Annotated in this window: 51 protein-coding genes and 1 tRNA gene; 41 read left to right on the top strand and 11 right to left on the bottom strand. The window is 64.1% G+C overall.

Translation table 11 applies throughout. From position 1 onward, the window contains the following. The 19 genes from VM054_11910 to VM054_11820 form a co-directional block, all read left to right on the top strand. The coding region (locus tag VM054_11910; GenBank protein HUT99763.1) for a hypothetical protein at positions 1 to 301 on the top strand (301 nt) is incomplete at its 5' end. Between the two features lie 14 nt (positions 302 to 315). Further along, entirely contained in the window at positions 316 to 1,275 is a 960-nt protein-coding gene (locus tag VM054_11905; protein ID HUT99762.1) for a carboxypeptidase-like regulatory domain-containing protein, read from the top strand. 104 nt (positions 1,276 to 1,379) lie between these two features. Next, a complete protein-coding gene (gene guaA / locus VM054_11900; GenBank protein ID HUT99761.1) occupies positions 1,380 to 2,915 on the top strand; it encodes a glutamine-hydrolyzing GMP synthase in 1,536 nt (511 codons plus the stop codon). A 93-nt stretch (positions 2,916 to 3,008) separates the two neighbouring features. Then, a complete protein-coding gene (locus tag VM054_11895; protein ID HUT99760.1) occupies positions 3,009 to 3,278 on the top strand; it encodes a type II toxin-antitoxin system Phd/YefM family antitoxin in 270 nt (89 codons plus the stop codon). Next, positions 3,279 to 3,536, top strand: coding sequence for a type II toxin-antitoxin system RelE/ParE family toxin (locus tag VM054_11890; GenBank protein HUT99759.1), 258 nt, complete (start codon positions 3,279 to 3,281; stop codon positions 3,534 to 3,536). Between the two features lie 219 nt (positions 3,537 to 3,755). Further along, positions 3,756 to 4,130, top strand: a complete 375-nt coding sequence (locus VM054_11885) for a YbjN domain-containing protein (protein HUT99758.1) — start codon at positions 3,756 to 3,758, stop codon at positions 4,128 to 4,130. A 53-nt stretch (positions 4,131 to 4,183) separates the two neighbouring features. Next, positions 4,184 to 4,867: a PspA/IM30 family protein gene (locus tag VM054_11880; protein HUT99757.1), complete on the top strand. Its 684-nt coding sequence runs from the start codon at positions 4,184 to 4,186 to the stop codon at positions 4,865 to 4,867. Positions 4,868 to 4,945: 78 nt separating this feature from the next. Next, positions 4,946 to 5,380, top strand: a complete 435-nt coding sequence (locus tag VM054_11875; protein HUT99756.1) for a hypothetical protein — start codon at positions 4,946 to 4,948, stop codon at positions 5,378 to 5,380. Positions 5,381 to 5,479: 99 nt separating this feature from the next. Beyond that, on the top strand, positions 5,480 to 6,736 hold the full coding sequence (locus tag VM054_11870) for an asparagine synthetase B (GenBank protein HUT99755.1): 1,257 nt from the start codon (positions 5,480 to 5,482) through the stop codon (positions 6,734 to 6,736). A 329-nt stretch (positions 6,737 to 7,065) separates the two neighbouring features. Then, positions 7,066 to 8,055 carry a hypothetical protein gene (locus VM054_11865; GenBank protein ID HUT99754.1) on the top strand — a complete coding sequence of 330 codons (990 nt, stop codon included), beginning with the start codon at positions 7,066 to 7,068 and terminating at the stop codon, positions 8,053 to 8,055. Between the two features lie 102 nt (positions 8,056 to 8,157). Next, on the top strand, positions 8,158 to 8,703 hold the full coding sequence (locus VM054_11860) for a hypothetical protein (protein ID HUT99753.1): 546 nt from the start codon (positions 8,158 to 8,160) through the stop codon (positions 8,701 to 8,703). A gap of 14 nt (positions 8,704 to 8,717) precedes the next feature. Beyond that, positions 8,718 to 9,740 (top strand): Holliday junction branch migration DNA helicase RuvB, encoded by a 1,023-nt coding sequence (gene ruvB / locus VM054_11855; GenBank protein ID HUT99752.1) that lies wholly within the window; start codon positions 8,718 to 8,720, stop codon positions 9,738 to 9,740. A gap of 57 nt (positions 9,741 to 9,797) precedes the next feature. Continuing rightward, entirely contained in the window at positions 9,798 to 10,235 is a 438-nt protein-coding gene (locus tag VM054_11850) for a type II toxin-antitoxin system antitoxin SocA domain-containing protein (protein ID HUT99751.1), read from the top strand. Between the two features lie 2 nt (positions 10,236 to 10,237). Beyond that, on the top strand, positions 10,238 to 10,681 hold the full coding sequence (locus VM054_11845; protein HUT99750.1) for a hypothetical protein: 444 nt from the start codon (positions 10,238 to 10,240) through the stop codon (positions 10,679 to 10,681). A 79-nt stretch (positions 10,682 to 10,760) separates the two neighbouring features. Then, positions 10,761 to 11,600, top strand: coding sequence for a glutamate racemase (murI, locus tag VM054_11840; protein HUT99749.1), 840 nt, complete (start codon positions 10,761 to 10,763; stop codon positions 11,598 to 11,600). 11 nt (positions 11,601 to 11,611) lie between these two features. Then, positions 11,612 to 12,268: a hypothetical protein gene (locus tag VM054_11835; protein HUT99748.1), complete on the top strand. Its 657-nt coding sequence runs from the start codon at positions 11,612 to 11,614 to the stop codon at positions 12,266 to 12,268. Then, positions 12,268 to 12,942, top strand: coding sequence for a tRNA (guanosine(37)-N1)-methyltransferase TrmD (gene trmD / locus VM054_11830; GenBank protein ID HUT99747.1), 675 nt, complete (start codon positions 12,268 to 12,270; stop codon positions 12,940 to 12,942). The genes VM054_11835 and trmD overlap by 1 nt, the downstream gene beginning before the upstream one ends. Positions 12,943 to 13,020: 78 nt before the next feature. Continuing rightward, positions 13,021 to 13,473 carry an NfeD family protein gene (locus tag VM054_11825; GenBank protein ID HUT99746.1) on the top strand — a complete coding sequence of 151 codons (453 nt, stop codon included), beginning with the start codon at positions 13,021 to 13,023 and terminating at the stop codon, positions 13,471 to 13,473. A 67-nt stretch (positions 13,474 to 13,540) separates the two neighbouring features. Then, on the top strand, positions 13,541 to 14,641 hold the full coding sequence (locus VM054_11820; GenBank protein HUT99745.1) for an SPFH domain-containing protein: 1,101 nt from the start codon (positions 13,541 to 13,543) through the stop codon (positions 14,639 to 14,641). 253 nt (positions 14,642 to 14,894) lie between these two features. Here VM054_11820 and VM054_11815 read toward each other — a convergent pair whose 3' ends face one another. Next, the gene (locus VM054_11815; protein ID HUT99744.1) at positions 14,895 to 15,794 is read right to left on the bottom strand and encodes a hypothetical protein; all 900 of its coding nucleotides are present in this window, start codon (positions 15,792 to 15,794) and stop codon (positions 14,895 to 14,897) included. 214 nt (positions 15,795 to 16,008) lie between these two features. On the opposite strand from VM054_11815, the gene bamA reads away from it, so the two are divergent. The 9 genes from bamA (at position 16,009) to lpxA (ending at position 24,863) form a co-directional block, all read left to right on the top strand. Continuing rightward, positions 16,009 to 18,288, top strand: coding sequence for an outer membrane protein assembly factor BamA (gene bamA / locus VM054_11810; protein HUT99743.1), 2,280 nt, complete (start codon positions 16,009 to 16,011; stop codon positions 18,286 to 18,288). Between the two features lie 32 nt (positions 18,289 to 18,320). Continuing rightward, entirely contained in the window at positions 18,321 to 19,916 is a 1,596-nt protein-coding gene (locus tag VM054_11805) for a glycosyltransferase family 39 protein (protein ID HUT99742.1), read from the top strand. 80 nt (positions 19,917 to 19,996) lie between these two features. Beyond that, positions 19,997 to 20,536, top strand: a complete 540-nt coding sequence (locus VM054_11800; GenBank protein HUT99741.1) for an OmpH family outer membrane protein — start codon at positions 19,997 to 19,999, stop codon at positions 20,534 to 20,536. A 36-nt stretch (positions 20,537 to 20,572) separates the two neighbouring features. Then, positions 20,573 to 21,637, top strand: coding sequence for a UDP-3-O-(3-hydroxymyristoyl)glucosamine N-acyltransferase (gene lpxD / locus VM054_11795; protein ID HUT99740.1), 1,065 nt, complete (start codon positions 20,573 to 20,575; stop codon positions 21,635 to 21,637). Further along, a complete protein-coding gene (gene lpxC / locus VM054_11790) occupies positions 21,630 to 22,472 on the top strand; it encodes a UDP-3-O-acyl-N-acetylglucosamine deacetylase (protein HUT99739.1) in 843 nt (280 codons plus the stop codon). Before lpxD ends, lpxC begins: the two co-directional genes overlap by 8 nt. 82 nt (positions 22,473 to 22,554) lie before the next feature. Beyond that, a complete protein-coding gene (locus VM054_11785) occupies positions 22,555 to 22,719 on the top strand; it encodes a type I restriction-modification enzyme R subunit C-terminal domain-containing protein (GenBank protein ID HUT99738.1) in 165 nt (54 codons plus the stop codon). After that, positions 22,709 to 23,299, top strand: coding sequence for an HNH endonuclease (locus tag VM054_11780; protein HUT99737.1), 591 nt, complete (start codon positions 22,709 to 22,711; stop codon positions 23,297 to 23,299). Before VM054_11785 ends, VM054_11780 begins: the two co-directional genes overlap by 11 nt. 241 nt (positions 23,300 to 23,540) lie before the next feature. Beyond that, positions 23,541 to 24,038: a 3-hydroxyacyl-ACP dehydratase FabZ gene (gene fabZ, locus VM054_11775; protein ID HUT99736.1), complete on the top strand. Its 498-nt coding sequence runs from the start codon at positions 23,541 to 23,543 to the stop codon at positions 24,036 to 24,038. After that, entirely contained in the window at positions 24,039 to 24,863 is an 825-nt protein-coding gene (lpxA, locus tag VM054_11770; GenBank protein ID HUT99735.1) for an acyl-ACP--UDP-N-acetylglucosamine O-acyltransferase, read from the top strand. 271 nt (positions 24,864 to 25,134) lie between these two features. Here lpxA and VM054_11765 read toward each other — a convergent pair whose 3' ends face one another. The 9 genes from VM054_11765 to VM054_11725 form a co-directional block, all read right to left on the bottom strand. Continuing rightward, positions 25,135 to 26,130, bottom strand: a complete 996-nt coding sequence (locus VM054_11765) for a sigma-E factor regulatory protein RseB domain-containing protein (GenBank protein HUT99734.1) — start codon at positions 26,128 to 26,130, stop codon at positions 25,135 to 25,137. Between the two features lie 124 nt (positions 26,131 to 26,254). Beyond that, entirely contained in the window at positions 26,255 to 27,010 is a 756-nt protein-coding gene (locus tag VM054_11760) for a zf-HC2 domain-containing protein (protein HUT99733.1), read from the bottom strand. Between the two features lie 602 nt (positions 27,011 to 27,612). Continuing rightward, positions 27,613 to 28,263, bottom strand: coding sequence for a sigma-70 family RNA polymerase sigma factor (locus tag VM054_11755; protein ID HUT99732.1), 651 nt, complete (start codon positions 28,261 to 28,263; stop codon positions 27,613 to 27,615). 35 nt (positions 28,264 to 28,298) lie between these two features. Further along, on the bottom strand, positions 28,299 to 28,706 hold the full coding sequence (locus VM054_11750) for a cytidine deaminase (GenBank protein HUT99731.1): 408 nt from the start codon (positions 28,704 to 28,706) through the stop codon (positions 28,299 to 28,301). Continuing rightward, entirely contained in the window at positions 28,703 to 29,872 is a 1,170-nt protein-coding gene (locus VM054_11745) for a PQQ-binding-like beta-propeller repeat protein (protein ID HUT99730.1), read from the bottom strand. Before VM054_11745 ends, VM054_11750 begins: the two co-directional genes overlap by 4 nt. A 1-nt stretch (position 29,873) precedes the next feature. Beyond that, a complete protein-coding gene (locus VM054_11740) occupies positions 29,874 to 30,734 on the bottom strand; it encodes a M55 family metallopeptidase (GenBank protein ID HUT99729.1) in 861 nt (286 codons plus the stop codon). Between the two features lie 36 nt (positions 30,735 to 30,770). Next, positions 30,771 to 32,390 carry a CsgG/HfaB family protein gene (locus tag VM054_11735; GenBank protein HUT99728.1) on the bottom strand — a complete coding sequence of 540 codons (1,620 nt, stop codon included), beginning with the start codon at positions 32,388 to 32,390 and terminating at the stop codon, positions 30,771 to 30,773. 363 nt (positions 32,391 to 32,753) lie between these two features. Beyond that, positions 32,754 to 34,397 (bottom strand): OmpA family protein, encoded by a 1,644-nt coding sequence (locus tag VM054_11730; protein HUT99727.1) that lies wholly within the window; start codon positions 34,395 to 34,397, stop codon positions 32,754 to 32,756. 40 nt (positions 34,398 to 34,437) lie between these two features. Continuing rightward, the gene (locus VM054_11725; protein HUT99726.1) at positions 34,438 to 35,184 is read right to left on the bottom strand and encodes a hypothetical protein; all 747 of its coding nucleotides are present in this window, start codon (positions 35,182 to 35,184) and stop codon (positions 34,438 to 34,440) included. 241 nt (positions 35,185 to 35,425) lie between these two features. Between VM054_11725 and VM054_11720 the strand changes: the two genes are divergently transcribed. From VM054_11720 to VM054_11695, 6 genes are all read left to right on the top strand, one after another. Continuing rightward, positions 35,426 to 35,881 (top strand): hypothetical protein, encoded by a 456-nt coding sequence (locus tag VM054_11720; protein ID HUT99725.1) that lies wholly within the window; start codon positions 35,426 to 35,428, stop codon positions 35,879 to 35,881. A 232-nt stretch (positions 35,882 to 36,113) separates the two neighbouring features. Continuing rightward, positions 36,114 to 36,590 (top strand): hypothetical protein, encoded by a 477-nt coding sequence (locus tag VM054_11715; protein ID HUT99724.1) that lies wholly within the window; start codon positions 36,114 to 36,116, stop codon positions 36,588 to 36,590. Positions 36,591 to 36,599: 9 nt separating this feature from the next. Then, positions 36,600 to 36,869 (top strand): 30S ribosomal protein S15, encoded by a 270-nt coding sequence (gene rpsO, locus VM054_11710; protein ID HUT99723.1) that lies wholly within the window; start codon positions 36,600 to 36,602, stop codon positions 36,867 to 36,869. A 46-nt stretch (positions 36,870 to 36,915) separates the two neighbouring features. After that, positions 36,916 to 39,123: a polyribonucleotide nucleotidyltransferase gene (gene pnp, locus VM054_11705; protein ID HUT99722.1), complete on the top strand. Its 2,208-nt coding sequence runs from the start codon at positions 36,916 to 36,918 to the stop codon at positions 39,121 to 39,123. 26 nt (positions 39,124 to 39,149) lie between these two features. Then, positions 39,150 to 39,641: a hypothetical protein gene (locus VM054_11700; GenBank protein HUT99721.1), complete on the top strand. Its 492-nt coding sequence runs from the start codon at positions 39,150 to 39,152 to the stop codon at positions 39,639 to 39,641. Between the two features lie 41 nt (positions 39,642 to 39,682). After that, positions 39,683 to 39,759: transfer RNA gene (locus tag VM054_11695), tRNA-Met, on the top strand. Between the two features lie 469 nt (positions 39,760 to 40,228). Here the strand turns inward: VM054_11695 and VM054_11690 are convergent. After that, positions 40,229 to 42,220 carry a tetratricopeptide repeat protein gene (locus VM054_11690; protein ID HUT99720.1) on the bottom strand — a complete coding sequence of 664 codons (1,992 nt, stop codon included), beginning with the start codon at positions 42,218 to 42,220 and terminating at the stop codon, positions 40,229 to 40,231. A 277-nt stretch (positions 42,221 to 42,497) separates the two neighbouring features. On the opposite strand from VM054_11690, the gene pruA reads away from it, so the two are divergent. The 7 genes from pruA (at position 42,498) to VM054_11655 (ending at position 51,395) form a co-directional block, all read left to right on the top strand. Further along, positions 42,498 to 44,069: an L-glutamate gamma-semialdehyde dehydrogenase gene (gene pruA / locus VM054_11685; GenBank protein ID HUT99719.1), complete on the top strand. Its 1,572-nt coding sequence runs from the start codon at positions 42,498 to 42,500 to the stop codon at positions 44,067 to 44,069. 95 nt (positions 44,070 to 44,164) lie between these two features. Then, a complete protein-coding gene (locus tag VM054_11680; GenBank protein ID HUT99718.1) occupies positions 44,165 to 44,524 on the top strand; it encodes a hypothetical protein in 360 nt (119 codons plus the stop codon). 13 nt (positions 44,525 to 44,537) lie between these two features. Then, positions 44,538 to 44,954, top strand: coding sequence for a hypothetical protein (locus tag VM054_11675; protein HUT99717.1), 417 nt, complete (start codon positions 44,538 to 44,540; stop codon positions 44,952 to 44,954). A 624-nt stretch (positions 44,955 to 45,578) separates the two neighbouring features. Beyond that, entirely contained in the window at positions 45,579 to 46,832 is a 1,254-nt protein-coding gene (locus tag VM054_11670; GenBank protein ID HUT99716.1) for a B12-binding domain-containing radical SAM protein, read from the top strand. Between the two features lie 300 nt (positions 46,833 to 47,132). Next, a complete protein-coding gene (locus VM054_11665) occupies positions 47,133 to 48,758 on the top strand; it encodes a hypothetical protein (protein HUT99715.1) in 1,626 nt (541 codons plus the stop codon). Positions 48,759 to 49,055: 297 nt separating this feature from the next. Then, positions 49,056 to 49,712 carry a hypothetical protein gene (locus VM054_11660; GenBank protein ID HUT99714.1) on the top strand — a complete coding sequence of 219 codons (657 nt, stop codon included), beginning with the start codon at positions 49,056 to 49,058 and terminating at the stop codon, positions 49,710 to 49,712. 90 nt (positions 49,713 to 49,802) lie between these two features. After that, complete coding sequence (locus VM054_11655; GenBank protein ID HUT99713.1) at positions 49,803 to 51,395, top strand: glycosyltransferase family 39 protein; 1,593 nt, start codon at positions 49,803 to 49,805, stop codon at positions 51,393 to 51,395. The last annotated feature ends 522 nt before the right edge of the window (positions 51,396 to 51,917 follow it).

Below are 51,917 nucleotides of genomic sequence, written 5' to 3'. Positions count from 1 at the left end.
CCTGCGCGACTTTTTCACTAAAAACCTCCACGACTACGGCTTCACCGACCGCGAGATCAAAGATTTCCTGGACTATTGGGAGCCGCGGCTCACCGCCGCCCAGTATGCCGTCTTCCCCCAACTGGCGGCCGACATCGAGCCTCTAATCGGCCTGGACGTGTACCCCGAGCCGGACTCGGTCCTGCGCCTGTACTACTACCTGGTGGCCGACCCGCTCCTGGGCGGCCTCCTGGGCGAGCCGGAGATTCCGCACTTCGAGCGCACAGGCTTCACCGTCGTCGAGTGGGGTGTCGTCCTGTAAATCGAGGGGTGCCGATGGGAAAAATACTGGCCGTGCTGGTGCTGGCCTCATTCATGGCGGCATCGGCGGAGGAGTGCGCCACGCTGTCGGGAACGGTCAGCGATGAGAGCGGGATGCCCATCCCATTCGCCACCATCCGAGTCGAAGGCACGGACATACACGCCACATCCGACGAAGACGGGTATTTCTCCCGGAGTGACGTTCCACCCGGGCAGTACAACGTGACCTGCTCCGCCCCTGGATTTGTTGATTTTACCTACGAGGACATATCCTTCTTCGCCGATACGCGACGCAACATCAACTTCACCCTAATAAGGCCCGGAGCCGGTGAAGTTCTGAATATCACCGTGAAAAAGCCCAACATCTACCTCTACCCGCCGGAGGCCACCGAGGTCACGGTCCGGCTGGAGCTGGCCGAAGGCTGCGCGCTGACCTACTCCGACCCGCCCTACGGCGACGGCTGGAACGTCACCGTCGAGCCGGACGGCTGGATGGACAACGGCATCGGCTACGTCGTCGTCCCCGCCGGTGAGGCCGGAGGTGGGGAGGTCATCTTCGACGCCCCGCGCTACGGCTACCTCTTCTACGAGGCCGACGCGCCCGACGTCTGGCAGCGGGGGCACGGCTGGCTCGTAACAAGCGACGTCATGAGCGACTTCTTCGCCCACACCCTGCGGGAGTACGGCTTCCGGGACCGCGAGGCGGACGACTTCCTGGAATACTGGACGCCGCGGCTGACCGAATCCTTATTCTACGCGGTCTACCCCCAGACGGAGGAGATTGACGCCGTGGTGGGTCTGCGCGTCGAGCCGGAACCGGACAGCGTCCTGCGCCTGTTTTTCCTGATAGAACCGCTGGACGCGGCCATGGCGACGGCGGACTGGTATCTCCCCGAGCCGGTGATTCCGAAGTTCGAGCGGGAGGGCTTCGCCGTCGTCGAGTGGGGGGTCTGCCTGGACGACGGGCTGAAATAGCCGCCTCGAAACAGAAGACCTCCCCCGCGGGAGGTTTTTTACATTCAACACGGGCCCGCCGCTCTGGTAAAATGGGGGCCACTCGAACAGCATCCGAAGGAAGCATGGAGCGCATCGTCATCCTCGATTTCGGCAGCCAGTACACGCAGCTCATCGCGCGCAAGGTGCGCGAGGCGCACGTCTTCTGCGAGATTCAGCCGTTCTCGACGCCGCCGGAGGAGTACCTCGGCCCCGAGGTGCGGGGGCTGATTCTCTCCGGAGGCCCGGCGAGCATCGTGGAGCCCGGCGCGCCCCACCTCCCGAAAAATTTCTTCGACGTGGTCGAGCTGCCCGTGCTGGGCATCTGCTACGGCCTGCAGGCCGTGGTGGAGCGCCTGGGCGGCGAGGTGGGCCGGGCCACGCGCAAGGAGTACGGCCCCGCCGTGCTCTCCATCACCGATTCCTCCGACCTCTTCGCCGGGCTGGGCTGGGAAGAGCCGGTCTGGATGAGCCACGGCGACCGGGTGGAGTCCCTGCCGCCGGGCTTCGAGGCCATCGCCCACTCCGGCAACTCGCCCTACGCCGCGGTGCGCGACAAAGGCCGGTCCATCTTCGGCGTCCAGTTCCACCCCGAGGTGCACCACACCCCCGAGGGCCCGGCCATCCTGCGAAATTTCCTCTACCGCGTCTGCGGCTGCGCCGGCGACTGGCGCATGAGCTCCTTCATCGAGTCAACCATCGAGAGGGTGCGCGAGGAGGTGGGGGGCGGCGGCGTGGTCAGCGGCCTCTCGGGCGGGGTGGACTCCACGGTCAACTCGGTGCTGCTGCACCGGGCGCTGGGCGACCGCCTGCACTGCATCTTCGTGGACAACGGCGTCCTGCGGACCGACGAGGCGACGGAGGTCATGGAATGCTACGCCGGTCTCGGCCTGCCGGTGAAGATGGTGGACGCGTCGGAGGAGTTTCTCGCCGCCCTCGCGGGGGTCACCGACCCCGAAGAGAAGCGCAAGCGCATCGGCCACACCTTCATCGAGATTTTCCAGCGCGCCGCCGACGGCATGTCGCCGAGGCCCGAGTACCTCGCCCAGGGCACCCTCTACCCCGACGTGATAGAGAGCGTGTCGGTCAAGGGCCCTTCGGCCACGATCAAGAGCCACCACAACGTGGGCGGCCTGCCGGTGACGATGCACCTGAAACTGGTGGAGCCGCTACGGGAGCTCTTCAAGGACGAGGTGCGCGCGGTGGGGCGGGAACTGGGCATCCCACCGGAAATACTGGGGCGCCATCCCTTCCCCGGCCCGGGGCTGGCGATTCGCATCCTGGGCGAGGTGACCCGGGAACGGCTGGCGACCCTGCGCGCCGCCGACGTCATCTACCTCGAAGAACTCCATGCGGCGGGAATCTACGACGACATCTGGCAGGCCTTCGTCGTCCTTCTGCCGGTCAAGAGCGTGGGGGTGATGGGCGACGAGCGCACATACGCCAACACCGTCGCCCTGCGCGCCGTGACCAGCGTGGACGGCATGACCGCCGACTGGTTCCGCATGCCCTACGAGGTGCTGGCGAAAATCTCCAGCCGGATAATCAACGAGGTCCCCGGCGTCAACCGTGTGACCTACGACGTGTCCTCAAAACCTCCAGCTACTATTGAATGGGAGTGACCGGAGGGAACTACAGGGGCCGTAGGTTGACATCGGAGAAGGGTTCGGCTACAATATGTACGTAACGTACATTACGTACATTTAGGGGCAGCGATGAAGACCATTTCCATAACCGAAGCCCGGGCTACCTTGGCCGACCTGCTAAACAAAATTCACTACGGTCTAGAGGATTACATCATAACCCGACGCAACAAGAAACAGGCGGTGCTCATCCCGCCGCAGCGCTACCTGCTCTTTCTCGAACTCCTGGAGCGATACTCAGACGAGATGGACAACCGGGAAGCGGAAACAATTCTAAAAGAGGTGCGGCGGGAAGGCACCATCAGCCTGGAGCAGATCAAGGCCGAGCTCGGGCTGGACTAGATGGCTCACCGGGTGGTCCTGACGAAACGGGCGTACCGGGATTTAAAACAGCTGACCCCTGCCGTTTATACAAGGATAATCAAGAGGATAGAGCAACTGGCGTCGGAGCCGCGACCGCCGGGTGTACGTAAAATAACGGATTCGGCCGACCGCTACCGCATCAGAATCGGCGATTACCGGGTCATCTATCAGGTCGAGGATGACCGGCTATTGATCCTGGTCATCCGCGTGAGGCATAGACGGGAGGTGTACCGTTAGCCGATGTCGCCTTTTGTAAACCTCTTTTTTGCACCCCGCACCCAGACCCGCATCCATCCCCTGCCGGTGGTTGGGGTGACGACCGGTTACCCGTTGCATGTACCCGAAGACGCACGCCACAACCACCCATCCGATTCCCCTTGCCCGGCAAGACTCCCTTTGGTAGACTGAGTTCCCTGAAACGCGAACCACTGATTTACTAAAATTCAAGGGGGCGCCATGCTCACGCCTGAGAAACTGGAACACTTCTTCCTCAGCCTGAACTACGACTACAACCAGGTCGCCGAGGGGGTCTGGTTGGTCAACGCCGACCACGACGACTCGACCAACGTGGTCATCTCGGTGGCGGAGAACCTGGTTCTCTTCCGGCTGAAGCTGGCCGAGGTGCCGTCCGGCGCCGACGCCGCCTTCTTAAAGAAACTCCTGGCCCTGAACATGAAGCTGGACCACGGCGCGGTCGCCATTGACGGCGGCGACCTGGTCCTCGTGGACTCCGTGGAGGGGGCCGGCATCCACGCCGACGAAATCCACGCCAGCGTCATGGCCCTGGAGAACGGCGCACAGATGATTTACAACGCCATTCGGAAGGGCTAGCCTTATTTTACACATGCAAAGGTAAAAAAACTTCACCGGATACGGGAGAGATCATGGGAATCTTCAAGCGCATGGGAGACATCCTCAAGGCGAACATCAACGCCATGCTGGAAAAGGCCGAGGACCCGGAGAAGATGCTCAACCAGATGGTGTACGAGATGGAGGAGCATTACGCCGAGGCCAAGAAACAGGTGATGGTGACCGTCGCCGACGAGAAGCGGCTCTACAACCAGTACGACAGGTCGAAGAAGGACGCCTTCGACTGGGCCGAAAAGGCCAAGCAGGCCATGACCGCGGGGCGCGAGGACCTGGCCCAGGAAGCCCTCTTACGCAAGACCAGCGCCGCCGAGAACGCCCGCGGCTTCAAGGAGCAGTGGGAGAAGCAGAAGCAGGCCACCGAGGCCCTGAAGAGCTCGCTCCGCCAGCTCCAGCGCAAGATAGAGGAGTGCAAGAGCCAGAAGCAGCTCCTCATCGCCCGGGCCAAGCGCGCCGAGGCCCAGAAGCAGATCCACGAGACAATGGCCGGCATCAACGACTCCGGCGCCTTCTCCACCTTCGACCGCATGGAGGAAAAGGTGGACAAGCTCGAGGCCGAGGGCGAGGCCGCCGTGGACATGGCCGAGCTCGAGACCGACAGCCTCGACAAGGAGTTCGAGCAACTGGAGAAGGTCGGCGTGGACGAGCAGCTCAAGCGGCTGAAGGAAGGCGACGCCGACTCCGACTTGAAGGACCTGTAGCCGATTTTCGCATACCTAACGGGGGAGGGGCCGCGCCGCTCCTCCCCCGCGCCATTCTTACCCACGAAGGGGCGGGCCATGGCCGGGCATGGGCAAGGATACTACGAGGCGCTCAAGGTCAAGAAGGTCTTCGAGAAGGACCTTGGGCGGGTTCTGGAAGACATCAAATTGTGGGAGGAGCGCCGCCGCCTGGCCGAGACGGCCGCCAAGCCGCACCTCGTCGAGGCCGCCGACGCGAAGCTCGCGGAGCTCAAGGAGGACGAGGGGCGCTGCCGCGGGAAGCTCGCCGAGGCGGAAAAACTCCTGGCCGAGGCCGAGGTTTCCGAGGGGGCCGCGCCCGAGCTCACCCCGACCGACCGGGCGGAGCTACTGAAGGGGCAGATTGACGACATGGTGGGGGAGGAGTCCGGGGCCGCCGGTGAGGTCGGCGAAGTTTCGCGGGAGCAGAAGTCCGCCGAGGACCTGGAGCGCCTGAAGAAGGGCGATTCCGACGACGACCTGGCAGATTTGTAATTAGAACCAAACCCCGTAGGGGCGGGTGTCCACACCCGCCCGTCGTTTACGTCCCCCTCCTGGAACGACGACGCGCGCTGCCCGTATATTACCCGTCCCATGAAACGCAACCTCTTCATCACCCTCCTTGTTACGCTCGCCCCGGCGTGGGGGTCCTACCTCATCCCCATGGACTCCGCCCAGACCGACCACCTCAAGGCCTACGGCGTGGCCTACTGGGTCCTTTCCGAGGATTACGACTGCGAGTGGCTCCTGAATTACCGCGGCGGGAGCTGGCTCACCCCCGATGTCCCGGGCCTGGTCGAGCTGGCGGCGGTGCGCGGCGTGGCGCTGGAGCCGGTGGACGCCGCCGCCGAGGCGGCCATCCGGACCACCATCGAGACGGAGAACATGGACTCCGTCCTTCTGGAAAAGGCGCCCCAGGTGGCGGTTTACGCCCCCTACACCTACGAGCCCTGGGACGACGCGGTGATGCTGGCGCTCACCTACGCCGAAATACCCTACGAGCGTATCTGGGACGCCGAGGTCCTCTCCGGCGCTCTGGACCGCTACGATTGGCTCCACCTGCACCACGAGGACTTCACCGGGCAGTACGGAAAATTTTCGCGGTCCGAGGGCCAGGCGGAGTGGTTCCGCACGATGCGGTCGGAGTTCGAGCGGGCGGCGCGCGAGGCCGGTTACGCCACGGTGCCCGAGCACAAGCTGGCCGTGGCGGAAAAGATTCGCCGGTACGTGGAGTCGGGTGGGTTCCTGTTCGCCATGTGCTCGGCCCCGGCGAGCCTGGACGTGGCCCTGGCCGCGTCGGGGATTGACATCGTGGACCCCTCCATTGACGGCACGCCCGTCACACCGGGCTACAACTCCAAGTTAGATTACTCACGCTGCCTGGCCTTCAGCGACTTCGAGGTTTACCCCGACCCGAACCTGTACGAGATTTCGTCCATAGACACGCCCCGGGGGCGGGGGCTCTACGACCTGCCCGCCGGTGTGCGGCCCACCTTCACCCTCTTCGAATTCGCCGCCAAGTTCGACCCGATTCCCACCCTCCTGACCCAGTGCCACGTCCGCACCATCCCCGACTTCATGGGGCAGGACACCGCCTTCGTCCGCGACGAGGTCAAGGACTCCTGCGTGGTCCTGGCCACCGTGGACGGCCTGGACGAGGTGAAGTACCTCTACGGGGTTTGCGGTGAGGGGGCCTTCAGCTTCCTCGGCGGCCACGACCCCGAGGATTACCAGCACTTCGTCGGCGACCCGCCCACCGAGCTCTCCCTCTACCCCCATTCGCCGGGCTACCGGCTGATTCTCAACAACGTCCTCTTCCCCGCCGCGAAGAAGAAACCGCTGAAAACATAACCTCCTCCCAAAGCAGTGTAGGGCGGCCCCTCCGCGGGCCGCCGCGGCGCTACATCCAGTCAGAACGAGCGGGCGGGTTTGGACATCCGCCCCTATATCATCGCAATCCGCGAGGCTCGGGCCCGGGTGAGGGCTTTCTTTGAAAAACGGGCCGACCTAAAGGTCGGCCCCTACGCCATCGCAAGCGCATTTAGGATTCAATCTTCAACGGGCGGGTGCGGACACTCGCCCCTACATCGTCGCAACACCGCGGCACATTTTTGACAGACCCAATCGTGCCACGATATAATATAAAAATAACACGCTTTAACTCAACTCGGAGGTGAACCTTGCACCGCCTTGTCACCGCTCTACTGATTCTTTGCGCTATCACGGCGGCGGCGGATTACGACGGCCCCGCCCTATCCGGTTTCTTCGACGCCGGCGTCGCCGCGACCCTCGCCGACGAGACGACCACGGACGGTCTCCTCGGCGCCCTGGAGGTAGACCTGACGGGCGTCTTCACCGACTGGGCCGAATACGCCGCGGGGGTCGTCCTGGAGAAGGAGGATGGGCGCGTCGAGGTGGAGCCGGCCGCCACCCTCCTGGACCTCCACCTGCCAGAGGGGGATGATTTTCTCACCACCGCCGGCGTGTATTTCGGGAACTTCGACGTCCCCTTCGGCTGGGACTTCCTGCGTTACGCGACCCCGGACCGCCCGACGGTGAGCGCACCCCTGACCACGAGCACGGGCTTTGAGGACGGCATGACCGAGCTGGGCTTCGCGGGTTACGCCCGCACGGGGTTCTTCGATTTTGACGCGTACATGCTGTACCTCCCCCTCGAGGAGCCGGAGATCGAGGGCGAGCCCGCCGCGCCGGACCGCTGGGCCTACGGCGCCCGGCTGGACGTCGTACCCGCCCTGGACTGGCTGCACTTCGGCGCCTCGGCGGTCCTGTCCAACGAGGGGGCCCAAGACGAGAAGTTGGAGTCCGCGCGCTACGGCGGGCACCTGCACCTCGAACAGTGGGGCCTGGAGCTGACCGGCGAGTACGTCCTGGGCGCAGACGGCGTGGACGAGGCGGTGGATTCTTCGGGGTATTACGCCGAGGCGGTGTTCCGCTTCGACGAAATTTTCGCGCCTGTTTACGCCTTCGCGCGCTACGGCTCCTGGGACCCGGACACCGCTACCGGGAACGACGAGTTTTCCCGAATCGCCGGAGGGTTGGGCTTCGCGCCGCTGGAGTGGCTGGCGTTCAAGCTCGAGTACACGGCCGAGGACGAGCCCGGCGACGTGAAAAACGACACCGTGACGCTGGACGCCGTGGTCGCCTTCTGAGGCGAAAGGATTGCCCTGGTGAAGGGGGAGCGCCCGGCCGCTCCCCTTTTCTTTCCCTTGACAAGCCGGGGCGGGGCGGGTAGTTTTGCGTGTGGAGGAAGAATGAGAAGAGCGATTCCCTTTCTCGCAACCCTGACGCTCCTCGGCGGCTGCTTCAGCCTGCCGCCGGGGCCGGGCCCCGACCTCTCCACACCCTACAACACGCTCCGTTACCTCGAAGATTCCTACGCCATACAGGACAGCAGCTTCGTGTATCAGGTTCTGGACGACGATTTCCGCTTCGCATTCGACAGAGAGGATTGGGACACCCAACCCGGCGACTACAGGATACCCCCCGACGGTATTTGGACCATCTCTTCGGAACGGACAGCCACGCGCAACATGTTCTACGAGGCCACGGGGATTGACATATATCTCGCTCTTAAGGACATGGAACCGCTAATCGAAGGGGCCAGCATCTATACGAGCGGACCGATTTACTACAGAATCATCTATTATTACAATGAAGATTACGATTCTTACTACATCACCGGTTACGCCAATTTCGACATGCAGAAGCAGGACGGGGACTGGATAATCACCCGCTGGAGCGACCAGAAGGTCGGCGAGCATTCCTGGGGCTGGCTCAAGGCCCTGTACCGCCTGTAATACGAGGAGCCGGCGTGCCCGAGTCGAGCGTCGTTGACCCCACCCCGCAGCCCGAGGACTTCGTCGAGCGCAACCTGCGCCCCGACAAGCTGGCGGAGTTCGTCGGCCAGCGGGGGGTGATCGAGCAGCTCGTCGTGTTCATCGAGGCCGCCCGGCGGCGCGGCGAGGCCCTCGACCACGTCCTTCTCTCCGGTCCTCCGGGGTTGGGCAAGACCACCCTGGCCCACATCATCGCCCGCGAGACCGGCGCGGAGATGCGGAGCACTTCGGGACCCGCCATGGAACGCCCCGGCGACCTGGCCGGCATCCTCACCGCCCTCGACCACCGCGACATCCTCTTCATTGACGAGGTCCACCGCCTGCCCACCATCGTCGAGGAATACCTCTACCCGGCTATGGAGGACTTTCGGCTGGACATCGTGATAGATTCCGGTCCGGCGGCGCGCTCCATCAAGCTCGACCTCAAGCGCTACACCCTGGTGGGGGCGACGACCCGGGTGGGGCTCCTGTCATCGCCTTTGCGGGCGCGATTCGGCGTGGCGCTGCGCCTCGGCTACTACCCCGTGGAGGAGATAGACACCATCCTGCGGCGCTCGGCTAAAATCATGGGCGTCCGGATAGACGACAGGGGGGTGGGGGAGATAGCCCGCCGTAGCCGCGGCACGCCCCGGGTGGCGAACAGATTGCTGCGCCGGGTGCGCGACTACGCCGAGGTGAAGGCCGACGGGGCGGTCACCGCGAGGGTGGCCGACGAGGCGCTAGGGCTCCTCGGCGTGGACTCGGCCGGGCTCGACGAGATGGACCGGACCGTCCTGCGCACCCTGTGCGCCAAGTTCGGCGGCGGGCCCACCGGGGTGAAGACCATCGCCGTGGCCGTGGGCGAGGAGCCGGACACCCTGGAGGAGGTCCACGAGCCGTTTTTGATCCAGGAGGGCTTCATCGCCCGCACCCCCCAGGGGCGGGTGGCCATGCCCCGGGCCTGGGACCACCTGGGCCTCACGCCCCGGCGGGGGCGGCAGGGTGAGCTGAACCTGTAAAGATTGACAAATTCTTCGTTTTTATTCTAGTGTTGTTTAACATCAAGGAGGTGGCAATTGGCTACAGTATTCGATGCGGCAGCTTATATTCTACGCAAGACTGGTGAAATCACCACGATGCGCTTACAAAAGCTCGCCTATTACTGCCAAGCATGGTCGCTAGTCTGGGATGATGCGCCTCTTTTTAATGAGCGCATCGAAGCGTGGACTTTTGGCCCTGTCATTCCCAACTTATATAAAAGGCATAAGGGTATGTTTGTCATTAAGGAATGCTTGGATGGTAATACAATCAATTTATCAAGCATTCAGAAAGAAACTATTGATGCGGTTCTTTCTTTCTACGGTAAGAAACACACCCAGTGGCTTGTTGATTTGAGTCATTCAGAGGACCCGTGGAAAAAGGCCCGTGAAGGCTTAGCACCCACAGAACACTCTAACAACGAGATAACATTAGAATCCATGAAGGAATATTATACGAGGATATCACTTAAATAAACATGAAAAAGAGTAAGAGACCAAACATTGAACACCCAAAAACGTTTAAAAAACAACCTTCGATTGAGTATAATCCTTCAGCATATTATGAATTAAATCCAAAATGGTCTTTTAGTTATTTACAACTAGATGGTAAATGGTGTTGGTCTAGTATTCAAAGAGTAAAGCTACTAGAAATTATACGGAAGGTTAAAGAATTTGAAAAATTAAAATGGAAAGAATTACTCAGAGGTAATCACCCAGCAAAGTCCATCCCATTAGAAAATATTATTACAGAAGCTCAAGGTATTTTAATAGACGAATTAAGGATACAACAAGATGAAATTGTCCGTTTCAGACTATCTGGCGAAGAACGAATTTGGGGGTTACTGGTAGAAGGTGTTTTTAATGTCATTTTTTGGGATCCGGAGCATGAAGTATGTCCTTCTGAATTAAAACACACATGATGATCATAAATTAGCGGCGTTGACCGCCTTTTTTATATCGTGTGCCGACTGAACTGCAGTATGCTATTATTTGTCCAAAGTGAAAACTAAGATAAACGAACAAATTATCGATCCCGGCGCACCCATCGGCATTTTCGACTCCGGCGTCGGCGGGTTGACCGTGGCCCGGGCGGTGGTCGAGCGCCTGCCCCGCGAAACCCTGGTGTACCTGGGCGACACGGCGCGGGTGCCCTACGGCGGCAAATCCCCGGCCACCATCATCCACTACACGCGCCAGGCCCTGGCCTTCTTCGCCGGTATGCGGGTCAAGCTCGTGGTGGTCGCCTGCAACACGGCCAGCGCCGCGGCGCTGCCCACACTCGCGCGAGAGGCGAAGCTACCCCTGGTGGGGGTGGTGGAGCCCGGGGCTCGGGCCGCCGTCGCCCAGACGAAAACCGGCGTCATCGGCGTCATCGGAACGCGCACCACCGTCGCCAGCGGCAGCTACGAGGAGGCCATCCACCGCCTGAGGCCGGACGCGACGGTCCATTCGCGCCCCTGCCCCCTCTTCGTCCCCCTGGCCGAGGAGGGCTGGCTGACCGGCCCCGTCCCGCGCTGGGTCGCCCAAAGTTACCTGGAGCCGCTCCGCCGCGAGGGCGTGGACACCCTGGTCCTCGGCTGCACCCACTACCCGCTGTTGAAGGACGTCATCGCCCAGGCCATGGGCGAGAGGGTGACGCTGGTGGACTCGGCCGAGGAGACGGCCCGCGCCGTGGACGAGCTCTTGGACGCCAACGGGCTGGCCAACTTCTCCGGCTCCGGCGGCGGTCACGCCTTCCACGCCACCGACGTTTCGGAGACCTTCCTCGCCATCGCACAGAACTTCTTCGCGGGGCCGGTGGGGGAGCTGAAAATCGTGGACCTGGAGAGCTTTTCCTGATTCGAGGGCCCATGCGGACGACCGCCGTTTTCATGCTCATCCTCTGCTTCGCTGCGGGGGCGGAGCTCTCCTACGACGCGGCGCTCTACCACTTCGAGGAGATAGGCATCCTGAACTTCCGCGTCAACGCCACCGCCGTCGGCGACAGTATCGTGCTGGAGTGGGGCGGCTTCGACTTCAACGAGCTCACCGTGGGGCTGAAGGAGATGTCGGCCGACGTGGAGTACCTGGGCCTGGCCGAGTTCCGCTCCGAGAAAGGCTTCTCCTCGCCGCTGTACATCCGCCCCGGGGCCGAGGTCACCGACGCCGACGGCTTCCAGCCCCGGTGGGACAAGGTGGAGCGCACCGGGAGCTTCTCCCGCTGGCAGGCGGTCCACATCGTCGTCTGGCTCCGCGACGACTACGGCCTCTACGCCATGCAGGACGTGGGGCTTCCCACGGTGCGGCCGTACCTGCCCGAAAAATTCTCCCAACTGGTTATTTTAAATAAGAACCCCGAGGCCAACCTGCCGGCGTCGGTCAACGGGGAGGACTGGGGCACGGTGCCGGCGCCGCCCGCGGGCCGCATCAGCTTCCACCTCTGGGGCTACCAGCCGCTGGGGCCGGTCACCGTCAACGGCCACGACTACTACGTCGAGGACGGCATCGAGCTTGTCGTCGCACCCTGATGTTCGAAGCCGACATCATCACCCTCTTCCCCGGCCCGGTGTGGGCATACCTGGAGACGTCCATCGCCGGGCGCTCCCAGGAGAAGGGTCTGGCCCGCCTGAGCGCGGTGGACTTGAAGGACTACTGCGGCGGGGACCACCACCTGGCCGACGACGAGCCCTTCGGCGGCGGGGCGGGGATGCTCCTGAAGCCCGAGCCCATCTTCGCCGCGGTGGAGGACCTTCGGCGGCCGGAGTCCAGGGTGATTCTCACCGATCCCGGCGGGCGTGTGCTGGACCACCCCCTGGCCCGGGAGCTCTCGCTGGCCGAGCACCTGGTCTTCATCTGCGGCCGCTACAAGGGCGTGGACGAGCGGGTGCGGACGCTGGCGGACCTGGAGCTGTCGCTGGGGGATTTCGTCCTGTCAGGGGGGGAGCTGGTGGCGCTGGCGGCGGTGGAGGCGGCGGTGCGGCTCATCCCCGGCGTCCTCTCCGACGCCGAGGCGGCCCTGGAGGATTCCTTCGAGGGCGAGGGGCTCCTGGACTGCCCCTGGTACACCCGGCCGGCGGCGTTTCGGGGGATGACCGTCCCCGAGGTGCTGCTCTCCGGCGACCACGGGGCGGTGAAGGAGTGGCGCCGCGAGCGGGCCCTCGATCGCACGCGCCGGCTCCGGCCCGATCTACTGGACGACTAAAACTTCCTCGCTGTTTTTTTCCCCCCGACCCGGTATAATACAAGGGTAAACTGGATAAGTTTTCTCCAAGGAGCGCCCATGATTCAAGCATGGCACCTGTGGCTCATCGCCGGGTTCCTCCTGGCCGTGGCCGAAATCGTGGTCCCCGGCTTCTTCCTCCTGCCCTTCGGCGTGGCGGGGATGCTCACCGCCGCCGTGTCCCTCACCGGCATGGCCGTCGTCTGGCAGATAGCCGTCTTCGTCCTGGCCGGTGGCATGTTTCTCTTCCTGACCCGCAAATTCTTCGTCAAGGCCGAAAAGGTCGCCCACACCGAGGACACCAAGACCAACATCGAGGCCCTGGTGGGCAAGACCGGCATCGTCACCCAGCCGGTGAGCTACGACCGGCGGGGCTACGTCAAGGTGGGCGGCGAGGAATGGGGCGCCGTATGGCCCAAGGACGACGGCACATCCTTCGAGATCGGGCGGCGGGTCAAGCTCATCGGCCTGGACGGCATCAAGTTCATCATCGCCCCCCACGAGGGCGAATGACCCGGCGCCGCCGGACCCCTCTTTTTTTAGTCCAAAAACCTCTCTACGACCGTGACGGAGGTGTGATTTGCTGAAACTGCGCTATCTGGTCCCCGCCTCGGTGCTGGGCCTGGCCACGGCCAGCTTCGCCGCGGACACGGGCGGCCTGAGCATCGGGACGATCATCGCCCTGGGCGCGATATTTCTGTTCCTGCTGGTCTTCGCCATCGCCGGGTTCAAGGTGGTCAAGCAGGCCGAGGTGATGGTCATCGAGCGCCTGGGCAAGTACGCGAAAACCCTGAAGAGCGGCCTGCACCTGATCATCCCGATCATAGACAAGCCGCGCCGGGTGCTTTGGACCCGCAACGTCAACATACGCGGGCGCACCTACACCCAGCGTGAATTCAACGACCGGGTGGACCTCCGCGAGCAGGTCTTCGACTTCCCCTCCCAGGCGGTCATCACCAAAGACAACGTCCGCATGCAGGTCAACGCGCTGTTGTACTTCCAGATAACCGACCCGCCCAAGGCGCTCTACGAGATTCGCAATCTCCCCGAGGCCATCGAGAAGCTGACCCAGACCACCATGCGTAACGTGATGGGCGAGCTGGACCTGGACGAGACGCTCATCAGCCGCGACGTCATCAACAACAAGCTGCGGCTGGTCCTCGACGAGGCCACGGACAAGTGGGGCGTCAAGGTCAACCGCGTGGAGCTGCAGGACATCACGCCCCCGCCCGAAATTGATGCGGCGATGCAGATGCAGTCCACCGCCGAGCGTGAGCGCCGCGCGAAGATCCTCGAAGCCGAGGGCGATAAGCGGTCCGCCATCCTGCGCGCCGAGGGCGACCGCGAGAGCCGCATCGCCCGCGCCGAGGGCATGAAGCAGGAGGCCATCCTCACCGCCGAGGGTTACAAGCAGAAGCAGGTCCTGGAAGCCGCGGGTGACGCCGACGCCCGCCGCATCCGCGCCGAGGCCGAGGCCGCCGCCATCGAGCTCATCAAGACCGCCGTGGACGCCTCCGTCGCCCCCGGATACCTCGTGGCCCTGCGTTACATGGACACCCTCAACGAGATTTCCCAGGGCGAGGCCAACAAGGTCTTCTTCCCGCTGGAGCTCACCAACGTGTTGGGTAGCGTCGGCACGCTGACCGACCTGTGGAAGTTCACCCCGCCGGTGAAGAAGTAGGCCGCGTCACCGGAAACGGTAAAAGGGGCGGGCTCAGGGGCCCGCCCTTTTAAATATGGCGCCCTCGACGAATCACCCTCGTAGGGGCCGACCTTCAGGTCGGCCCGCGTATTCCCTCTCCCTTCTAGGGAGAGGGCTAGGGTGAGGGTCGGGGCTGGGAACGTGAAAACGGCGGGGACTGAAGTCCCCACCCTACATTCAGGCACAAGGCGGCGGATGACCGGACGGGTGGGCATGGAAACCCGCCTGCCGTCTATTCCACTTCGCCCGTTCCCGGGTTCACGTAAAGCTCCAGAACGGGGCAGTAGTCGAAACGTACCCGGTCGGCCTCCCACACGCCGGAGTCCTCCAGGGGGAATGCTTCCCAGGACCAAGTCCCGTCCACGTGGCCGGTGAAGGGGTCCAGGTAGCCGTCCACCCGCAGCTTGAGGGTGTCGTCCCAGAAGTAGGCCGTGGCGCCGAACCAGTCCAGATAATCGTCATCGTCGGTGTCGCGTGGGACCATCCGCTCGATGACGAAGGTCTCGTCCGCCCCCGCCACCTCGATGGTCAAGCGGAAGTGGTCCACGTAGTCGAGCTCGGTGAGCATGAAGTCCACCGCCGCCCCAGAATCCTCGCCGGCCCAGTCACCGCAGATGGGCGTCGGGTAGTCGTAGCCCGCCTCGATTTTCCACGACGCGTCGGCCCCCGTCGAAGCGAGGAGCCCCATCCCGACCCGCCGGAGCACCGTCGGCGGCGGCAGAAGTCCCTCGGACTCGACATAGGCCCTCACCGAATCCATGATACCCGGCGAATCCTTGGACTGCGGAACCTCCGCTTCCTCTCCGTGAGCGCCGGCCAGGTCTACCTCCCGGGTGGAAATCCCGCCGGATGGGTCCACGGTCACCTCCAGGTACGCCTCCGCGCCGCGGTAGTAGAGGAGCCAGCGGCTCTCGAAGAGACCGGAGTCGGTGAGAAGTCCGTCCGGGTCCACGACGCCCGAAACGCCCGAGCAGGGGGTGTCTGGGTTCCAGTCCCCGGCCACGGGGTCGGCCAGGGCCCGCGCCCAGAGATAGCCGAGTTCCGCCGGAGAGGCGGGTCCCGAGGGCGTGTCGCAGCCCGGGACGAGGAGCGCCGCGAGGAGCGACGATGAGATGAGAAGAGAGCGCCGCATAGTCCTCCCGAGCGACCAACATATACCCCGGACCACCCTCCCGTCAAGACTTGTCGGCGGGCACCATTTGACGTCGTCTGCGTATTGAAGGGGGGCTCGGACGACGGGAACCCTCGTCTTTTTAATCCGGGCCTTCCTCCGAGGTTGACAGCCCCTCGGCCGACGTGGCAAAATCGCCTGCCACAACACCATCCGTCGGAACGCCGTCGCAATCATGCCCATAAAAGGCCCCGTTTACGCCCTTTTTGTCGTCCTCCTCCTCGGTGCGACAGCCCACGCGCAGGACCAGGCGCCCGTCATCCGCGCCATGGAGGTCCGCGGCAACCGCATCTACGACGACCAGTACGTCTTCGAGCGCGTCTCCTCGCGCGTCGGCCAGCCCCTGGACCCCGACGCCGTCGCCGCCGACATCACCCGTCTATTCGATCAGGGTGTCTTCGACGACGTCGCCGTCCTGACGGAGCCCTACGAGGACGGGGTAAAGCTCATCTTCGAGGTGGTGGAACGGGGGACCATCGGCGTCGTGTCCTACGTCGGCGTGGAGGAGCTCAACGAGGACGACGTGGCCGATGCCATCGAGAGCCGGGTCAAGAGCGGTCAACCCCTCGACCCGTCGGTCCTGAACACGGCCGTGCTGGCTATCGAGGACATGGCCGACGAGAAGGGGCTCATCCACTGCCGCGTCACCCCCGAGACCTCGCCCGGCTCCGGCGGCACGGTGGACGTGAAGTTCGTCATCGAGGAGGGCTCCGAGATCTGGATCCGCACCATCGCCTTCGAGGGCAACGAGGCCTACTCGGACTGGGAGATACGCAACCTCTTCATGCAGCTCTCCGAGGACGAGTGGTGGAACTCGGAGACCTTCGATCAGAAGGTGTTCGAGAGCGACCTCGCCGCCATCGTGGACGGCTACAACAACGGCGGGTACCTGAACGCCCGGGTGGAGGACTACAAGCTCGACTTCTCGGACACCGAGGACGAGGTGGACATCCTGATCACCATCTACGAGGGCGAGCGGTACTACTTCGGCGGCGTGACCTGGGAGGGGAATTACATCCTGTCCGACCGCCGGATCGAGCGCGACCTCCAGATCGCCCCGGGCGACGTCCTGGACATCGGCGCCTACGAAGCCTCCCTGGAGGCCATCCGCGACGACTACTGGGAGTACGGCTACGTCTTCCTCCAGATAGACGAACCGAAGGAGATAGACGAAGAGACGAACACCGTCACGTACCACTGGGTCCTGGACGAGGGCGAGCCGGCGACGGTGGGCAAGATCGAAATAGTCGGCAACACCTTCACCAAGGACAAGGTCATCCGGCGCGAGTTCACCATTTACCCGGGCGAGGTGTTCGACGGGAAGGCCTTCCGCCGTTCCCTGGAGCGCATCTTCAACCTGCAGTACTTCGAGAACGTCGTCCCTGACTGGCGGATAGACCCGGTGGCCAAGGTCATTGACCTCACGGTGCGGGTGGTGGAGCGCGAGGGGACGACGCGCATCTCGGTGGGGGGCGGTTACTCCACCCGGGACGGCCTGATGGCCAACTTCTCCATCGGATGGATCAACTTCGACACCGAGGCGCTGCCCGAAATCTGGAAGTCCAAGGGCGGGGGTCAGGAGCTCACCCTCTCGGCCGACCTGGGCGCCACCGTGTCCAACCTTTCCCTCTCCTTCCTCGAGCCCTGGTTCCTGGACACCCACACCGCCGTCGGTGCGGGCGCCTACCACTCCTCGGTCCAGACCCGCTTCGATTACGAACAGGTCAAGTTCGGCTTCTACGGCCTCGTGGGGCGCCCCCTGGGCGATGACGCCTCCTGGCGGATCCGGTACGACTACGCCGAGAACACCATCAACCCCTACGACGACGCCAGCGAGTCCACCCGGGAGGCCGCCGGCACCAAGCTGACCAGTTCGGTGACCCTCTCCCTCATGCGGGACACACGCGACAACTACTTCTTCCCCACCACCGGCTCACGCCAGTACCTGAGCTTCGAGGTCGCCGGGGGCCCTTTCGGCGGGGACCAGGACTTCTACAAGATAACGGGCTACGCCACCACCTACTTCCCCGGCTTCTGGAAAACGGCGTTGGCGATGAGACTCTACGCGGGATTCGCAGACTCCTACTCCGACACGGAGAAGGTCCCGGTCTACGAGCGCTTCTACACCGGCGGGTCAGACGTCCGCGGTTACCACGACTTCAGCCTTTCGCCCCGCGACTCGGACGGTAACGTCATCGGCGGTAATTTCAAGCTCTACTACAACCTCGAGTACCGCGTCCCCATCGTGGAGAACATGGTGTACGGCATGACCTTTCTGGATTCGGGGAACACCTGGGGAAATCTGACGGAGGTTGACTGGGGCGACCTGGTCTTCGGCTACGGCGTGGGCGTCCGGATAGACATCCCCATGGTGGGGCTCCTGGGATTCGACTACGGCTGGAGCGAGGACGTGCCCAAGGGCCGCCTCCACTTCAGCATCGCCCAAACCTTCTAGGGGCCGAGGTGGAGAACCGAGCGAAGCGAGCTATGCCCCCGGCAAACGGGGAAGGACTACAGCGGTCGCTCCTCGTCATCGCCCTGGCGGTCTGGCTGGGGCTCTCCCTTTGGTACAGCTCCCGGATGAACTGGCTTTCGGCGGACGACGCCTACATCACCCTGCGCTACGCCCAGCACTGGGCCCAGGGGCAGGGACCGGTGTACAACGTGGGCGAGCGGGTCGAGGGTTACACCAACTTCCTGTGGGTCCTCACCCTCACGCCGCTCATCGGTCTGGGCATCCCCGGGACGCTGGCGGTGAAGCTCCTGGCCGGTCTTTCCGGAGCCGGCGCGCTGTGCCTGGTCTGGCTCCTGGGCCGCCGCATCGCGGGGAAGGATTCCTGGCTCGGGCCGGCGGCGGCGCTGGCCCTGGCCCTCAACGGCACCTTCATCTGGTGGACCCTCCCGGGCTCCATGGAGGTCTCCACCCTGGCGTTGACCCTCCTGGCGGGGTTTTACCTCCTCCTCGGACGGGAGGGCGCCGACGAGAAGGCGAGGCTGCGCGAGACGCTGGGAGCGGGGGTGTTCCTCGGTCTGAGCGTCCTGACGCGCCCCGACGCCGTCCTCTTCGGCATCCCGGCCCTCGTTGTCGTCCTCCTGGAGAAGGGGAGGCGGCCGCTGCGGGCGGCCCTCCTCCTCGCCCCCGGCGTGCTCATGGTCGCCGGCCAGCTCATCTTCCGGCTCTCGTACTACGGAGATTGGCTGCCGAACACGTTCTACGCCAAGGTGGGCATCAATCTGCGGGTCATCGGCCGGGGCCTGGAGTACCTGTTGACCTTCGTGAAGGCCCAGGCGCTCCTCTTCGTCGGCGCGGTCTTCTTCCCCTGGAGGCGGTGGGGGGCCAGGGTCCTGCCGTTCCTCACGGGGTGCCTCCTGTACTGGATATATCTGGCGGCCATCGGCGGCGACTGGATGTCGTTGCGCCTGTTCCACCACACCCTGCCAATCCTCGTCCTCGTGGGGGCCGCCGGTTACCTGAACCTCTTCGAACGGCTCCGAGAAAAGAAATGGGGGAGGATTATCCGCATCCCCGCCGCCGTCTTGGCCCTGGCCGGCCTTTTATTCCTCACGCACCTGGAGGCCGACCCCTCGATGGCCTTCAGCCCCATGCGCTTCGGGGTCCAGCAGCGGTACCTCACGGCCCGGTGGCTCAACGAATACGCCGACCCCGACGACCGGGTGGCCCTGACCTCGACCGGCATCATCCCCTACTTCACCGATCTGTACACCATAGACATGGTGGGGCTGATGGACCGCCACATCGCCCGGGAGGGGGTGAGCATCGCCGGCTTCGGCTTCCCGGGGCACGAGCGGTTCGACAACGACTACGTCCTGGCCAAAAAGCCGGAGTGGTTCGTGCTGAACATCACCCCGGGCGAGCTCCTGTCCGGGGCCCAGCCGCCCCTCTTCTACGAGATGGACCTCCTCCGGCGGCCGGAGTTCTGGACGGAGTACCACCTCGTGTTACCGCTCTACCCCACCCTCACGATACTGCACCGGCGGGACGACGCCCGCGGGCTGGAGAGGTTGGAGCCCGGCGAATGGGAGTCGAGCTACGGCTTCGTCCCGGAGTACGCACGGCGATGACCGGTATCTGATGTGTTTACGGCTACAGCGTCACCGTTATGCTATCCTTGGGTAACGGTAATTCTCCCTGCGAGGCATCCATGAAAAGGATTCTACCGCTGACCCTGTTACTGGCCCTTTTCGTAACCCCGATCGCGGCCCAGGACGACGGCGACGAAGAGCAGCAACCCCTCGTCATCGCCTACGTTGACCTCCAGCGCGTCCAGGACGAGTGGATACTCTTCCAGGACGCTTTGAAGACCCTGGAGGAGGAGACGCGGCAGAAGGAGCTCGAGGTTCAGCCCCGCCTGGACGAGTACCAGCAGCAGATCATCGAGCTGCAGAAGAAACTGGACACGCCGCTCTCCGACGAGAAACGGGACGAGATCAACGCCGAAATCGAGCAGATATACACCCAGGCGAGCCAGCTCCGGGACGGCGCCATCCAGGCCCTCCAGGCCAGGGAGAAGCAGGAGCTGGACAAGCTCATCGAGAAAATCTACGCGGCGATAGACCAGCTCGGCCAGACGACCGAGTACGACCTCATCCTGGACATGACGGCCCTCATCTACGGCAAGGACATCTACGACATCACCGACGAGATAATCGAGGTGCTGAACACCGCCGCCGGGGCGGAGTAGGTGGAAGTCCCCGGCACCCCTTCGAGGGGGGGAGACGTGGCTCTGAGCCTGGGGGAGATAGCCGTCATCACCGGTGGCTCGCTGGAGAGGGGCGACCCCTCGGTGCGCGTGAGCGGGATAAGCACCCTCGAGGCGGCCGGCCCGGACCAGGTCACTTTTTTAGCCAACAGGCGATACGCGAAGCTCCTGCCCCGGTGCCGGGCGGCGGCGGTGATAATTGACGAGAAGACGCCGCCCGTCGGCAATCTGGCGTACATCCGCTGCCCCAACCCCTACCTCGGTTACACACAGATCGCCAGAAGGTTCGCCCCGTCCATCCCCTACCCGCCGGCGGGCGTGCACCCCTCGGCCTCGGTGGACCCGTCCGCCGTGCTGGGCGAGGGGGTCGCCGTCGGCCCCCACGTCACCCTCGGGGCCGCCGTCAGGCTCGGCGACCGGACCATCGTGATGAGCGGGGTGTACATCGGCGAGGGCACCGGTGTGGGCCCCGACTCCATCATCTACCCCAACGTGGTCATCCGGGAGCGGTGCGAGCTCGGGGCGCGCAACATCGTCTACCCGGGGGCGGTGATCGGCTCGGACGGCTTCGGGTATGCGCCCGACGCCGAGGGGCGCTTCCACAAGATACCCCAGATGGGCTGGGTCGTCACCGGCGACGACGTGGAGATAGGCTGCAACGCCTGCGTGGACCGGGGGGCGCTGGGGCCGACCCGAATCGCCCGCGGGGTCAAGATAGACAACCTGGTCCAGATCGCCCACAACGTCAGCGTGGGGGAGGACAGCGCCATGGCAGCCCAGGTGGGGATTTCGGGCTCGTGCACCATCGGCGACCGGGTGCAGCTCGCCGGGCAGGTGGGAATAGCCGGCCACCTCGTGATCGGTGACGGCGTGGTCGTCACCGCCCAGTCCGGCGTCTCCCGCAACATCCCCGCCGGGGAACGCTGGTTCGGCTCCCCGGCCCGACCGGTCCGACGCGCGGCCAGGATCGAGGCCGCCGTCTCCGACCTGCCCGAGATGCGCCGGGAACACCGGGCGCTCCTGCGTAGAATCGAAGAGCTCGAGAAGCGGATCGCGGAGCTGGAGGGCCGCGGTGGTGGATAAAGCGGAAAGGCAGAGGACCATCGCCCGCGCGGTGGAGCTGACGGGAATCGGCCTCCACACCGGCGACCTCTGCCGGATGAGGTACCTGCCCGCCGAGGCGGACACGGGTTACCTCTTCCGGAGGGTGGACCTGCCCGGGAAGCCCGAGATACAGGCCCTCGCCGAATACGTGATGGACACCTCCCGGGGCACGACCCTGGGGGCGGGCGAGGTGGAGGTCCACACCGTGGAGCATATCCTCTCCGCCCTCTCCGGCTGCGGGGTGGACAACGCGGTCATCGAGGTGGACTCCAGCGAGCCCCCCGTAACCGACGGCAGCGCACTGCCCTTCGTGAACGCCCTGTGCGAGGCGGGCCGCGTGGAGCAGGACGCCCCGCGGCGCTACCTGGAACCAAAGCGGCCCATCGTCCACGACACCGGCACGGCCCAGATGATCGTCCTGCCGCACCCCGGACCGCTCCGAGTCTCCTTCGCCCTCCACTTCGACCACCCCGTGCTGCGGAGCCAGTACCTGGACTTCAGCGGCGAGGACGGGCGCTACGCCGAGGAGATAGCGCCCGCCCGCACCTTCTGCTTCCTCCACGAGGTTCAGGCCCTGCGCCGGGCCGGGCTGATCCGCGGCGGTTCGCTGGCCTGCGCCATCGTAATCGGCGACGAGGAAATTTTGAACGACAACCTGCGCTTCGCCGACGAGTTCGTACGCCACAAGGTCCTCGACCTCCTCGGCGACCTCACCCTGATCGGCGCCCCGCTCCGGGCCCACGTCATCAGCGTCAAGGGCGGGCACACCTCCAACCTGGGGCTGGCGCGCAGGCTCCGGGCGGAGCTCGGGTGACCCCGGAGCCGTCGACCGCGCCATCCAGCGACTTCGTAAGGTGCACAAGTTCACCGAGCAGCAGTCGAAGTGACTCGACCGCATCGCAGAACAAGTGAAGATCGAAACCATCGTCGACCGCGAGTCCCTCGACCGGGGGCAGTTCAAGTCCCAGGGGGGCTTCGTGCGCCTCAACAAGGTCTTCGACGGGAAGCTCGCGAGCGTGCTCGGCAAGCTCGCCGAGGAGGTTTGGAAGGATGCGGGCTGACGTTCAAGGGCCGGCCGACGTCGTCGCGCGGGTCTGCGGCGCCCTGCTCCGCGAGGATTGCGACGCCGCGCGAGCGATTGCCGTTGCCGAGTATCCCTTCATTCGCCACGCGAACACGGGCCGCAAGTACACGGAGCTTCAGTCGATGCGCGTGTTCTTGCGTGACCGCTTCACCGACCGCTACTCCGGCGCGCGCCTCGTTTTTCCTGCGACCCTGCGCCTGCTCTCGAAGGTCATGCCCGAGGAGTTTCCTGCTCATCCCAACTGGAAGATGAGCGATTGCCACATCGTATATTGGGAGCTCTTCCCGACCATCGATCACGTGGTGCCGGTCGCGCGCGGCGGTTCCGACGACGAGCCGAACTGGGTGACCACGTCGATGCTCCGAAACGCTGCGAAGTCGAATTGGACGCTCGGCGAGCTCGGCTGGTCGCTGCGCTCCGTCGATCCCGACGACGCCTGGGATGGCCTTGTGTGCTGGTGCCTCGACTACCTCGCGGCTCACCCCGAGCACCTCTCCGACAAGTACATCGCCCGCTGGCACCGAGCCGCCCTAACGGCTCTCGAGACATCGACATGAAGACGCAAGAGATCGTGAGGGGACGCCGCCGTATGGAACGAAACCGGGGCCGCCCCGGGCGTGCCCTTTGTGGTAAAATCACCCGTATCTTTGCGTCGGCGAAGCCGTAATCACCCTCCTTATTGGAAACAAGGGGTTTAACCGAGCGAAGCGAGCTATGCCCCCGGCATACCTGCGACGGCGCAGCCGTAAACCCCTTGCCTCCCGTCGCCGGAACCCTAAATCGGGGAGGTCGTAACCCATGCCGCCCGGAATCATGGACATCAAGGGCATCCTCGCCAAGCTGCCCCACCGCTACCCGTTCCAGATGGTGGACCGGATAGTGGAGGTCGAGCCGCTCCACTACATCAAGGCCTACAAGAACGTCACCCACAACGAGCCGTACTTCACCGGCCACTTCCCCGGCGAGCCGATAATGCCGGGCGTGTTGCAGGTCGAGGCGCTGGCCCAGGCGGGTGGTATCCTCCTCCACTACTCCTACGAGCTAACCGAGGGCCAGGTAATCCTGTTGCGGGGCTTCGACGACATGAAGCTCCGGCACACCGTGGTTCCCGGCGACCGCCTCGACCTCTACACCGAAATCGTCACCATCCACCGCGGCCTGTGCAAGATGAAGGCCCGGGCCTCCGTGGACGGAAAGACGACCGTCTCCGGGGTCATGAGCAGCTATTTCGAGGTGCCCGAGGGCGGGGTCGAGGTGTTGGTCAACGGGAAAAAGATTCCGAAAACCGGGAAGTAGATGCCCGAGGTCCATGCCAGCTCCATCGTTCACCCCGAGGCGCGGCTGGCCGAAGACGTGGTCGTGGGCCCCTTCTCGTGCGTGGGCGCCGGCGTGACCCTCGGCGCCGGCACGGTGCTCAAGAGCCACGTCGTCATCGAGGGGCCGACGGTAATCGGCGAGCGCAACACCGTTTTCCCCTTCGCCGTCATCGGGGTCGTCCCCCAGGACCTGAAATTCGCCGGCGAGCCGAGCGAAACCGTCATCGGGAATTCCAACACCATCCGGGAGGGCGTGACCATCCACCGGGGGACGCAGGCGAACATGCGGACGGTGGTCGGCTCGGGGTGCCTGTTGATGGCCTACTCCCACGTGGCCCACGACTGCGTGGTGGGCTCGGGGGTGATTCTGGCCAATCTGGCGACCCTGGCCGGCCACGTTACGGTGGAGGACCACGCGATAATCGGCGGCCTGACGGGAGTGCAGCAGTTCAACCGGATCGGCGCCTACTCCTACACGGGCGGCGGCTGTATGGTCACCCAGGGCGTCCCCCCCTTCATGCTCGTCTACAACTACCCCGCGACCCACGTCGGCTCGATCAACGAAGTCGGTCTCCGGCGCCACGGCTTCTCCGACGAGCGCGTCGGCCTCATCAAGCGGGCCTACCGCATCCTCTACCGCTCGGGGCTGGCGCCCAAGGGGGCCCTGGAGAGGATCAAGGCCGAGCTGGAGCCCAACGAGGACATCGCGCGGCTGACGGCATTTTTGGAGGGCGCGGATCGGGGGATAGTCAAGGGGGGCGGCCGGTGGGAGGCCGGCGCCCGGGGGACCGGCGACGAAGGGTAGGGTTTTCTCGCGCCTGGTGGGTTGGGATCATTATCCGTAACGCCGAATCTGAAATGTAGGGCGGGGATTCCTTTCCCCGCCGCTTTCACGCCCCCTTTGACCTTAACGCTGCGATGACGTAGGGGCCGACCTTTAGGTCGGCCCCTACGAGGGTGACGCGCTATTCAAACCTCACCCCTAAGGGCGGGTCTTTGAACCCGCCCCCTGAGTATACGAATCGAACGCCCGAGAATCAGAGCGACCTCTCACGGCACCCCGGCGACCGCCCACCTCACTTCCCGGTCACGAAGTAGGCGGCGACCTGGTAGAGGCCGTAGTTGGTGAGCTGGCCGACCAGGGTGAAGGTGATGTCTCCGGCCCGCCACTGGAGCACCGAGTAGTTGGCGCTCTTGGAGAGGCGTGCCATCGTTTCGCCCAGGGCTATCTCCTGCCCCTTGAGACTTCCCTCCTGCGCCTCCTCGAAGACGGAGAGCCCCTCGAGGCCGTCGGTGTAGGAGAGGTGCGCGGCGTACTGACCGTTGGCCCGGTAACCCAATCTGGTCTCGACCAGGACGAAACCGCCGGGGAGCTTTTCGGGAACGACGGGCACTAACCCCAGCTCTTCCGGGAGCGTGTTCCGGGCGGATTTGCTGACCGGCGCGGCCTCCTCGACCACCGTGCCCGTGAACTGGCCCATAGAGAAGTAATCGGGGGAGAACTCCACGTTGAACTCGATCCAGGAGAAACCGGTGTTGGCGGCCGAATCGTTGCACTCCTCCCGGCTCTGCAGCACGAGGTAGTTCTTGGAGTCTATCCAGAGGATTCGGTGGGGTGTGGCGTTGTGACGCGAGGTTATCTCGACCCTGTAGGCGTCGCGCCCCGCCACCGTGTGGTTCGGCTCGAGCTCGAGGATGTAGTTGCCGGCGATGAGGTCCCTGCGCTCGGTGTCGCTCAGGCGGTCGTCCAGCATCTGCGGGGAGTCGGAGTGGACGGTGACCTCGAGGTGCGGGTCATAGGAGTAGAGGTCCGCGCCGTCGTCTATCACGACCCGCTCACGCATGGCGGGCGGGGAGAGGTAATCGGTGCGCGTCGCGCCGCCGGCCTCGAAGCTCACGCGCACCTCCATCGCCTCGGCCTGGGCACCGTTGTAGAGGATTATCGTCTTCTCGCCGACGTAATTCTCCACGGTCGGCTCGGCCACGAGCGCCTGGGTGAGCACGTCCAGCGCCGTTTCGGCCAGGGCCGCGACGCAGAAAAGAAGAACCAGGATCGTGAGCTTGCGCGACATGATTCGCTAACTATTACGCAGGGAGTGGGGGGTTAGTTCTGGATTTTACGAAAAAAGCGCCGAATGCAGGCCGTTTAAAAAACGCCGGGGCGCAACCCGGCGTCGGTCGTCTCAAAGGAGCGTCCTATTCTCCCGTTGCCTCGGCGGCGGGCTCGGTGTCCACATCCGCGGCGTCCCCCGCGGGCAGGCTCGGCAGACCGGCGTCGGCGTCCGGGATGGGGGAGCCGGCGCTGACGAGGGAGAAGCGGGCGCCGGTCGAAATTTCTACGGGAACATCGGCGGCGCGGCTGAGCGCCTCATCGGCGAGGACGTGGCGGGAGAGTTCCTCGGTGGAGCTCTGGGACACCTCGGCCGCGGCCAGATGCTCGCTGAGATATTCCTCGGGACCACTATCATTATGCACCGCCTCCGCCACAGCATCGGCCACCCCGTCCCCCTCGCGCCGGAGCTCGGTGGCGGGCGACGGCGACGAATCGGTCACGCGGTCGCTGATCTGCGGCAGATCGAGGGCCATCGGAGACGCGGTCCCCGCCATGTTGTCCAGGCCGAGGAGCCCCACACCGACCGCGATGATGACCACGGAGGCGGCCACCAGGACCAGCCGCAGGTTGGGCCGGGCCGACCGGGCCTCGCTCCGCGACCGGAAACGCTCCGTCACCAGGTCCGCGAGACGCGAGTGGGACAGGACGGCCTGGTGGAAATCGGCGGGGAGCCGGTAGCCGACCGAGCCGACGGCCTCCTTGAGCGCCCGCAGCTCGGCGAGCTCGCGCCGGCAGGTCGGGCACCCGTCCAGGTGCGCGGAGAATGCGTCGAGCTCACGCCCCCGCAGCTCGTCGTCCATGTAGGCCGAAAACAGACCTTTGGCACGCCAGCATCTCATAGTCGCTCGATGTTCGGTGTTGTCGGTGAAGGCGAATACCTGCTCATGCTTGTACTTTACTCAGATTCCCGGCTCTCGGTCGCTCGATGTTCGGTGTCGTCGGTGAAGGTGAATACCCGCTCGCGCTCGTACTTAACTCGGATTCCCGGCTCTCGGCCGCTCGATGTCCAGTCTTGTCAGTGACGACGACTGCCTGCACATGCTCGAAGTTTTTTTACGGATTCTCGGCTCTCGGTCGCTCGGTGTTGTCGGTGAAGGCGAATACCCGCTCATGCTAGTACTTTACTCAGATTCTCGGCTCTCGGTCGCTCGGTGTTGTCGGTGAAGGCGAATACCCGCTCATGCTAGTACTTTACTCAGATTCCCGGCTCTCGGTCACTCGGTGTTCGGTGTCGTCGGTGAAGGATACGCTCGGAGTTCTTTTACGTTCCCCCCCATCCTCGGAAGCTCCCGCCGGCAACGATTTCCCATTCCCCGTAAAGCGGCCGTTCTCTTCAATTCCCTCGCCGGCCCGTCATCTCCCGCCGACCGATCCGTCGTATTCTTAGAGCTCGACACCGACTAACGACGGCTTCACCCCACCCGCCGGCCGACCCGCCCCTTCAGGCAGGCGTGTAGCCCAGGAGCTGGGGCGCCACGTGGGCCAGGCGCTCGCGGAGGAGCTTGCGTCCGCGATGGATGCGCGAGCGGACCGTCCCGATCGAGCACTCCATCACCTCGGAAATTTCCTCGTAGGTGAGCCCCTCCAGGTCGCACAGGGCGACGGCCATGGAGTATTTCTTGGGCAGCCGGCTGACGGCGTCCCGCACTATCACCGCCACCTCGTTGGACCCGACGGTCCGCTCCGGGTCCGGGTCGGGGCTCTCGAGCTGGAAGGGTACCGAGGAGCCGCCGCCCAGGGATACGGGCTCGTCAATGCTGCTGGTTTTCATCCGGTTCTCGCGGCGCCAGGAATCTATGTAGAGGTTCTTGAGCACCGTGTAGAGCCAGTTCCGGAGCGAGCGGTCGGGGTCGAAGTGCCGGAGGGAGCGGTAGAGCTTCAGGAACGCCTCCTGGGCCAGTTCGTCGGCCCGGTAGCGATCCCCGGTGAGGACCATGGCGATGTTGTAGACCTCCTGGGCGTGCTCCTCCACGAAGGCCTCGTAGGCCTCCCGTTCGCTGGAGCTCACCGTCAGCGCATGCTCCACGTCGTCCCCCTCCGCGGCGGATTCTTCCCCCCGCCTCGACACACCCCGGCCGGGGTCCTCGTTCATCCCTTGATACGCCATGGGGGTCGGTGCGGTTCCTTTTATTCCAGTTGTTCCCGCCCGAAGGGTAGTGGCAGGAGATCGGCCAACCGGGCCGACGCCACCGACCCATCGTCGGCCAAAGTATAGACCAAGAGGCCGCCGCCTCCCAGTTCGAAGAGGAACTGACGGCAGGCGCCGCAGGGCCAGACGCCCCGCGACGGGGAGCCCACCCGCCCGGCGACCACGGCGCAGGCCGTGATGGGCAGGGCTCCCGCGGAGACTGCACTCCCCGCGGCGTTTCGCTCGGCGCAGAGGGATTCGCCGTAGGCCGCGTTCTCCACGTTCGCCCCGGGAAAAACCCGGCCGTCGGCCGAGAGCACCACGGCCCCCACCGCGTACCCGGAATACGGGGCGCGGGCCAGGCCACGGGCCTCCGCGGCCCTCTCGAGCAGCTCCTCGGGGCTCACGCCGGCACCTCCGTGGAAATTTTAAAGCAGATGAGCACGCCGTCGCGCCGGAGGACGAGCATCCGGCCCTCGTCGTCGCCGACGGGCGGGGCGTCGCACATGCCGCCCAACTTGACCTCCCAGAGCTTGGAACCATCGTTCAGGTCGTAACCGCGAAGAGTACCGAACCACGTGGGGCAGACGACAGTCCCGCCGACGACCGCCGCGCCGCCGCCGGGGTAGTCACCCAGGCCGACCTGCCACAGCTCGGTCATATCGCCGACAGATAAAGCCGCAATCTTCGCCCCGTCGTGGGCCAGGACGACGACCCCCCCCGTCACGACGGGCAGACCGACCGGCGGCTGGCCCAGGGTGGTCTGGGCCAAGAGGGCGCCGTCGGCGGGGTTCAGGGCGGCGAGCTGTCCCGAGCGGGCGGCGATGTAGAGCGCGGCCCCGGCCAGAGTGACCCCCCCGTAGGCCCTCCCCTCCACCCTGACCGACCAGACCCCCTCGCCGGTGCGCCGGTCCAGGGCGCTGACCACGCCGTCCTGGGAGGCGAAGTAGACGCAACGCTCGTCCACCGTCGGGTGGGACAGGATGGGGGACGGCGCGGCGTAAACCCAGACCACGCCGCCGGTGAGGTTATCCAGGGCGAAGAGGGCTCCGCTCTCGTCGGGCACGTAGAGGAAGTTGCCGTAGGGGGTCGGGCCCACGTCGCACGGTCCGGCCAGCTCGACGCGCCACCGGACCTCCCCCGTGATGCGGTCGAGGGAGACCACCGCCCCCCGGCCCAGGGAGAGGTAAACCGCGCCGTCGGTGAGCGCGGGCGCCCCGCGGACCGGCTCGCCCAGGTCCGCGCGCCAGCGCTCCTCCCCCGTGGCGGGATCGGCGGCGACCACGTGCCCCGCCTCGTCGGCTGCGACGGCGATTCCGGGCGCGGCGACGGGCCAGGCGAAGGTCGTCCCGCCGGTCGCGAGGCGCCAGCACTCGACGGGCGGCGCCGCGGCGTCGCCGGGAAAGACGCCAGAGTGGGTCCAGTCGCGCCCGGCGCAGCGCCATCCCGCCATCCGGGCGGGATCTGGCTCGGGGCGGGTGAGCGCGTCGGGGACGGCTTCCTCCTCGACCCCCCCGTCTCCGCAGGCGAGGAAAAACGAAAGGACGATCGGCGCGAGACCTCGAACGCGCACGTTACCCTTCCCTGAGTTTTTTAGCGATCCCGGCGACCAGGAGCAGACCCATGTAGGCCCGGTAGAGGATGGGCATCTCGGGCGCGGTGATGCGGATCCGCCGCCCGCCGGTCCGCTCGAAGCCGGGGTAGAGCGCCAGCAGGTCGGCCATCTGGGTCTCGGTGAGGTCCACCTCCAGGGTGCACGGTTCACCGACCCGGTGGAGCGGTAGCTCCTTCCGCGAGAGGACCGCCCGCCGGGCGCCCTCGCGCAGCCGCTCCAGAACGTTCTCGGGGTGCTCGCAGGCGGCGGCGAAGCGACCGATGCCCGCCTTCGTCCGGACGAATACCACTTTCGGGCCGAAGCTCTCGGCCACCTGGGCCTCCAGGGCGGCGTCGCCGGACACCAGCCCCAGCGGCACACCGTAGTGGGCGGCGTAGGCGGCGTTGAGCTCTGTCTCGCCCACGACCTTCCCGTCCAGCCGAACCTCGTAAATCGCGCCGCCGGAGTAGGAGTGGTCCATCAGGGCGTCGGATTGACCCACCCGGCTGTGGTAGCCGACGAAGCAGGCCAGGTCGTGCTCCGGGCCGAGGCCCTCCACCATGTAGTTGGGTCGGGGGAAACCGCGGATGAGTGTCACGTCGCGCGGCAACCCGTCGGGCGGGAGGTTGAGCCCCCGGGCGTGGGAGTCGGCCACCGTGACCCCCTCGACCGGATCACCGACCTCCCGGGCGCCGTCCCGGAGCCCCTCGATGACGGCCAGAACCTCGGCGAGGGCCTGGCGGCGGGCGAAGGCGTGGTCCGGTCCCGCGGGGGGGTCGAAACCGGCCCAGTTCACCAGCCCCGAAACGCCCTCCATGTCCAGGGAGATGAAGAACCGCACTTTTTATCTCCTCGGTCAAAAGGCCGGGGTGAGGGCCTACTCCACCGGGCACCAGGCGGGATTACGGTTATCACCGCTTGTCGTCAACTGCGTCTGGTTGCGCCCGTCGGCGTCCATCACGAAGATTTCCCAGCTCGCGTAGATTCCCTGGCCCCCGATGCGATTGGATTCAAAGGCGATACGGCGGCCATCCGGGCTCCAGGCAGGATACAAGTCTGCACTACTATCATTGGTCAACTGCGTCTGGTTGCCTCCGTCGGCGTCCATCACGTAGATTTGCCATTTCCCGTCGCGTTTGGACTGAAAGGCGATGCGGCGGCCGTCGGGACTCCAGGCGGGGCAATAGCCGCCTCTTGTCGTCAACTGCGTCTGGTTGCGCCCGTCGGCGTCCATCACGAAAATTTCCGAACCAACCTTCCCCGTACTCACGGACTCGAATGCGATTCGGTGGCCGTCGGGACTCCAGGCGGGACCATACATACTGGCGGCGTATTCAGTCAACTGGGTCAGGTTGTGTCCATCGGCGTCCATCACGAAGACTTCCATATTATATGTGCGTTTGGAGTGGATGATAAAGGCGATGCGGCGGCTGTCCGGACTCCAAGCGGGATACATTCCACCCTCCGTCGTCAACTGGGTCTGATTGCGCCCGTCGGCGTCCATCACGAAGATTTCGAATTCTATTTCTCCGGTGGGGTCGGAAGAGAAGGCGATGCGGCGGCCGTCCGGACTCCAGGCGGGATAGCTGTCCCAGCTTGTGTTGTTCGTCAACTGGGTCTGGTTGCGCCCGTCTGAGTCCATCACGAAGATTTCCAAGTCCCCGTCGCGGCTTGAGTTGAAGGCGATGCGGCCCGCGCCGGACGGCCTTACCTCCGGCGGTTTTTCAACCGTCGGCGTCTCGACCGGCGGCACAGTAACCGGCGGAACGCCGCTCGGCGATGCCGCCAGCCTAACCTTGTCCCCGACGACCACAGAAAATGAGCCCTTCAGGACCGCCTCGGAGAGCTCATCGGCCAGAATCCGGGTGATGGTGGCCGTCCCGAGTTCCTTTATGTCGCGGCCGAGTAACAGGCCGGTCTCCGGATGATAGTGCTCCTTGCCCAAGCGCACCAGGTACACCGTGTCGTTCACGTTGACGCCGTCCTGGCTTCCGAGGTCGGTCTTGATGGTGTTTCCCGAAACGGAAATCACCGTGCCCTCGACGGAGATGGTTTCGGACAGCTTGACGGCCAGCGTGTTGGCCGCCGTCAACAGGCCCTCCAGGCTGCGCGATACCTCGGAGAGCGACTGCTCCACCTTGCCCGAGTAAACGTCCACCATCCGCACGCTGACGATGTAGGACCCGCCCACCTGGGCGACTTCTCCCACAATCACCTTCTGGGCGCCCGCCAACTGACCCACCTGAACGAAGCACTCCGTGGTAACACAACCGGAAAGCGCCAGCCCCTGCTCTTCCATCAGGGCCTCCAGGCGCTCCCGTTCGACGACCTCGAAGCGGCGCGTGTTGATGAGCGCATCACGGAAGCTGACCGAAACTCCTGCGGCCACGGAGGCGCTGACGCCGCTGGGCTCGATACCGATAAAGGCGATTTTGAGCTTGGGCGCGGCCAGGGCGGCGACGGCGATCAAGAGGCAGATAACGGCGCTTTTACGCATGGTATCCCCTCACGTCTTTTGAATCCGCTTTAATTTACCCCCCTTGGTCGAGCACGGAATCCATGTTGGGGCAAGGAAAATAACGGATGAGGGTCACTTCCCGAGGCAGCTCGTCGGGCAAGAAATTGTGCTGACGAACTTGGTAATCATAGCTCATCGGGGGCCGAACCGCCACACCGACACGGCGTGCGACACGGGGTTGCCCCCCGATCGAACGAAGAACGAGCTTTTGCCTCACCCGTGCAGCCCCGCCCCAGGAAAAAAGAGGGCCCCTCGCGGAGGCTCTCTCGACTCGTAAGTCTCACCCGCATCCTCGTATTAAAAGAGGGTCCCTCGCGGGACCCTCTCTTCGGTCAGTTACCGCTAATCAACTACCTCGAACACGATGCGGCGGTTCTGCTCGCGTCCCGAAGCGGTCTCGTTGGAGGCCATGGGATCGTCGGGGCCCTTGCCCACGGCGGTCAGACGGTTCCGTTCAATGCCGAAGTCGTTTACCAGCGAGTCCACCACGGCCTGTGCGCGGTCGCGGGAGAGCTGCATCAGGAAGGTGCGGTCGCCGCGGTCGGTGGTGTGGCCGACGATCTGGACCTTGATGAAGGGGTTCTCGATCATGATCCGCGCGGCCTCCTCCAGCTTGCGGGAGGAGCCGACCAGCATCACGGCCAGGTTCGGCTCGAAGTTCACGCCCTCGAGATAGAGGGTCTTGGGTCCTTCGTAGATCACGGGCGGGGTGTCCGGGCAGCCGTCCTCGTCCTCGAACGCGTTGACCGTCTCCGGCTCGTTGGGGCACTTGTCCTTCTCGTCCGGGATGCCGTCCGAGTCGTTGTCCGGGTCGGGGCAACCGTCGGAGTCCTTGTACCCGTCCATGTCCTCTGGCTCGTCGGGGCACTCGTCCTCGGTGTCGGGGATGCCGTCGTTATCGTTATCGAAATCGGGGCAGCCGTCGAAGTCCTCGAAGCCGTCGAAGTCCTCGGGGACCTCGGGGCAGCCGTCGACGTCGTCCGGGATGCCGTCCCCGTCGGTGTCGCGGGGGACCAGGTTCACGTCGGCGGAGAAGCCGGTTATGACCTCGATCCAGGGGTTATCCTTCCCCACGCCCAGGGCCACGGCGAAGTCGTAGTAGAGGAAATCGTCGCCGGACAAACGGATGCCGGGCACGACCTGGAACCAGTTGTCGGTGACGGCGTAGGTCCGGCCGTCGCGCTTCTGCTGCTCGGCGAAGGCGTACTTGCCGACCAGGTCGGTGATGAAGGAGAAGTTGTCCGTGGCCTTGACCTCGAAGCCCGCGCCGTAGAGGAAGTAGTCGGGCACGGGGTAGTCGCTCATCGCCACGACCCGCTCCGTATCGCCCGTGCTCTCGTCGAACATCCACTCGTAGAGGTCGTAGGTGCCCAGGGTCAACCGGTAGCCGAGGTTGAGGTGGTAGCTGAAGAGATCGTTCTTGCCCACGTGCTTCGAGAGGGCGTAGATGAAGTCTATGTTGGTGTCGCCGTGGGTCGTCCAGTTGAGCGCCTCGTCGTAGAAGTTCGTTTTGAGGTCGTCCTCCTGGGCGATACCCGACCCGAGATCGAAGCCCAGAACGAGGGACATCCCGGGCAGGTAGCCGTTATCATCCTCGTAGATGGGGTAGAACTTCGTCCCGATGAAGAGCTCGGAGAGTCCGATCTCCTCTATCTCGGTGTCCAGGACCTTGTGCGCCGCGAAGGTCGGGGTCACGGAGAACTCCCACCAGTCGAAGAAGCAGAAGGTGAGGTCGAAGGGGTTCCGGCTGTAGACGTCGGCGATGTAGTCGTCGGTCGTGTCTGCCCACTCGTAGCCCGAGCCTTGGATTTCCTGGTAGTACGCCCAGATGTCGAAGTGCAGCCCCAGGGCGATGCCCCACTGCTGGATGGTGTCGGCGGACCAGAGCTTGAACTGACCCGCCATGCCGTAGGGATTCGTGCCCTTTGCACTGACGCTGACGGTCAGAACAACGAGCAGCGCTACGATCAACAAAAGCTTGCGCATGGGTGAACTCCTTTCAAACTGCCGCTGTCGTTGTTCTTGTTTACTCCACCTCGACGATTACCGGGTCGGACATGTTGCCCGAGTAATCCACGAAGCAGACGGCCCACTTGTAATCCTCGTAATCCATGGTGCCGACGTCGAAACCGGTGTCCACGAACCCGTAGGAGTAGTTCTCGCTGAAGAAGTACTTGTAGGGGTAGTAACCCGATGGGTTATGCACGTCCCAGCCCAGGATGGGGTTCTGGTCTCCCCTGAAGCCGTCCAGGTCCGGGTTGTAGGCGGGAAAGTCCAGCTCCACGTTGTTCGTGTTAAAAACCACGTTGGGCTCGTCGTAGATGATCAACTTGTTGGAACTTTTCCAGTTCTCGGGCAGGATGGGGTTGGAGCGTATGGTCTCGGGCACCATGTACTTGCCGTCGGTCAGCTCAACCCAGTTCCCGCCGGCGGCCTTCCGCCAGACCTTGAAGCCGAAGTAGCCGGGGTTTTTGGGGTCGTACAGCTCCCGGGACTGGTACATGGTGATGTAGGGTTTGTCGAGCGGGGTGGGCTGCCCGCCTTGACCGCCTTCCCACTCCCGGTACACCAGCAGGGTCCCCAGGTACTCGGGGTGCCGCTCGAGGTCGTAGGGCGGGAAAACCTGAGCCCTGACCGGTGAGCCGGGTTGGTTCTGATCCTGGTAGAGATCGTTGGCGACCGGGTCCGTGCACCCGGCGACCAAGAGCATCACCAGGAGGGCTATGGGCACGAACCTGCGCGCGAAGGTAAACTGGAATCTATTTATCCTCATTGTGCCTCCTTTGGCTGTGGACATTTGACGGCTCGCTCCAAACACTGCAAAAAATGATATTACACCAACGCCGGAAATCGAGTCAAGCTTCACGTACCCGAACACGAACCGCGTCTTCCCGGTTAACCACCATATTTACAAGATGTTAAGCATCCATCTTGACCCGCGAAGGATCCGACTGATAAGATAAAAGGAGCGGTCATCCACATTTCACCCCCTCATCTCGGAAAGAGGTTCAAGCATGCGCAAGGCCGTTTTGACCATCGTCCTTCTGGCCCTCTTGGCCCTACCGGCCAGCGCCCGCGTCGGCGCCGGCCTACGTCTGGGATACCAGGACCCCTCCTTCTGCATCAACCTCATAGGCGACTTCAAGTTGACCTCCAACATAGACATCACCGCCGAATTCGACATAATCACCGCCGGCGTCTTCGTCGGCCAGTTCACCGGCAACTTCAAGTATTCCTTTAACGTTCCCTCGATAAACCCCTACGTCGGGATGGGATTGGGAATAGGCTTTGTCGGCAGCACATACTACTACGGGGGGGGAGCCTACTTCGCCCTTCCATTCCACGTGGGCATGCAGATACCCCTCGGGGCAAATTTCTACCTGGACACCGAGGTGCGCCCCGTTCTCGGCATCGGGGAGGTAACACATTTCTCCTTCGGCTTCCTCGCCGGCGTCGTGTACTTTTTCTAGCGCAGCGCGGGGATATATTGCGGGGGACCCGGCGGGTCCCCTTTTATCTTGCATAATCGCGCCCGGCGTGTTATTCTTCCCGCGCTGGGTCCTTGGCGGCAGCCCCTCGAGGACCGGGACCCGGCCCAAGGAGAGCGGGCAGATTCCGTCTCCTCCCGGAAAACGAGGGGCACTGAAGGTTGACTCCTTTAGCCGGCCGCCGCGCCGGCTTTTTCATCCACGGATGGATGAGATGCTCGGACGCGCAAAAATTATCTTTACCCTGGCGGCGATCCTCGCGGGCTGCGGCTTAGGCTGCGCCTCAAAAAAGCCCTGCGATCTCACCCGCGAGGACTTCGATGACGCGATGTTCGCCCTGGACTCGGGCGACCTCGTAACCGTGGAGGAGGTCGTCGGAAGGCTCCAGGAGCGCGACCCCGAAGAGCCGCTGATTCCCTTCTTCCAGGGGATGCTGGCCCATCGCCGGGGGGACGCCGAGGAGGCCGACCTCCTCTTCGACGACTTCTACTCGTCCGCCTACGACCGCTACATCAAAGGTTTTGACAAACTGTCCATCTACGACCGCACCCTGATTCAGACGGCCCGCACCGCCGCCCTCGACGTGATGGACCTCTACATAGGCGAGGGCCGCTACATGGCCTCCAACCTTTTCAACATCCTCGTGGACGACCTCGACGCCGCCGCCAAGTACGGCGGCGCCAACCGCTAGAGGAGAAAAATGCCTCTCACCAAGGATACGAAGTCGGAAATCATCGCCAAGTTCGGCGCCAACGAAAGGGACACCGGCTCCTCCGAGGTTCAGATAGCCCTCTTGACCACCCGCATCACCGATCTGACCGAACACTTCAAGCTGCACCCCAAGGACCACCACGGTCGCCGGGGACTGTTGAAGCTGGTCAGCAAACGCCGGCACCTCCTTAACTACCTACAGCGCACCGAAGAGGAGCGCTACCGCAAGCTGATCACCGAGCTCGGCCTCCGCAAGTGACTGGGGGTCCAGCTCGCGAGAATGGCACGAAAGTGAGACTTTACCCATGAGCCTACGCAAAGAGATAACCATCGGGCAGAACACCCTGGTGCTGGAAACCGGCCGCGTGGCCAAACAAGCCGACGGCGCCGTCCTGGCCTCCCTGGGCGACTCCGTCGTCCTCAACACCGCCTGCATAGACCCGCAACCCCGCGAGGTGGACTTCATCCCCCTGACGGTGGACTACCGGGAGCGCAAGAGCGCGGGCGGCAAAATCCCCGGCGGTTTCTTCAAGCGCGAGGGGCGACCCTCCACCAGCGAGATACTCGTCTGCCGTATGATAGACCGCTCGATCCGCCCCATGCTGCCCAACTCCCACAACCGCGAGACCCAGATAGTCGGCACCGCCTTCTCCGCCGACCCCGAGCACCCGACCGACATCGTGGCGATGAACGGCGCCTTCGCCGCCCTGGCCCTCTCCAGCATACCCCACGAGCACATCCTCGGGGCGGTCCGCGTGGGCAGGATTGACGGCACGCTGGTGTTCAACCCGAGCAACAGTGAGCTGGAGAAATCGCAGATGGACATCGTGGTCTCCGGCAGTTCCGGCGCCCTGGTGATGGTCGAGGGCGAGGCCAAGGAGGTGCCCGAGGAGGTTCTGACCGAGGCCCTGGAGGCCGCCCACGCCGAGATAAAAAAAATCATCGCCCTGATCAAAGAGATGGTCGCCGAGGTCGGGAAGCCGAAGCAGGTACCGGAGGAGATCGCGCCGGACGCCGAAATCGCGGCCCTCGTCCGAGAGATGGTCGGGGATAACCTTTTCCGGGCGATGACCGGAGCCGCCGACAAGCTGGCGCGCAAGGCCGCCATCAAGGAAATTAAAAATGACGTGCTGGCCGAGCTCGAGGAGCGCTGGAAGGAGTCCGAGGATAAGGCCCACCGGCTCACCCAGGCAAAGCGCATCCTCAGAGAGCTCGAGCGCGAGGTGGTCCGGGGACGCGTGGTCACCGAGGGCCTCCGCGTGGACGGACGGAAACCGGACCAGGTCCGCCCCATCACCATCGAGACCTCCTTCCTCCCCCGCACCCACGGCTCCACCCTCTTCACCCGCGGCGAGACCCAGGCCATGGTCACCGTCACCCTGGGCACCGTCTCCGACGAGCAGAAGATAGAAACCCTGACCGAGGAGTACTGGTCCCGCTTCCTGTTGCACTACAACTTCCCGCCGTACTCGGTGGGCGAGGTGCGCTTCCTGCGCGGGCCCGGGCGACGGGAGATAGGACACGGCATGCTGGCCGAAAGGGCGATAACCGCCATCCTGCCCAACAAGGACGATTTCCCTTACACCATCCGCATCGTCAGTGACATCACCGAGTCCAACGGGTCGTCCTCCATGGCCACGGTATGCGGCGGGTCTCTCGCGCTCATGGACGCCGGCGTACCGGTCAAGGCCGCCGTGGCCGGCGTCGCCATGGGCCTGATAAAAGAAGGCGACGAGTACATCATCCTCACCGACATCCTCGGCGACGAGGACCACGTGGGCGACATGGACTTCAAGGTCGCCGGCACCCGCAACGGCGTGACGGCCCTGCAGATGGACATCAAGCTCGACGGCCTGCCCACCGAGGTGCTCAAGCGGGCCCTGGAGCAGGCCCGGTGCGGCAGGGTCCACATCCTGGACCGCATGGACGAGGTCCTGCCCGTGCACCGCGCCGAACTCTCCCCCTACGCCCCGCGCATCCAGACCCTGGACATCCCCACGGACAAAATCCGCGATCTCATCGGCCCCGGCGGCAAGATAATCCGCGGCATCATCGAACAGACCGGCGTATCCATAGACGTGGAGGACGACGGCCACGTGACCGTCGCCTCGGCCGATCTCGACGCCCTCGAGCGGGCCATGAAAATCATCCGGGGCATCGTCACCGACCCCGAGCCGGGCCAGGTTTACACCGGCAAGGTCGTCCGGATAATGAACTTCGGCGCCTTCGTCGAGATACTCCCCGGGAAGGACGGCCTGGTCCACATCTCCGAGCTGGAGTGGGGCCGCGTCGGCAAGGTCGAGGACGTCTGCAAGGTCGGCGACGAGATGACGGTCAAGGTCACCGAGATTGACTCCCAGGGCCGGCTCAACCTCTCCCGCAGGCTCCTTCTGGAAAAGCCCGAGGGCTTCGAGGAGCGCCGGCGCGACGACGACCGGGGCTCTGACCGGGGCTCCGACAGGGGCGGCTCGGGGCGAGGACGGTCCGACCGTCGCCCCAGGAGGGACCGCTGACCCACTCCGCATCAGGGAGGTTTCCCGTGAAAAAACTGCTGCTCATTCCGGTCCTCCTCCTGACCCTCGTCGCCTGCGAGGAGGAGGGGGAGACCGTCGAGACCGGCTACGGTATCGCCGGACTGGAACTATCCGCCGCCCAGCTCGACCTGGGCGACACTCTGGGCGTGGTGTTCACCGTCACGCGGCCCGCCCTGGACGCCAAAACCGGCGAGTACAACGTGGTCGAGCAGATAGAAATCTACCTGGCCGACGACCCCGACTCCATCGCCTTCGCCGACGGGGCCATCGCCGCGCTCACCGGCAAGGGCGAAGCCGTCGAATTCAGCAACGAGATTCTCATAGACCCTGTAGCCTTCCTTCCCGGTACCTACGAGGTCCACGTCACCTGCTTCGACAAGGTCAAGGCCAACGAGCGGGCCGAGGCCACCGCCCACTTCACCATCGAGGCCCCGCCCACCCCTCTGCCGGAGAACGTCCAGGAGCCGCTGCCCCAGGAGGAAGCCCGGGTCCAGTAACCCTCAGTTGACGCCTCCCCCTTTATGTGCTACATTCTCTTCGCGGGGTGGAGCAGTTCGGTAGCTCGTTGGGCTCATAACCCAAAGGTCGCCGGTTCGAGTCCGGCCCCCGCAACCAAAGGGGGCCAGTATAGTGGGCCCCCGCCATAGTAAAGAGACAACGCCGTACGCGGCGTTGTTTTCGTTTCCAGGCCGCAACCAAAGGGGGCCAGTATAGTGGGCCCCCGCCTTAACAAGCGCAACGTCGAATCCGGCGTTCTTTCCGCTCCCGGCCCCCGCAACCAAAGGGGGCCAGTATAGTGGGCCCCCACCATCACACCGTAGGGCGGGGATTTGCCTTCGGCCGCAGATACCTATCCCCGCCCTACGGCCAATGACCTACGTAGGGGCCGACCGACGGCGCGCCGTTTAGGTCGGCCCGCTTCCACTCTCCTTCCCAGGGAGAGGCGCGCCTACGGGTCAGGGTGAGGGTCGGGGCCTGAAAACGGCGGGGACTGAAACTCCCGCCCAACATTCAGCAGGGGCGTCGGCGCGGAATTGGCATCTAACGGGCGTCATGGCTCAGACGACCGGCGGCGGGGTGACGGTCAGACGCCCAGCTCGGGCGGGTTCGCCGGGTCGAAGGCGACCGGCGTTTGTTTTTCCCGGGTCAGGGCCGTTCGCGCCTCACCCAGGGCTGCCTCGAGGGGCTCTTTTTCCGGCGGATGCCCGCCGAAGGCGCCCAGCGTCTTGACCGCGGCGGAAAGGTACGCCGCCGCCCCGGGATAATTCCCGGTTTCGCGGGCGAGCAGCCCCAGCTCGCCGAGGGACTGCGCAACTCCCGGCGCCGCGTTTATCTTGAAAAATCCCAGGTACGCGGAGCGCAGTAAATCGTACGCCCTCCGGCGGTCGCCGGTCGTCCGCAGTGCGGCCCCCAGGTTCAGGCGACACTTCAGTTTCTCCACCGAATCCGGCATCCTGTCCAACACGGGTTCCGCCTCCCCGATGAAACGCGCCGCCTCTTCCGTCTTCCCCAAAAGGCCGTTCAGCCTGGCCAGAATGGACTGGCAGTAAGTGACCTTGTTCGCCTGGCCCAGCTTCGTGTAAACGCCCAGGGCCTTGCGCATCGTGGTCAGCGCCCCGTCGAGCTTACCGGCGTCCGCCTCAACCAGCGCCTTCCTGACCAGAATCTGCGCGAGGGTTATCGGCTCTTCAATCCCCTTGAGCACCTTCAGGGCCTCCTGCAAGGCCTCTTCGGCGCCCTCGTGCTCCCCGATACACGAGCGGGCGAACCCCAGATTAGACAGCGCCTCGGCGATGGCGCATGGGGTGTCCAGCTCCCGGAAGATGGAGAGCGCCCGTTCGCAAAGCCCCATCCCCTTCCTGTATTTGCCTATCTCGATGTACACGCCGCTCAGGTTGGAGAGCATCACCGCCTCGCCGAAGCGGTTGTTGCCCTTCGAGAAGAGAAATACCGCCTCCTCCAGTGACGTCGCGCTCTTCCGGAACTCGCCCAGCTCCAGGTAAACCAGGCCGAGGTTGCCCAGATAACCGACCAGAATCTCCTCGTTGCGGCAGTGTCTCTGGCTCTGGATGGCGGATTTGTATGACTCCTTGGCCAGGTCCAGCTCGCCCCGGTCGCAGTAGACGTTCCCCAGGTTGTTGACGGACCCGCTCGCCAGGGACACGTCGCCGATGATCCCCGCTATTCGGTGGGCGCGTTTGAAGTGCTCGATCGCGCTCTCGTACATGCCCCGGCGGTTCAGGATGACGCCGATGTTGTTCAGACAAAGCGCGATCCCCGGTTTGTAATCCGCCTCCTCAGCAATGACGAGGGCGCGGTTCAGGATCTCGAGCCCCTCTTCCACATTGCTGCGCAGCTCCTCGACCGCCCCGAGCTGAATCATGGCCTTGGACATGCCGGGCTTGCACTCAAGCGCGTCGAACCGCTCCACCGAGGAACGGAAGGAAGCCGCCGCCTCGGCGAACCGGCCCGCCCGCTTGTGACAGGCGCCCAGATCGAGGTGGGTCCAGGCCGCTCCGACGTCGTCGCCCGCTTCCCGGAAGAGTCGCAGGGCTTCGCCCAGGGGGCCGAGGGCGTCGTCGTGCTGGTTCGCCGACCGTTCGACGAAGCCCAGGGAGCGCTTGAGGGTGGCCAGCTGGACGACGTCGCCGGCGCCGGAAATGCCAATGCCGTGGAGCACGATGTGCCTGGCCCGCCCGTACTCGCCCAGGGACGCCTCCGTGACGCTGATTCCCGTCAGGGCGTCCATCTGGATACCCGGGTGCGCGAGCCGCTGGCCCGCGCTCATAGCCTGCATGTAGGTGCCCTTGGCGGTTTCGTGGTCGCCCGACTCCATCCGGCAGTAGGCGACCAGGTTCAAGAGCGCCGCGACGTTGGTCTCGTCCTCGACCTCCGCGCTCAGAGCCGTCAGGAGGTCCTGCGCCTCGGTCGTCTTCCCCTCCGAGAGGAACCGGTAGCACTTGAGCAGCGCCTTTTTCCGCTCTTCCCGGACGAAGCGCGGGGGGAAGAGGGGCGGGAAACCCGACCACTCGACCTTCAAGCGCAGGGAGCGCACGGCCTCTTCCGGAGTCAACATCCCGCCGTCCTAAGTCACATTCAACGAAATCAAATAGTTACGAGATAAGACTTTAGTAATATATTCGAAAATACGCCCTCCGTCAAGGTTTCCGGCCCGGCATTCATCCCCCGCCGGAAAGAGGGCTGTCCTCCCCCTACGATCGGGAGGAGACGGGGGTTCCGACGGGGTTCCCGGAGGCGCCGCGGCCGCCCGCTTTATTTCCCTCGGGCGGCGTCGTATAATCGGTGGGACTTTTCAACGACCATCGCAAACCTCAAACCGGAGGATGGCCACGATGCTGCCCCCCTTCAAGAACGAACCCTACGTGAACTTCTCGGAACCGGGCCCCCGGAAAAAAATGGAGGAGGCCCTGAAGCTGGTCGAATCGAAGCTCGGCCGTACCTACCCGCTTGTCATAAACGGCGAGCACGTGGAGACGCACAGGACCTTCGATTCTATCAACCCCGGCAACACGGACCAGGTGGTCGGCACCTTCCACAAGTGCACCGCCGAGCTGGCCGCCAGGGCCATCGAGTCGGCAAACGAGGCCTTCGAGAGCTGGCGAAGAGTCCCGGCCGAGCACCGGGCGCGTTACCTGTTGAACGCCGCCCAAATCTGCCGCGAGCGCCTATACGAGCTCTCCGCCTGGATGGTGTACGAGGAGGGGAAGAACTGGATCGAGGCCTACGCCGACACCTGCGAGGGAATTGATTTTCTCGAATTCTACGCCCGGGAGGCGATTCGCTACGCCCGACCCCAGGAGCTGACCCCCTGGCCCGGCGAGGAGAACGACTACTTCTACATCCCCCTGGGCGCGGGGGTCGCCATCCCGCCCTGGAACTTCCCCTTCGCCATCATGGCCGGCATCACCACGGCGCCCATCGTCGCGGGGAACACCGTCTGCCTGAAGCCCGCCACCCCGGCCCCGGCCATCGCCTGGCAACTGGTGGAAATCTTCGAGGAGCTCAACCTTCCGCCGGGCGTGCTGAACTTCATCCCCGGCTCCGGCGGCGAAATCGGCGACCTCATCGTGGACCACCCCCGGACCCGCTTCATCAACTTCACCGGCTCCATGGAGGTGGGTACGCGCATCTTCGAGCGCGCCGCCAAGGTCCACCCCGGGCAGAGGTGGCTCAAGCGGACGGTGCTGGAGATGGGCGGCAAGGACTTCATGGCCGCCGACGAGACGGCCGACGTGGACGCCTTCGTCGAGGGCGTCGCCGTGGCGGCCTTCGGCTACCAGGGCCAGAAGTGCTCCGCCGGCAGCCGCGCCATGGTCCACGAGAAAATCTACGACGAGGTGGTGGAAAAGCTCGGCAGGCGTGTCCCCAAGATCGTCACCCACGACCCCACGGAGTGGATTGACGGCCCGGCGGTGAACAACCACGGCCCAGTAATCACCCGGGACTCCTACGACAAAATCCTCTCCTACATCGAAATCGGCAGGAAGGAGTCCCGGCTGTTGTGCGGGGGCAGGCCGGCACAGGTCATCGGCCGCCAGGGGTACTACATCGAGCCCACGGTCTTCGTGGATGTGCCCTGGAACGCCCGCGTCGCCCAGGAGGAAATTTTCGGCCCCGTCACCGCGGTGGTGAAGGCCAAGGATTTCGACGACATCGTGCGCATCGCCAACTCGACCCCCTTCGGCCTCACCGGGGCGCTGTACTCGAAAAAACGCGAGAACCTCGAGCGCGGCCGGCGCGAGCTCCACACGGGGAACCTCTACCTGAACCGCAAATGCACCGGTGCCCTGGTGGACGTGCAGCCCTTCGGCGGGTTCAACATGTCGGGGACCGACTCGAAGGCCGGCGGCCGCGACTACCTGCTGCTCTTCCTGCAGGGGAAGAGCGTGAGCGAGAAACTGTAGCGAACTCTCCCTTAATCTTGACAGCGCAAACAAGAAACAGTAAGCTGATTAAGGCTTGCTGTTTCTTTTTCTAACTTCCATGTAGAGGATAAATCATGGGTAAGGTTCCTGTTGTTGTCTTTTGTGAGATTTGCGGAGCTGGGATCAACCTGGTTCGCGGCGATAATATTTACAAGTGCCGAGTTTGTGGAAAAAGAGTATGCGCAAAATGTTGGTCATATGACCATGATTTTGGGGATCGGTGTAATGAGTGTGCAGAACCTTTTATTGAAGCTAGAAGGATAGAAGAAGAACGAGAAAAAGAACTAAAGAAACGGATTGAAGAACAAGAACGAATTCAAAAACAAATTCAACAACAAAAAGTTAAAAAAGAGTGGGCTACAAGAGGTTTGACTTTAGTTATTTTTGTTTTTATTATTTTAGTTGTCGCGTTAATTAACCTTATTTTTTGTTGAAAAGGAAGAAAAGATGAGTTTAGACGAGATGTATGAGGATGAATGTAATGATGGGTTGTCTGATATGGAAGGCATTTATTGCGACGAAGGGGAGATGGCTGCCTTAATGCAAGCGTTCACATATGCAGAGGTGCTTAAGGAAATTGAGAACCTAGCGAAAAAACGAAGAGAACTTCAAGCAGTAGCAGCAGAAGAGCAGAGAAGACGCAACGATGATTTTGATTTACATACTGCTTTAAGCTCATCCAGCCGGATTCTCGCCTCACGCTATACAAGTTATGACAGCCCCTTTAGGTATGGTGGGCCGATGCATCAGCTTGGCGGTGGGATGATGGTGTTAGCCCAGCAAACAAGATCATTGATGAGTAGTTGTCCCGGTTATCAACCAAATCCTGTTCAGATGTCAGCCATGCAAATTTTCCCTCGGTAGTAATTTAGCGCGGGACCGACTCGAAGGCCGGCGGCCGCGACTACCTGCTGCTCTTCCTGCAGGGGAAGAGCGTGAGCGAGAAAATCTAGCCTCCGAATCCCCGGCGAAGCGCAAAGACGCGTAGGGGCGGGTGTCCACACCCGCCCGCGGGCCGACCTGAGCGGCGCGCCGTCGGTCGGCCCCTACGAGGGTGGCGCGTGGTTCACACCTCACCCGCAGGAGCGGGGTTACGTACGCCAGCCGAAAATATAAAACGAAGGGCGGTGCGAGGCTGGCTCCATCGCTCCCTCCGTTCGTCCCCGATGGGCTCTGCGGCGTCGAACACATACATATCGAAAAAGTGCTATACTTCCCCTCAATGAAAAGGGAAACACCACGGAGCAAAGAAGTGTAGAACGGGAAATTTTTCCCGAAGTCTTTAAAAAATTCCCCGTTCTCGCAGTGGTGATCCTCGCGGCAGGCCTCGGGCTGGTGTGGATACCCGCCCGATTTATATAACCGGGATTAGAAGCCAAAACACGTCTGGAAGCATCAGTGATGGCGTCATCTGCAGAGTTTTCCACCCGTGCAACTCGGTAAGGAGTCAAGCCATTGAGCACGATGTCATCGAAACCCCGAGTGCTGTTGAGCACCGTCTACAAGCGTTTCTCGGGTATCTACGTGGACTTCGTCAACGACAACTTCCAGCACAAGCCCTGGAGCCCGTGCATGCCGCGCGATTTCAACATCGGCCTCCGATTCATCAAGCGCAACGTGCCCGAGGTGGAGCTGCTCGAGTTCCCGAATTGGAATGAGTACAAGGCCAAGCTGGCGGAAGGCTGGGACATCGTCGGGTTCAGCCTCTACCAGAGCGAGATAACCGAGGTCGAGCGGATGATCGCGGAGGCCCGGCGCCAGGGCGTGCGCGAAATATGGGCGGGGAACTACGGCGCCCTCGACCCGCACATTGAATCCCTGGTGGACCGCACGGTCATCGGACCCGGCGAGAACGCCGTCGCCGAGCTCTTCGGACACCGGGTGCCCGACGACCAGATCAAACACCCCCTGGTAATCGGCAACCTCAGCATCAACCACGGAAAAATCAAGCTGATTAACGTGGCGATTCTCTACACCAGGCACGGCTGCCCGTACAAATGTGTCTTCTGCCAGGCCGCGGCCTTCGGGGGGGGGCACTCCTTCAACATCAACGAGGAAGGCATCGAAAACGTGCTCCGAAAGCTCAAGAGCATGGGGATAAAATACCTCCTGCTCTTCGACGAGACCTTCGGCATAGACCCCGTGGCCAGCGACCACATCACCCTCCTCTTCGCCCGGTACGGCTTCCACTGGTTCGCGATGACCCGGGCCTCGATCGTGCTCCACAACCTGGACACCTGGTGCGAGCGCGGGCTGATAGCCACCTGCATCGGCGTCGAGGTCGTCTCCCAGCAGGTGCTCGACACCGTCAATAAAAAGCAGAAGGTGGAGGAGATAATCGAGTTCGCGCGCAAAACCAAGGAGAAGGGGCGGATCTACCGGATGATCAACTACATCGTCGGCCACGAGAACATGGATGAGGCGGATACCCTCCGGGACGTCCGCCGGCTGGGGGAGATGGGCTTCGACGTCTTCGCCCTCAGCATACTGACCCCCTTCCCAAAGACGCCGATGTGGGACCAGTTTGAATCCACCTACGGTATCTTCGACCGCGATTACCGGCACTATAACACCGAGCATCTGGTCTGGAACCACCCGTACATAACCCCCGAACGGATGAGGTTCCTGCACCGGGAGGCGCACCGGATACTCAACCGGCCGTTCAAGACGGCGGGCGGGATATTGAACCGGTTGATTCTGCCCCGCAAGCAGTCTACCCGGTTGGCCCTGGACATGGGTTGATCGAGCGGCCGGAACCCGGGGCGAATCAGCCCATTGTGCCGATGGATTGCCGTAGCGGCGGGTCTCCTGACCCGCCCGTTTTTTACCCCTCACCGCTCTCCCACGGGGAGAGGGAGAATAAGGCGGCACTCACCCCGGCTCGCGCGTCGCGTGTTGTTTTAATGTAGGGCGGGGGCTCCGCACTCCTCCCAAATAAATCCGCCCCAGCCGTACATCGAGGGTAGACCCCGGCGCAGGCTCGGAACCGGTGTGCTATAATTCTGCGAGCGTGGCTCGGAACCGCTTTCCCGGAGAACAACCGTGACCCTGACCGACGGACGGCAAAGGCTCGCCAAGTGGCTGCTCGTGGCGGCGCTGGCCTTTTCTGCGGCCTCGGCGGTCTGGTTCGCCGTCGAGTTCGACTGGCTCTCCCTGGACGACGTCTACATCACCCTGCGCTACGCCCGCAACTGGGACGATGGACTAGGCCCGGTGTACAACCCCGGAGAACGCGTCGAGGGCTACACGAACTTCGCCTGGATGGCGCTACTGGCGGGGTTGATGAAGCTGGGCGTGCCGGGACCACTGGCGGCGAAAGCGCTGGCCGAGCTCTGCATCCTGGGGGCCATCATTTTCGCCTGGCTCCTGGGGCGGCGCCTGGGGGGAAGGGACTCGTGGGCCGGTCCGGCGACCGCCTGGGCGCTGGCCCTCTCATCGAGCTTCACCTTCTGGGGCCTGGCCGGGGCGATGGAGGTCGCCCCCCTGGCCCTGACGCTCACCGCCGGCTTCTACCTGCTCCTGGGCGGAGAAAACGCCGACGCGAAGAGAAGGAACCGGGAAATAATCGGGGCCGGGCTGCTCTTCGGCCTCAGCGGCCTCCTGCGGCCCGAGGGCAACCTCTTCACCCTCCTGGGCGTGCTCTACGTCTGGCCGGGCCGGGAGGGGCGGCTCAAGCGCCTGCTCATCTACCTGCTGCCGACGGCGATACTGGTGGGCGGGCACGAGGTCTTCCGCCTGGCCTACTACGGCGACTGGCTGCCCAACACCTTCTACGCCAAGACCGGCCTCAACGGCAGGCTGCTCCTGCGGGGCCTGGGATTCATGGGCGGCTTCATCCTGAGCCACCTGCCGCTGTTTCTGCTCGCGGCGGCCCTTCCCTGGCGCAGGCTCGGGCGACGTCTCGCCCCGATGCTCGCCGCCGTCGGGCTTTACTTCATCTACCTGGTCCTCATCGGGGGTGACTGGATGGCCTGGCGCCTGCTGGTGCCGGTTCTGCCGATACTGGCGGTGACGGCGGGGCTGGGTCTGGACCGATTGCGGGGGCTCAATCTACCGTTGCGGAAGGCCGCCCTGCCGGTCCTGGTCGCGGCCTCGGTGGGTGGGCTCTGCCTGTTGTCAGCCTCGCGGGGCGAGTACGCCCACATCGGCGAGTACCGGTTCCATGAAACGCTGCACTTCCATACCGGCCACTGGCTCGCCGGGGTCAGCGACCCCGACGACACCATCGCCGTCTCCAGCGCGGGCATCATCCCCTGGCTGACGGGCCTGCGGGCCATAGACACGTTGGGGCTCAACGACCGGCACATCGCCCGGGAGGGGATAGACCTGGGCGGGCGGGCCACTCCGGGCCACGAACGCTACGACAACGACTACCTCCTGGACCGGAAGCCGGACTGGATAATCATGGGGCTTACGACGATCTTCCTGCTCTCGGGGGAGGAGCCGGCCTTCCTGCCCGACTACGACCTGATCACCCGCCGCGAGCTCTGGCGGGATTACCACATCGTGATGCCGCTGCTTCCGACGCGGGCCATCCTCCACCGCCGCGACGACATCGAAGGGCTGCGACGGATGGATCCCCTCACCTGGACCTGGCTGTGGTATTTCACCCATCCACTGGCGCGGGTGGTGGAGCCCCTTCCGCCGCCGCCGGTCTACGGTTACTAGAGGGAGCATCGCCACGGGTGGAGGGCCGCATCGCCGGTGCGGCTTTTTTATGTGCTCGGTAAAGGTCTCGCCTGGTCCCCGGCCGGTCGTCCACCCCCACCCGAACTGCGACCCCGAGGCCACATTGGCGGGCACACTCCCGGTACGAAGAAAGTACGGTCGCGTCAATCCCGCGACTATTTTTTATATCTTTTAATATCAATAAGATATACCTCTATCGCTTGACGGTTTAGAAAAATTGTGCTAGTCATATCATGACTAATTTGGGCTATCTACACCCGAGACGTGAAGGTAGCCGTGAACAAGCCCGCCGCAAGCCTTCTCCTGCTCCCGCCGACCCTCGCCCTCCTTTTGAGCTGCGGCCGCGTGACCGACATCAGCGGGTACGTCCTGCGGTGCGACCAGCCGACGAGACAGTCGCAGGTCGCCTCCGACCCGCTGACGGTGGACCTCGCCGGGTACGACTGCCTCACGTTCCGTGGCGTCGCCTGGGCCCGGCCCATCGCCGACGAGGCCGCACGGATGTGGGACCCCGACGCTCGGTGCTACCTGGTCGCCGGCGTCTGGCTCGACGAGACGGGGGGTCTGGCGAACGCCCGGGACTGCCCCGAGTGGCAGTTCGAGTACTTCTCCGGGGACGGGAGGCTGCTCACCGTCTGGGTGGACTGGGGCGGGGCCGCCACCACCAAGACCTGGCGCACCGAGGGAGGCTCCTTCGAAAGGCTGCCCGGCTACTCCGACGGCCAGGTGGAGAACTGGATGCGCACCGCCGCCGCCGAGTTCAGACGGCTCGAGGGGTGGAGGGACTGCGACCTCCAGCTATTCCTCTGGTCTCTCTCGGGGGACCGGTTGGGCCAGCTCCAGTTCTTCGCCGACCGCGACTGCGCCCGACTCCTCGGTTACGTCACCTTCGACCTGGACTCGGGGGGCATCGTGGAGCGCCGGATCGAGTGAGCCGTTGCCACACCGCCGGGCGTGGTTTATCATCGGGGACGAACCCGTTTTTTTAATATCGTGAATCCGCCGACCGATAAGCACGAGAAGTTGAGCCGGTTACTCCTGCTGGGGGCGGTCATCGTCGTCCTCGCGGGGGCCTTCATCTACGCCGACCGCTTCCTGTGGAACTCGGTGGACGACGCGTACATCTTCATGCGCTACGCCGACAACTGGCTCGCGGGCCACGGGCCGGTCTTCAACCCCGGCGAGCCGGTGGAGGGCTATACCAGCTTCGGCTGGCTGGCGATGCTGACGGGGCTGATGGGGCTGGGCGTCCCCGGGCCGGTCGCGGCGAAGGTCCTGGCCGGGCTCTTCGGCGTGGGGGCCGTCATCCTGACCTGGCTTCTGGGACGAAGATTGGGCGGGAAGGGAAGCTGGGCCGGTCCGGGCGCGGCGTGGATGGTGGCGCTGAACGGGAGCTTCCAGTTCTGGCACCTGGCCGGGGCCATGGAGACGGGCGCCCTGGCGGTGTGCCTGGCCGGGGGATTTTACCTGCTCCTCGGACGGGAGGGGGCGGACGAGCGACGCCGCAGGGGCGAGCTTCTCGGGGCGGGGGCCCTCTTCGGCCTGGGCTACCTGGTCCGGCCCGAGGCGGCATTATTCGCCCTCACCGGTCTCGCCTGGCTCGTCTTCCGCCGGGACCGGAACTGGCCGCAGGTTTTCATCTTTCTGGCGCCCCTCGCCGTCCTGGCCGGAGGGCAGCTCGCGTTCCGGCTCCTCTACTACGGCGACTGGCTCCCCAACACCTTTTACGTCAAGGCGGGGCTGAGCTGGCGCCTCGCGGAGCGCGGTCTGAGCGACCTGGGCCGGTTTTTGTTATTCACCGCGCCGCCGCTCGCCTGCCTGGCGGCCGTCCGGTGGAGGAACCAGGGACGCAAGCTCTGGCCGATTCTCGCCGGCACGGCGGCCTACTGGCTCTTTTTCGTCGTCATCGGCGGGGACTGGATGGTTTTCCGGCTCCTGGTGCCCACCCTGCCGCTGGTCTTCACCGCCGCCGCCCTGGGCGCGGAACGGCTCCTCGAAAAAATACCCGGGAAGAAACTTACCGTCCCGGCCGTCATTGCAATCTTCTTCGCCGGAAGTTGGGCCCTCTCCACCTTCTGGAGTGAGCCGACGATAACCTTCGGCGACCTGCGGTACTACTCGGAGCATCTCCACGCCACCGCCCGCTGGCTCGGGGAAAACGCCGACCCCGACGACACCGTGGCGGTGACCATCGCCGGCGTGATTCCATACTTTACCGGCCTGGAGACGGTGGACATGTTGGGGCTCTCCGACGCCCACATCGCCCGGGAGGGGCTGAAAATCCCCGGCCTGGGGAAGCCGGGGCACGAGTGCTACGACTCGGAGTACGTCCTGGGGCGCGCCCCGGAGTGGATAACGCTGCAACCCTTCCCCGATTTATTTCTCGCCGGCGGGACGCCCGAGCTGACCAGCGAGCTGGACCTCACCCGGCGCGACGGGCTCTGGGAGCGATACCACCTCGTCCTGCCCCGGTCGGCCACGGTGACCGTCCTGCACCGGCGCGACGACCTGGAGGGCCTGGCGCGGATGGACCCGGCCGAGTGGCGCGACGCCTGGTACTTCGCCCCGCCCTACGCCGAGCTGACCACCAGGCCGCCCCCGCCGCCGGGTTCCTGACCCACACCTGCGGACCATCGCCAATTGCTATGATGTAGGGCGGCCCCGTAGGACGAGTCCTCTGCGGGCCGCCGCGTTTACCCCCTCACCCCGGTCCGTGCCTTGCATATTGCGATGACGTAGGGGCGACCCTCTGCGGTCGCCCGCGGGCCGACCTGAACGGCGCGCCGTCGGTCGGCCCCTACGGGGACGGTGTGAAATCCACATCTCACCCGTAGGGGCGGGTGTCCATACTCCCACCCCTCTCCCTAACCCTCCCCCCAGAGGGGGGAGGGGACATGCATGTTGCGATGATGTAGGGCGGCCCCGTAGGACGAGTCCTCTGCGGGCCGCCGCGTTTACCCCCTCACCCCGGCCCGTGCCTTGCATATTGCGATGACGTAGGGGCGGACCTTCAGGTCCGCCCGTTTTCTTATAAAGCAGCCCTCACCCCCATCCCCGTCGGCGCACCGCTCCCACGGGGAGAGGGGGAACGCGACCCTCACCTCCGCGTCCCCCCCCCCCCGGCGCTACCGGGCCCGG

The sequence above is a fragment of the bacterium genome (genome assembly GCA_035528375.1).
In the GTDB taxonomy this organism is placed as follows: domain Bacteria; phylum RBG-13-66-14; class RBG-13-66-14; order RBG-13-66-14; family RBG-13-66-14; genus RBG-13-66-14.
This window is presented reverse-complemented; position numbering and strand designations above follow the sequence as displayed.

What these genes read in the sequence shown, in the direction of transcription:
- VM054_11905 (HUT99762.1), top strand. Translation starts at nt 316, where the DNA reads ATGGGAAAAATACTGGCCGTGCTGGTGCTGGCCTCATTCATGGCGGCA.
- guaA (HUT99761.1), top strand. Translation starts at nt 1,380, where the DNA reads ATGGAGCGCATCGTCATCCTCGATTTCGGCAGCCAGTACACGCAGCTC.
- VM054_11895 (HUT99760.1), top strand. Translation starts at nt 3,009, where the DNA reads ATGAAGACCATTTCCATAACCGAAGCCCGGGCTACCTTGGCCGACCTG.
- VM054_11890 (HUT99759.1), top strand. Translation starts at nt 3,279, where the DNA reads ATGGCTCACCGGGTGGTCCTGACGAAACGGGCGTACCGGGATTTAAAA.
- VM054_11885 (HUT99758.1), top strand. Translation starts at nt 3,756, where the DNA reads ATGCTCACGCCTGAGAAACTGGAACACTTCTTCCTCAGCCTGAACTAC.
- VM054_11880 (HUT99757.1), top strand. Translation starts at nt 4,184, where the DNA reads ATGGGAATCTTCAAGCGCATGGGAGACATCCTCAAGGCGAACATCAAC.
- VM054_11875 (HUT99756.1), top strand. Translation starts at nt 4,946, where the DNA reads ATGGCCGGGCATGGGCAAGGATACTACGAGGCGCTCAAGGTCAAGAAG.
- VM054_11870 (HUT99755.1), top strand. Translation starts at nt 5,480, where the DNA reads ATGAAACGCAACCTCTTCATCACCCTCCTTGTTACGCTCGCCCCGGCG.
- VM054_11860 (HUT99753.1), top strand. Translation starts at nt 8,158, where the DNA reads ATGAGAAGAGCGATTCCCTTTCTCGCAACCCTGACGCTCCTCGGCGGC.
- VM054_11845 (HUT99750.1), top strand. Translation starts at nt 10,238, where the DNA reads ATGAAAAAGAGTAAGAGACCAAACATTGAACACCCAAAAACGTTTAAA.
- VM054_11835 (HUT99748.1), top strand. Translation starts at nt 11,612, where the DNA reads ATGCGGACGACCGCCGTTTTCATGCTCATCCTCTGCTTCGCTGCGGGG.
- trmD (HUT99747.1), top strand. Translation starts at nt 12,268, where the DNA reads ATGTTCGAAGCCGACATCATCACCCTCTTCCCCGGCCCGGTGTGGGCA.
- VM054_11825 (HUT99746.1), top strand. Translation starts at nt 13,021, where the DNA reads ATGATTCAAGCATGGCACCTGTGGCTCATCGCCGGGTTCCTCCTGGCC.
- VM054_11815 (HUT99744.1), bottom strand. Translation starts at nt 15,794, where the DNA reads ATGCGGCGCTCTCTTCTCATCTCATCGTCGCTCCTCGCGGCGCTCCTC.
- bamA (HUT99743.1), top strand. Translation starts at nt 16,009, where the DNA reads ATGCCCATAAAAGGCCCCGTTTACGCCCTTTTTGTCGTCCTCCTCCTC.
- VM054_11805 (HUT99742.1), top strand. Translation starts at nt 18,321, where the DNA reads ATGCCCCCGGCAAACGGGGAAGGACTACAGCGGTCGCTCCTCGTCATC.
- VM054_11800 (HUT99741.1), top strand. Translation starts at nt 19,997, where the DNA reads ATGAAAAGGATTCTACCGCTGACCCTGTTACTGGCCCTTTTCGTAACC.
- VM054_11780 (HUT99737.1), top strand. Translation starts at nt 22,709, where the DNA reads ATGCGGGCTGACGTTCAAGGGCCGGCCGACGTCGTCGCGCGGGTCTGC.
- fabZ (HUT99736.1), top strand. Translation starts at nt 23,541, where the DNA reads ATGCCGCCCGGAATCATGGACATCAAGGGCATCCTCGCCAAGCTGCCC.
- lpxA (HUT99735.1), top strand. Translation starts at nt 24,039, where the DNA reads ATGCCCGAGGTCCATGCCAGCTCCATCGTTCACCCCGAGGCGCGGCTG.
- VM054_11765 (HUT99734.1), bottom strand. Translation starts at nt 26,130, where the DNA reads ATGTCGCGCAAGCTCACGATCCTGGTTCTTCTTTTCTGCGTCGCGGCC.
- VM054_11760 (HUT99733.1), bottom strand. Translation starts at nt 27,010, where the DNA reads ATGAGATGCTGGCGTGCCAAAGGTCTGTTTTCGGCCTACATGGACGAC.
- VM054_11755 (HUT99732.1), bottom strand. Translation starts at nt 28,263, where the DNA reads ATGAACGAGGACCCCGGCCGGGGTGTGTCGAGGCGGGGGGAAGAATCC.
- VM054_11735 (HUT99728.1), bottom strand. Translation starts at nt 32,390, where the DNA reads ATGCGTAAAAGCGCCGTTATCTGCCTCTTGATCGCCGTCGCCGCCCTG.
- VM054_11730 (HUT99727.1), bottom strand. Translation starts at nt 34,397, where the DNA reads ATGCGCAAGCTTTTGTTGATCGTAGCGCTGCTCGTTGTTCTGACCGTC.
- VM054_11725 (HUT99726.1), bottom strand. Translation starts at nt 35,184, where the DNA reads ATGAGGATAAATAGATTCCAGTTTACCTTCGCGCGCAGGTTCGTGCCC.
- VM054_11720 (HUT99725.1), top strand. Translation starts at nt 35,426, where the DNA reads ATGCGCAAGGCCGTTTTGACCATCGTCCTTCTGGCCCTCTTGGCCCTA.
- VM054_11715 (HUT99724.1), top strand. Translation starts at nt 36,114, where the DNA reads ATGCTCGGACGCGCAAAAATTATCTTTACCCTGGCGGCGATCCTCGCG.
- rpsO (HUT99723.1), top strand. Translation starts at nt 36,600, where the DNA reads ATGCCTCTCACCAAGGATACGAAGTCGGAAATCATCGCCAAGTTCGGC.
- pnp (HUT99722.1), top strand. Translation starts at nt 36,916, where the DNA reads ATGAGCCTACGCAAAGAGATAACCATCGGGCAGAACACCCTGGTGCTG.
- VM054_11690 (HUT99720.1), bottom strand. Translation starts at nt 42,220, where the DNA reads ATGTTGACTCCGGAAGAGGCCGTGCGCTCCCTGCGCTTGAAGGTCGAG.
- pruA (HUT99719.1), top strand. Translation starts at nt 42,498, where the DNA reads ATGCTGCCCCCCTTCAAGAACGAACCCTACGTGAACTTCTCGGAACCG.
- VM054_11680 (HUT99718.1), top strand. Translation starts at nt 44,165, where the DNA reads ATGGGTAAGGTTCCTGTTGTTGTCTTTTGTGAGATTTGCGGAGCTGGG.
- VM054_11675 (HUT99717.1), top strand. Translation starts at nt 44,538, where the DNA reads ATGAGTTTAGACGAGATGTATGAGGATGAATGTAATGATGGGTTGTCT.